42 protein-coding genes and 2 pseudogenes are annotated in these 43,582 nt (G+C 69.6%); 25 read left to right on the forward strand and 19 right to left on the reverse strand.

Features of this window, described 5'->3' with window-relative positions; genetic code table 11:
• Window positions 1-63: 63 nt before the first annotated feature.
• Window positions 64-654: a Clp protease N-terminal domain-containing protein gene (locus ACFWEE_RS29285; RefSeq protein WP_386893635.1), complete on the reverse strand. Its 591-nt coding sequence runs from the start codon at window positions 652-654 to the stop codon at window positions 64-66.
• Window positions 654-863, reverse strand: a complete 210-nt coding sequence (locus ACFWEE_RS29290) for a helix-turn-helix domain-containing protein (RefSeq protein WP_266709022.1) — start codon at window positions 861-863, stop codon at window positions 654-656. The genes ACFWEE_RS29285 and ACFWEE_RS29290 overlap by 1 nt, the downstream gene beginning before the upstream one ends.
• Before the next feature lie 148 nt (window positions 864-1,011).
• Here ACFWEE_RS29290 and ACFWEE_RS29295 point away from each other — a divergent pair, with 148 nt between their 5' ends.
• From ACFWEE_RS29295 to ACFWEE_RS29310, 4 genes and pseudogenes are all read left to right on the forward strand, one after another.
• Entirely contained in the window at window positions 1,012-1,977 is a 966-nt protein-coding gene (locus ACFWEE_RS29295; protein WP_386893637.1) for a zinc-binding dehydrogenase, read from the forward strand.
• Between the two features lie 65 nt (window positions 1,978-2,042).
• A pseudogene (locus tag ACFWEE_RS29300) lies at window positions 2,043-2,474 on the forward strand (DUF6304 family protein); the annotation flags it as partial.
• A 151-nt stretch (window positions 2,475-2,625) separates the two neighbouring features.
• Entirely contained in the window at window positions 2,626-3,621 is a 996-nt protein-coding gene (locus ACFWEE_RS29305) for an NAD-dependent epimerase/dehydratase family protein (RefSeq protein WP_386893639.1), read from the forward strand.
• A gap of 34 nt (window positions 3,622-3,655) precedes the next feature.
• Window positions 3,656-4,084 carry a DUF952 domain-containing protein gene (locus ACFWEE_RS29310; RefSeq protein ID WP_386893641.1) on the forward strand — a complete coding sequence of 143 codons (429 nt, stop codon included), beginning with the start codon at window positions 3,656-3,658 and terminating at the stop codon, window positions 4,082-4,084.
• 906 nt (window positions 4,085-4,990) lie between these two features.
• Here ACFWEE_RS29310 and ACFWEE_RS29315 read toward each other — a convergent pair.
• Both ACFWEE_RS29315 and ACFWEE_RS29320 read right to left on the reverse strand, forming a co-directional pair.
• Window positions 4,991-6,439, reverse strand: coding sequence for a hypothetical protein (locus tag ACFWEE_RS29315; protein WP_386893643.1), 1,449 nt, complete (start codon window positions 6,437-6,439; stop codon window positions 4,991-4,993).
• Window positions 6,440-7,495 (reverse strand): 5'-methylthioadenosine/S-adenosylhomocysteine nucleosidase, encoded by a 1,056-nt coding sequence (locus ACFWEE_RS29320; protein ID WP_386893645.1) that lies wholly within the window; start codon window positions 7,493-7,495, stop codon window positions 6,440-6,442.
• 66 nt (window positions 7,496-7,561) lie between these two features.
• On the opposite strand from ACFWEE_RS29320, the gene ACFWEE_RS29325 reads away from it, so the two are divergent.
• The gene (locus ACFWEE_RS29325; RefSeq protein ID WP_386893647.1) at window positions 7,562-8,152 is read left to right on the forward strand and encodes a hypothetical protein; all 591 of its coding nucleotides are present in this window, start codon (window positions 7,562-7,564) and stop codon (window positions 8,150-8,152) included.
• Window positions 8,153-8,479: 327 nt separating this feature from the next.
• Window positions 8,480-8,855, forward strand: a pseudogene (locus tag ACFWEE_RS29330) (tyrosine-type recombinase/integrase); the annotation flags it as partial.
• Window positions 8,856-9,476: 621 nt separating this feature from the next.
• Here the strand turns inward: ACFWEE_RS29330 and ACFWEE_RS29335 are convergent.
• Window positions 9,477-11,114: a UvrD-helicase domain-containing protein gene (locus ACFWEE_RS29335; RefSeq protein ID WP_386893649.1), complete on the reverse strand. Its 1,638-nt coding sequence runs from the start codon at window positions 11,112-11,114 to the stop codon at window positions 9,477-9,479.
• Complete coding sequence (locus tag ACFWEE_RS29340; protein WP_386893651.1) at window positions 11,102-13,105, reverse strand: ATP-dependent endonuclease; 2,004 nt, start codon at window positions 13,103-13,105, stop codon at window positions 11,102-11,104. Before ACFWEE_RS29340 ends, ACFWEE_RS29335 begins: the two co-directional genes overlap by 13 nt.
• A gap of 421 nt (window positions 13,106-13,526) precedes the next feature.
• On the opposite strand from ACFWEE_RS29340, the gene ACFWEE_RS29345 reads away from it, so the two are divergent.
• On the forward strand, window positions 13,527-13,880 hold the full coding sequence (locus tag ACFWEE_RS29345; protein WP_386893703.1) for a transposase: 354 nt from the start codon (window positions 13,527-13,529) through the stop codon (window positions 13,878-13,880).
• Between the two features lie 32 nt (window positions 13,881-13,912).
• Here the strand turns inward: ACFWEE_RS29345 and ACFWEE_RS29350 are convergent, their stop codons facing one another.
• The 3 genes from ACFWEE_RS29350 to ACFWEE_RS29360 all read right to left on the reverse strand — a co-directional run bounded on the left by ACFWEE_RS29350 (window position 13,913) and on the right by ACFWEE_RS29360 (window position 16,700).
• The gene (locus ACFWEE_RS29350) at window positions 13,913-14,554 is read right to left on the reverse strand and encodes a hypothetical protein (RefSeq protein WP_386893653.1); all 642 of its coding nucleotides are present in this window, start codon (window positions 14,552-14,554) and stop codon (window positions 13,913-13,915) included.
• A gap of 258 nt (window positions 14,555-14,812) precedes the next feature.
• Window positions 14,813-15,343 (reverse strand): NUDIX domain-containing protein, encoded by a 531-nt coding sequence (locus ACFWEE_RS29355; RefSeq protein WP_386893655.1) that lies wholly within the window; start codon window positions 15,341-15,343, stop codon window positions 14,813-14,815.
• A 1-nt stretch (window position 15,344) separates the two neighbouring features.
• A complete protein-coding gene (locus tag ACFWEE_RS29360; protein WP_386893657.1) occupies window positions 15,345-16,700 on the reverse strand; it encodes a tetratricopeptide repeat protein in 1,356 nt (451 codons plus the stop codon).
• A gap of 202 nt (window positions 16,701-16,902) precedes the next feature.
• On the opposite strand from ACFWEE_RS29360, the gene ACFWEE_RS29365 reads away from it, so the two are divergent.
• The 4 genes from ACFWEE_RS29365 to ACFWEE_RS29380 all read left to right on the forward strand — a co-directional run bounded on the left by ACFWEE_RS29365 (window position 16,903) and on the right by ACFWEE_RS29380 (window position 19,991).
• Window positions 16,903-17,652, forward strand: a complete 750-nt coding sequence (locus ACFWEE_RS29365) for a hypothetical protein (protein ID WP_386893659.1) — start codon at window positions 16,903-16,905, stop codon at window positions 17,650-17,652.
• A 77-nt stretch (window positions 17,653-17,729) separates the two neighbouring features.
• Window positions 17,730-18,641 (forward strand): aminoglycoside phosphotransferase family protein, encoded by a 912-nt coding sequence (locus tag ACFWEE_RS29370; RefSeq protein ID WP_386893661.1) that lies wholly within the window; start codon window positions 17,730-17,732, stop codon window positions 18,639-18,641.
• A complete protein-coding gene (locus ACFWEE_RS29375) occupies window positions 18,642-19,334 on the forward strand; it encodes an SAM-dependent methyltransferase (RefSeq protein ID WP_386893663.1) in 693 nt (230 codons plus the stop codon).
• Window positions 19,335-19,349: 15 nt separating this feature from the next.
• On the forward strand, window positions 19,350-19,991 hold the full coding sequence (locus ACFWEE_RS29380; RefSeq protein WP_386893665.1) for an HAD domain-containing protein: 642 nt from the start codon (window positions 19,350-19,352) through the stop codon (window positions 19,989-19,991).
• 138 nt (window positions 19,992-20,129) lie between these two features.
• On the opposite strand, the gene sodN is transcribed toward ACFWEE_RS29380, so the two are convergent.
• Window positions 20,130-20,525 carry a superoxide dismutase, Ni gene (sodN, locus tag ACFWEE_RS29385; protein WP_266708992.1) on the reverse strand — a complete coding sequence of 132 codons (396 nt, stop codon included), beginning with the start codon at window positions 20,523-20,525 and terminating at the stop codon, window positions 20,130-20,132.
• Between the two features lie 201 nt (window positions 20,526-20,726).
• Here sodN and sodX point away from each other — a divergent pair, with 201 nt between their 5' ends.
• Window positions 20,727-21,164 carry a nickel-type superoxide dismutase maturation protease gene (sodX, locus tag ACFWEE_RS29390; RefSeq protein WP_386893667.1) on the forward strand — a complete coding sequence of 146 codons (438 nt, stop codon included), beginning with the start codon at window positions 20,727-20,729 and terminating at the stop codon, window positions 21,162-21,164.
• Here the strand turns inward: sodX and ACFWEE_RS29395 are convergent.
• A complete protein-coding gene (locus tag ACFWEE_RS29395) occupies window positions 21,068-21,697 on the reverse strand; it encodes a CGNR zinc finger domain-containing protein (protein WP_386893669.1) in 630 nt (209 codons plus the stop codon). The two genes, sodX and ACFWEE_RS29395, sit on opposite strands and share 97 nt — an antisense overlap.
• Window positions 21,698-21,793: 96 nt before the next feature.
• Between ACFWEE_RS29395 and ACFWEE_RS29400 the strand changes: the two genes are divergently transcribed.
• The 3 genes from ACFWEE_RS29400 to ACFWEE_RS29410 all read left to right on the forward strand — a co-directional run bounded on the left by ACFWEE_RS29400 (window position 21,794) and on the right by ACFWEE_RS29410 (window position 24,098).
• Entirely contained in the window at window positions 21,794-22,570 is a 777-nt protein-coding gene (locus ACFWEE_RS29400; protein WP_386893671.1) for a class I SAM-dependent methyltransferase, read from the forward strand.
• A 263-nt stretch (window positions 22,571-22,833) separates the two neighbouring features.
• Complete coding sequence (locus ACFWEE_RS29405) at window positions 22,834-23,322, forward strand: SigE family RNA polymerase sigma factor (RefSeq protein ID WP_386893673.1); 489 nt, start codon at window positions 22,834-22,836, stop codon at window positions 23,320-23,322.
• Window positions 23,319-24,098, forward strand: coding sequence for a hypothetical protein (locus tag ACFWEE_RS29410; protein ID WP_386893675.1), 780 nt, complete (start codon window positions 23,319-23,321; stop codon window positions 24,096-24,098). Before ACFWEE_RS29405 ends, ACFWEE_RS29410 begins: the two co-directional genes overlap by 4 nt.
• 57 nt (window positions 24,099-24,155) lie before the next feature.
• Here the strand turns inward: ACFWEE_RS29410 and ACFWEE_RS29415 are convergent, their stop codons facing one another.
• From ACFWEE_RS29415 to ACFWEE_RS29425, 3 genes are read right to left on the reverse strand one after another with little or no spacing between them, the layout of a single operon-like run.
• Window positions 24,156-24,917, reverse strand: a complete 762-nt coding sequence (locus tag ACFWEE_RS29415; protein WP_386893677.1) for an amino acid ABC transporter ATP-binding protein — start codon at window positions 24,915-24,917, stop codon at window positions 24,156-24,158.
• On the reverse strand, window positions 24,914-25,855 hold the full coding sequence (locus ACFWEE_RS29420; RefSeq protein ID WP_386893679.1) for an amino acid ABC transporter permease: 942 nt from the start codon (window positions 25,853-25,855) through the stop codon (window positions 24,914-24,916). The genes ACFWEE_RS29415 and ACFWEE_RS29420 overlap by 4 nt, the downstream gene beginning before the upstream one ends.
• Before the next feature lie 29 nt (window positions 25,856-25,884).
• Complete coding sequence (locus tag ACFWEE_RS29425; protein WP_386893681.1) at window positions 25,885-26,826, reverse strand: ABC transporter substrate-binding protein; 942 nt, start codon at window positions 26,824-26,826, stop codon at window positions 25,885-25,887.
• 555 nt (window positions 26,827-27,381) lie between these two features.
• Here ACFWEE_RS29425 and ACFWEE_RS29430 point away from each other — a divergent pair.
• The gene (locus tag ACFWEE_RS29430; RefSeq protein ID WP_386893683.1) at window positions 27,382-28,611 is read left to right on the forward strand and encodes an NADP-dependent malic enzyme; all 1,230 of its coding nucleotides are present in this window, start codon (window positions 27,382-27,384) and stop codon (window positions 28,609-28,611) included.
• Between the two features lie 80 nt (window positions 28,612-28,691).
• On the opposite strand, the gene ACFWEE_RS29435 is transcribed toward ACFWEE_RS29430, so the two are convergent.
• Window positions 28,692-29,744 (reverse strand): family 2 encapsulin nanocompartment cargo protein polyprenyl transferase, encoded by a 1,053-nt coding sequence (locus ACFWEE_RS29435; protein WP_386893685.1) that lies wholly within the window; start codon window positions 29,742-29,744, stop codon window positions 28,692-28,694.
• A 375-nt stretch (window positions 29,745-30,119) separates the two neighbouring features.
• On the reverse strand, window positions 30,120-31,526 hold the full coding sequence (locus ACFWEE_RS29440; RefSeq protein WP_386893687.1) for a family 2B encapsulin nanocompartment shell protein: 1,407 nt from the start codon (window positions 31,524-31,526) through the stop codon (window positions 30,120-30,122).
• A 180-nt stretch (window positions 31,527-31,706) separates the two neighbouring features.
• On the opposite strand from ACFWEE_RS29440, the gene ACFWEE_RS29445 reads away from it, so the two are divergent.
• The 3 genes from ACFWEE_RS29445 to ACFWEE_RS29455 all read left to right on the forward strand — a co-directional run bounded on the left by ACFWEE_RS29445 (window position 31,707) and on the right by ACFWEE_RS29455 (window position 34,520).
• Entirely contained in the window at window positions 31,707-32,156 is a 450-nt protein-coding gene (locus ACFWEE_RS29445) for an Rrf2 family transcriptional regulator (protein WP_386893689.1), read from the forward strand.
• A 101-nt stretch (window positions 32,157-32,257) separates the two neighbouring features.
• Window positions 32,258-33,478, forward strand: coding sequence for a globin domain-containing protein (locus ACFWEE_RS29450; protein ID WP_386893691.1), 1,221 nt, complete (start codon window positions 32,258-32,260; stop codon window positions 33,476-33,478).
• A 124-nt stretch (window positions 33,479-33,602) separates the two neighbouring features.
• On the forward strand, window positions 33,603-34,520 hold the full coding sequence (locus ACFWEE_RS29455; RefSeq protein ID WP_386893705.1) for a 1-aminocyclopropane-1-carboxylate deaminase/D-cysteine desulfhydrase: 918 nt from the start codon (window positions 33,603-33,605) through the stop codon (window positions 34,518-34,520).
• Here ACFWEE_RS29455 and ACFWEE_RS29460 read toward each other — a convergent pair.
• Window positions 34,496-36,097 carry a Na+/H+ antiporter gene (locus ACFWEE_RS29460; protein ID WP_386893693.1) on the reverse strand — a complete coding sequence of 534 codons (1,602 nt, stop codon included), beginning with the start codon at window positions 36,095-36,097 and terminating at the stop codon, window positions 34,496-34,498. The two genes, ACFWEE_RS29455 and ACFWEE_RS29460, sit on opposite strands and share 25 nt — an antisense overlap.
• 35 nt (window positions 36,098-36,132) lie before the next feature.
• On the opposite strand from ACFWEE_RS29460, the gene ACFWEE_RS29465 reads away from it, so the two are divergent.
• The 3 genes from ACFWEE_RS29465 to ACFWEE_RS29475 all read left to right on the forward strand — a co-directional run bounded on the left by ACFWEE_RS29465 (window position 36,133) and on the right by ACFWEE_RS29475 (window position 38,076).
• Window positions 36,133-36,393 (forward strand): UBP-type zinc finger domain-containing protein, encoded by a 261-nt coding sequence (locus ACFWEE_RS29465; protein ID WP_386893695.1) that lies wholly within the window; start codon window positions 36,133-36,135, stop codon window positions 36,391-36,393.
• A 289-nt stretch (window positions 36,394-36,682) separates the two neighbouring features.
• Window positions 36,683-37,096 carry an anti-sigma regulatory factor gene (locus ACFWEE_RS29470; protein WP_266708962.1) on the forward strand — a complete coding sequence of 138 codons (414 nt, stop codon included), beginning with the start codon at window positions 36,683-36,685 and terminating at the stop codon, window positions 37,094-37,096.
• A gap of 23 nt (window positions 37,097-37,119) precedes the next feature.
• Window positions 37,120-38,076: an RNA polymerase sigma factor SigF gene (locus ACFWEE_RS29475; RefSeq protein WP_386893697.1), complete on the forward strand. Its 957-nt coding sequence runs from the start codon at window positions 37,120-37,122 to the stop codon at window positions 38,074-38,076.
• Window positions 38,077-38,185: 109 nt separating this feature from the next.
• Here the strand turns inward: ACFWEE_RS29475 and ACFWEE_RS29480 are convergent, their stop codons facing one another.
• Window positions 38,186-38,659 (reverse strand): hypothetical protein, encoded by a 474-nt coding sequence (locus ACFWEE_RS29480; RefSeq protein ID WP_386893699.1) that lies wholly within the window; start codon window positions 38,657-38,659, stop codon window positions 38,186-38,188.
• Window positions 38,660-38,828: 169 nt separating this feature from the next.
• On the opposite strand from ACFWEE_RS29480, the gene ACFWEE_RS29485 reads away from it, so the two are divergent.
• Together ACFWEE_RS29485 and ACFWEE_RS29490 are read left to right on the forward strand one after the other, a co-directional pair.
• Window positions 38,829-39,794 (forward strand): diacylglycerol/lipid kinase family protein, encoded by a 966-nt coding sequence (locus ACFWEE_RS29485; protein ID WP_386893701.1) that lies wholly within the window; start codon window positions 38,829-38,831, stop codon window positions 39,792-39,794.
• Between the two features lie 319 nt (window positions 39,795-40,113).
• Window positions 40,114-40,371, forward strand: a complete 258-nt coding sequence (locus ACFWEE_RS29490; protein ID WP_003953983.1) for a WhiB family transcriptional regulator — start codon at window positions 40,114-40,116, stop codon at window positions 40,369-40,371.
• 188 nt (window positions 40,372-40,559) lie between these two features.
• Here the strand turns inward: ACFWEE_RS29490 and ACFWEE_RS29495 are convergent, their stop codons facing one another.
• Window positions 40,560-42,026, reverse strand: a complete 1,467-nt coding sequence (locus tag ACFWEE_RS29495; protein WP_386893707.1) for a sensor histidine kinase — start codon at window positions 42,024-42,026, stop codon at window positions 40,560-40,562.
• A gap of 719 nt (window positions 42,027-42,745) precedes the next feature.
• Here ACFWEE_RS29495 and nagB point away from each other — a divergent pair.
• Entirely contained in the window at window positions 42,746-43,531 is a 786-nt protein-coding gene (gene nagB / locus ACFWEE_RS29500) for a glucosamine-6-phosphate deaminase (RefSeq protein ID WP_328723658.1), read from the forward strand.
• Window positions 43,532-43,582 lie beyond the last annotated feature (51 nt).

The following is a 43,582-nucleotide window of genomic DNA, read 5'->3' on the forward strand; positions in this document are numbered from 1 at the left end:
ACCCGCGCGGGTGGCGGCTTTGACCGCGTCACGGGCGCGCGGGCGCATCGGCCGACGGGCGCGTCAACCGGCGGCTTTCGCCTCCGCCCCTCCCCCGCCCTCGGGGCCGGTCCCCTGGAGCGCGCGCTCCACGGCCGCGTACGAGGCGCCGTGGTCCGTGAGCACGTCCGCCACCACGCCGGGCCGCGCGGCGAGCGCCAGCAGCAGGTGCTCGCCGCCGATGGAGCGGTCGCCCCGGCCCACGGCGATCCGCAGGGAGCCCTCCAGCACCCCCTTGGCGCCGGACGTGAGCGGCCGGCGGCCGGAACGGCGACGGCGGCGGCCCCTGGCGTCCTCCGCCAGCGCCCCCTCGCCGTGCTCCTCCTCGATCCGGGCGACGATCTCGCCGACGTCGATGCCGAGCCCGGCCAGCGCCTGGGTGTCGGCCTTCGTCAGGCCGCCCAGCCGACGGGCCTCGCCGAGCGCCGCCTCCAGGGAGGCCCGGCGGCCGGTGACGCCGAGCGCGGCGAGGGCGTCCGCGGCCCGGCCCGCGTCCTGGTCGAGGAGGGAGAGCAGCAGGTGTTCCTCGGTGATGCTGTCCTCCCCCGCACGCTGGGAGAAGGTGACGGCTCCGGCGACGGTGGCCCGGGCCTCCTGGGTGAAGCGCTCGAACATCAATTCCTCCCGTACTTCTTGTGCACGGCCTGCCTGCTGACGCCGAGTTCGGCCGCGATCTCCTGCCACGACCAGCCCTTGGCGCGGGCGCTTCTGACTTGTACGGCTTCGAGCTGCTCCAGCAGCCGCCGCAGCGCGGCGACGGCCCGCAGCCCGACGCGCGGATCGCGATCCCCGGCGCGTGCGGCCAGGTCCGTTGCTTCGGTCATGATGTCAACGTACGTTGACACCCGACCCGCGTCAACCCTGGTTGACATACGACGTGCCCCGGGGCTCCGCGCAAGAGGGCGGGAAGCGCGGCGCGTGTCACACCGGCAGCCGGTTGGATCGGACGGCGGGCGGGCCTAGGGTCGGGGCATGTTCGCCGCCTACGCAGCCCGCATCGACCGCGAAAACCCCCTGAACGGCCTGGAACTGGGCGAACGCCCCGCTCCGGAGGCCCGGCCCGGCTGGACCACCGTCGAGGTCCGCGCCGCCTCGCTCAACCACCACGACCTCTGGTCGCTGCGCGGCGTGGGCATCACGGAGGACCGGCTGCCGATGATCCTCGGCTGCGACGCGGCCGGCGTCGACGAGGACGGCAACGAGGTCGTCGTCCACTCGGTGATCGGCCAGACCGGCCACGGGGTCGGGCCGAAGGAGCCGCGCTCCATCCTGACCGAGCGCTACCAGGGCACGTTCGCCGAGCGCGTCGCCGTGCCCGCCTGGAACGTGCTGCCCAAGCCGAAGGAGCTGAGCTTCGAGGAGGCCGCCTGCCTGCCGACCGCCTGGCTCACCGCGTACCGGATGCTCTTCACCAACGCCGGTGTGCGCCCCGGCGATTCCGTGCTGGTGCAGGGTGCGGGCGGCGGGGTCGCCACCGCCGCGATCGTCCTGGGCCGCGCGGCGGGCCTCCGGGTCTACGCGACCAGCCGGGACGAGGCGAAGCGGAAGCGGGCGGTGGAACTGGGCGCCGTCGACGCCTTCGAGCCCGGCGCCCGGCTGCCCGAGCGCGTGGACGCCGTCATCGAGACGGTCGGCGCCGCGACCTGGTCCCACTCGGTGAAGTCGCTCCGCCCCGGCGGCACCCTCGTCATCTCCGGCGCCACCAGCGGAGACCGGCCGTCGCACGCCGAGTTGACCAGGATCTTCTTCCTGGAACTCAAGGTCGTCGGCTCGACGATGGGCTCCAAGGACGAGTTGGAGGACCTGCTCTCCTTCTGTGCGACGACCGGCGTACGGCCCGTCGTCGACGCGGTCCTGCCGCTCGACCGGGCCCGCGAGGGCTTCGAACGCATGCTGACGGGCGAGCAGTTCGGCAAGATCGTACTGACCGCGTCCTGATCCGCGCACCGCGAAGTGGAGGGCGGCACGAAACGCGTCATGAGCAGGGGCTACAGTCCCTGCTCATGACAAACGAGTCGTGGGCAGGCTGGTACCGGGACCACTTGGGTTCCGACGCGGCGACCGTCGTCGCGGACGGCGGCGTGATCAAGCTGCGCATCCGGGGCGTCGACTTCGAGGGCAAACGCCTCGACGACCTCCGCCCGGTGGGGGAACCGCTCCCGGACGGCGCCTCGTTCGCGCTCGCCGACGGCGCCCTGACCGACTGCGTCCTGGAGTGGGACCAGCCGGTGACCGTCGTCGCGGAGGGCACCGGCTCCGTGGAGACCGAACGGCCCGCGACGCTGAGCTGCCTCTTCTCCCTGCGCCGCGCGGACCCGGACGTACACCTCGCCCTGCACCTGGACGGCGCGCTCTACGAATCGGCGCGCGCCGAGCGCGACTTCGCGGCGGCCCTGGCCGCGATACGGGACGCCCTCCCCGAGGGCGTCCAGCTGCTGCGCGCTCCGGCTCTCTGACGGCCCGGCCACCGCTGCCCCGGACTCCGAGCGCGGTGTCGCCGAACTCCCGGAAGCCGGATTTCGTTCCCCGCTCTGCCAACAGCGAGGCCGGGTTCCCTTCCCCCGCGCCCCGGGGCAGAGTCGCACCATGAAGATCCTGATTCTGGGCGGCACGGAGTTCGTCGGACGCGCCGTCGCCGAGGCGGCGCTCGGGCGCGGCTGGGACGTGTCCGTCTTCAACCGTGGCCGCCAGGCGCCCATCCCCGGGACGGAGGCGCTGCACGGCGACCGGACGGCGGGGAAGGCCGGTCTGGCCGCCCTGGAGAGCGGCGCGTGGGACGCGGTGGTCGACACCTGGACCGGCGCGCCCGCGGCGGTCCGGGACGCGGCCCGGCTGCTCGCGGACCGGGCCGGCCACTACACGTACGTCTCCACCCGCTCGGTACACCCGTATCCGGCCGCGGCCGGACTGCCCGAGGACGGCCCGCTGGTGTCCGGCGCCTCCGCGGACGAGGCGGGCGAAGTCCCGTACCCGCAGGCCAAGCTGGGCGGTGAGCTGGCCGCGCTCGACGCCTTCGGCGACCGCGCCCTGCTGGCACGCCCCGGCCTGATCCTCGGCCCGTACGAGAACATCGGCCGGCTGCCGTGGTGGCTGACCCGGACAGCCCGGGGCGGTCCGGTCCTGGCGCCGGGCCCTCACGACAGCCCGCTCCAGTACATCGACGCCCGCGACCTCGCCACCTGGGTGCTGGACGCGGCGGAGCGGGGCCTGCACGGCCCGTACAACACGGTCAGCGAGTCCGGCCACGCCACCCTGGGCGAGCTGCTGGACGCCTGCGTCCGGGTCACCGGCTCCGACGCCGAACTGCGCTGGACCGACCCGGACACCGTCCTCGCGGCGGGTGTGGAGCCCTGGACCCAGCTCCCGATCTGGCTGCCCGCCGGGGAGATGCACGACACCCTCCACCGGGGCGACGTCAGCAAGGCCCTCGCCGCCGGTCTGCGCTGCCGTCCCGTCGGCGAGACCGTCGCCGACACCTGGACCTGGCTGCGATCGATCGGGGGCGTCGCCCCACAGCGCCCCGGCCGGCCCCCGGTCGGCCTCGCCCCGGAAGTGGAGGCCCGCCTGCTCGCGACCGGCTGAGGCCCCGGGGCGGCATACGGCCTACCGTGGCGCCATGACCGACTTCCTCCTCCACCTCACCGAACGCTCGCTCTGGACAGCGGCCCTGCACGAGGGCGCCTACACCTGGTCCACCCGGGGCCGCACCCTCCAGCAGGAGGGCTTCATCCACCTCTCCCACCCCCACCAACTCCCCGCCGTGGCCCGCATGCTGTACGGCTCCGGCTCCGGCTCCGGCTCCGGCTCCAAGGACGTGGAGCTGGTCGTCCTGGTCATCGACCCGGCCCGCCTCACCGCACCCCTGCGCCACGAGGCCATGTCCGAGGGCGGCGAGGAGTTCCCCCACCTGTACGGGCCGCTGCCGGTGGACGCGGTGGTCGAAGTGCGGGCGTGGACGGGCGACGGGGGCGGCGGAGTGGCGCTGAAGGCATCCGGGACGGCCGCCCAAGCCCGAGCCGACGTCAACCTCCCGCAGGAACGGTGACCCAGAAGGTACGGGCCTTCTCGACGGGTCCTTCGCGCCGTCTCCCCGCACAGCTGCTTCGCTCGGCCGAGCGCAGGCCTTGGCGTACAGGGCGAGCTCTCCCGGCTCGGTGACGCCCAACGAGGAGGAGACAAGCTCGACGTGGGCCCGTCCGCCGGCTCCCTCGGCGCGAGGGTTGAAGCCATGGACGGGGAACATGTCCACCCATGTGGTGGCGGGAAGGATGCCCAGCAGATGCTGACGAGGGTCGGCGCGATCTCACGCATCTGCGCTGACCCCTGGCCGGAAAGCACCGCACCCGGCCCGCCATGGACGCCACATTCGGCGCCCTGAGGACCTGGTGCGGTCAGGTGGGCTACGCGACCCGCGAAGCTCGCGGGTCGGACGGCCCGGCCAGAGATCAGACCTTCTTGGTTTCCATGTGACGGGTCGGGTCGGCGACCTGCGGTGATCACTCCTGCGGGCCGCTGACCCGGCCTTTCACCGTTGATCAGCGATGGGTCCCGACTTCCCTGACCGGGCGTCCTGCGGACTGCGTGCGGACTGCGGGGAAGCATTCAAAGTGCCCCCGCCCTGCCCCCCCTACTGAAGTGCTGCTGCCTCCCTGAGGCGGCGTCACTGAAGTCGGGGCACTCCTTCACCCAGCAAGAGCCTCCGAAACGGCGGGAACAAGGCCCTCGGCAACCATGATCCTAACCAGGAACAGACACTTTCTGTCATTCTGACGCCTTTTGGGCAGTCCGCTTCATGAAAGCGCGAGGCTAAAATCCGAAAGCGTCCACAAAGAAGATGATGCCTAACCGTCGCATCCTACTGGAGGAGCGGACCACCCACCGTCAGAAGTCGCACAATACGGAGCGCCGAGAAAGCCGCTAGAACCCCCAGCAGTTGCGATATCGAACCGAATTACGAAGCACCATCCTCCCGCATGCGCTGAAGGATGGCCGTAAGGTCGGCATCGAGCGCCAGGTTCCCCGGACGAGCACGATAATCCACTTGGCTCGGCAGGATCGCGATCTGATCACTGAACCGATCACCGAACTCCCGGTCAAGCCCGACACCGACGAATCCTCGACGAACATCGCTCTGGGACGTTTCCTCAGTGGCAAGGCCGAGTAGGGCCGCTTGGGAGTTCATAGAACTCGCGTGCACGCGCTGCCAATTGTTAGCCACCATACGGCGACACTCTTCGATACTCATTCGACTCAGTCCGGTGTTCACGCGAGTCGGGGCATGCGCCAAACTGCCGGCAAAGTTGAAGAAGTTGCTGATGGCGTACCGACTTCGTCGCCACATGTACGCACGGTAAGGAACGTTTTGAGGAAGATACCCAGGCGTGACGTTCAGCCAGATTTCGTCGTAGCTTCCGGAGCCGTCCGCGCGAAATTCGTTGTCGAGCTCCTCCAGCCAAAGCCCTGATGTCCAGCCGTACGTTTCTCCCTCCATTAGCAGAATCCGCAGAAGCCGGTCTTCCAAACCGTCCAACGCGTAGTCGAATAGCGCGCCGATCGCGCCGACGGTGAGCGAGTGCCGAGTCCTCATGTAGCGCAGGAGCAGGTTGGCGTACTCGATCAGCTCATACCGTTCAGATTTCGGGAATTGCTCGACATACTTGCGTTGATGGGCGATTCCAACAACCTCCTCAGGAGTGATACCCAGTGGGACTTCGCTCATGTAGTCGATCCCAGTTGCCGTGGGCCGGAGGAGGAGGCTCCAAGGATTCGGGAATGTCTTGAAGTGTTTCAGGAGGTCAGGCGCGGTGTCCGCGAAATGCTGCGTGCAGGCAGCGCAGAAGCATGAGGCTTCGACCTGGGCGTCCTCGCCGCCCATTCCCCAGAGGTCTGTGATGTCAAGAGCCACTCCTTGCAACCCGACTCCAGTCAGACGTGCCGCGACGTCTTTAACGATATCGATGCCAGTCCCCAAGATCGCACCTAGCACCTCAGTCGAACGCGGATTGGCAAGGCAGGGCTGCGGCGAGGTCGTTCCGTTGATGTCGCGAGTCAGCAGTCCTTCTCCAGGGATATATCCCATGGTCGGAACGAACGTCAGAATAATATTCTTCCCGAGTGACATGAACGCCTTCACGACATCCTCGAAACTCTTCAGCGCCGGGGAAGGCTGCGCGTAACTGGAGAGCGGAACTCCCCTCATTCCGAGGATCTCATACAGGAGGCCATCCGCCTCTGCTACAGGGAGGGCAACCGTGCGGGAGTCAACGCCCCAGATGGCCCGGAATTCCTCAAGAAGAACCTCGGGGGACTTGTAGCGCAAGATCGATAAGCTGGGAATGTCAAGGACTCCCTCACCGGCCGACTGGGATACGTTGGAGATGCTGAACTGACGGCGGCCCATCTACTTCTTCCTTCCTCTGGCAAGGGCTTGGAGGCCGTTCGATGAAACTTCCATGCGACCGCTAGGGCTGGCACGCAAGTATCCACGGTCGATCAGAAGTCGCATGGCCATTTTCGCCAGATCCGGCGAAAGGTGTGGGGACGCCTCGGCGGCCACCTCGACGGCAACAGACTCCTCCAGACGCCCGTCGAGAGAGCGGGAAGCGCTCCGGGCAAGAGCACTGAGCACTTCGTATTCGGATTCTGAAATGCCCCAAACATGGGGAGCCCTGATAGGTCCCGATGCTGTTTCCCTGGACGATGCAGACCGTGGAGCATGTATGGTGCGATCCCGTGGCCTCACCGGCTCAAGAGTTCGCAAGATCGCGACGGTAACCTCTGCCGCATTCCTGGATGCCAGCTCCTGAGACCCTTGCGCGTCGTATCTGAACTTTTCCGCGTCGGCCTTGTCGCTCACACCCCGGATGACGAGAGCGTCCAGACCGCCGGCGAGGTGAGCGGCCTGCACCAGGCCGGCTCCCTCCATGTCGAGGGCCGCCGCGTCATTGAAGTTCGCGCGCAGATAGGCCGCAATCTCGGACTCGGCGTCAGCTAGAACCACGTCGCCGGATGCGATCGGCTTGAAGTGCACGCCGCCTCGCCCTCGCAAGGCGGCACGTGCCGCCTGGTCGAGCCGATGGGAAGACGGCCAGACGTCGGGACGCACTTCGAATCGCCCCGGACTCTGCTTGCCTCCGTGGATCCCATACACCTTGGTGGCGACAACCACGTGGCCCACCTGAATGTCGCTCTTGAGCCCGCCCGCCACACCCACGAACAGCACCGCTTGAGGGTTGAACCAATGCGCCACGCGCTCGGTGAGCACCGCGGTAGCGCCAGCGCCCACTCCTGCCTCGACGAGCGCGATGCGCCACGGGGTGCCGGGCAGCCGTGCGCTCTCAACACGAGTGCCATGTGGGTGGACGAGCGGCTCAATGTCCGTGACGTGTTCACGCACAGCGAGGTACTCCACGGGCAGCGCGGTCAGTACCGCAATGAAGGGAGCCGGGTCCGACATAGGCAAAGCATACGGATAACTGCCATGCTCTGTGGTGTCGTTGACGCCTCGAAGTGAGGGAGGATCATGCGTTCGGAGAGGTCGGATCAGCAGGGGGTGACCACTCTGGCAGGCCTGCATCTCGTGGAGTACCAAGTGATCAAGGAGGAGCAGAAGGCGAGGATCGGCTTCCGTGACAATCTTCTGTATGTCGCCCTCGCCGCCGTCACCGCTGTAGTCGCCGCCGCAGCCCAGTCGGAGGCACCAGTCCTGTTGCTTTCCCTGCCTCCTGTCTGCGTAGTGCTCGGGTGGACCTACCTCGTCAACGACGAAAAGATCTCCGCGATCGGAACTTACATCCGTGAGGAGTTGGGGCCGCAGCTGGCCGCTCTCAGCCAATCCGGGGACCGTCAGGTCGTAGTCTTCGGATGGGAGATGGCCCATCGTTCAGACGATCGGCGAAAGTCGCGGAAGCTGATACAGCTCCTGATCGACCTGGCAGCCTTCTGCCTGGTGCCACTGGCCGGGTTGGTGGCCTTCTGGACGACGGGCGAATACGACGCCGGATTGTTGTCCGTATCGGTCATCGAAGGATTGGCCATCACAGGGCTCGGCGTTCAAATGCTGCTTTACGCCCGCCCCTCCTCGTGGAGCCCTGCGGCGCCGTCCGGACGGTAGGCACAAGCGGGCGTCCGCCGACGAGGTCAGCCGCTTCCCCTGCGGCCGGCCATTTCTCATCGGGATTCCGGCTGGGAGAGACCGGGTGCGGCTGCGCGCGTCATGCGGCTCGTTCCCGCTGGGCGACCACCTCCCCCAGGAGACATCGGGGGTTGTGGCCGGAGGTCTCGGCTAGGGCGAGGCCTGTGGTCAGGGCGGTCCAGGTGGCGTCGGCGAGGGACCGATCCCGTCGGCGCGGTCGGGGAGGGCCGCGCGCACGTCTTGGCCGTAGCGGCGGGCGGTTGCGACTCGCGGTGCTCGGCGGGCCAAGACCGCCAGGACGGTGCGGAGGGGGAGCAGCTCAACTACCGCCGCTGGATGACCGAGTGGAACTGCGCCCGCAGGACGCTCCAGGCGGCCGAGAAGGGGCCCGCCGAGCGGGAGGGCCGCAAGCCCGTCGAGCTGCCGCACCTGGTGACCCGACCTGCGGCACTTCTACGCCTCCGCGCTCATCGCGGGCGGAGCGGGCGTCAAGGCAGGTACGGATGGTTCTCGGCCACGCGTCCGCCGTCATCACGCTGCGGATCTACGCGCATCTGTCGCAGGGAGAAGAAGACCGCACCCGGCCCGCCATGAACGCCTGTTCGGCGTCCTGCGGACCGGGTGCGAGGGGGGGGTGGGCGACGCGGCCCGCGAGAACTCGCGGATCGGACGCCCGACCTGAGATCAGGCCTTCTTGGTCTCCTAGTAATGGGCCAGGTCGGCGACCTGCGGGGATCTTCCCTGTGGGCTGTTGACCTGGCCTTTTGCTGTTGGCCAGCGATGGGGTGCGACGGTCCTGATCGGGTGTCCTGCGGACTGTGTGCGGACTGCGGCTGCGGCTGCGGCTGCGGCTGCGGCTGCGGCTGCGGCGACCCTTGGTCGAGAGACACCTAAGGTGAGAGGTTAAATCGAACTGGATCTTGGTCCTTAAGGCGCCATCGGGTCCCGCTATGGCGTGCTGGCGACGGTTGAGGAGTTCGAATGAGGCCGGGGGTCTCGCTGCAGTTGTGTCAGGTGTTGCTGGCCGAACTGTTCTCCACCATCCGCCTCGCCTGACAGAGGGCAGTCTTCGACTCCAGCCGCAAACCACAGCAGAGCGTTGGAACAGAATGTGATTGCGGCCTGTGCGACCTCGCCATCGGAGTCCACCGCCAAGGCGGCCACACCGACATCGCCGCCGCCCTCCGCCGCACCGGCCGCGACCACCACCGGACCCTCCCCGCCCTCGGACTGACCTGACGAATCCGGACACAAGATCACTTCTCCAAGACCCTGATGCGTGGCTGGTCTGGCTGGGCGTGTCTTACGGGTGGATGGTGCCTGACTTGAACCATGCGCGGAGGGTGGGCTCCGCTCCGTCCGGGAGATCGTCGATGAATACCACGGCCAGGCCGCGCTGGGCCCGGGAGCAGCAGACGTAGAACAGATTGCGTGACCGTTCGGTACGTTCGGGTTTGTCGGTGCCGGCGAGCATCTTGCCGATGCTGTACCTGTTCCAGGCACGGTCGTCGACCACTACGACGACGTTTTCGAATTCGTCGCCCTTGACACCGTGCTGGGTAGAGAACGGGGTGAGTTCATCGATGAAGTGGGTGACGCTGATGACTTCACGGTAGGACACGGCGCGGAGGCTATTGGAGAAACCCGCCCGTCGCTGATCACGCTCCTCCAGGTTCGGCGCGGATCTCCGGCGCTCCAAGTCCTTGAGCTTTCCTGGCAGGGCGAGGAGATGCCCGTCAGCCATCAGATCGAGCACCTCGCCGATTGTGCCTGTGCTGCGTACGTCGTCGAGCGCACGGATCGCGTCACTGATCGCACGTTTGTGGGCATGATGGGTGATCCGGATTCGTCCCTCGTCCAGCAGGTTGGTCAGTTCGGCGAAGTCATTGTTGCGGAACGCTGTGCTGACGGCCTCGATGCGAGTGAGGTATTGGATGTAAGGCTCGTTGCGAGCCATGAGGTCGTCGGGACCGTAGCGGCCCAGCTTTCGGTACTGCTCCAAGAGGTTCGCGTACTCCAGGGTGCCGGCTATCCCCCGGTGGGTGAGCAGCAGGTACTTGGAGTTCTCCCGGGTCCATCCGTTCCGGGCCAGGACTGCTTCGGCGGCGGCGAGTCGCTCAGGCCCGGCTGGTGTGCTGCTGTTGAGGAAGAGGTGGACTTCGCCGGTCTGCTGCTCGCCGACGGCGTCCTGGGGGAGTTCGGGGCGCATCCGGTTGAGCACCTCGACGATGGGGGGCGAGCAGCGATAGTTCTCGTGCTTGGTGATCTCAGTGAGAAGACCAGGCCGTTTCACCGCTCCGACTCCGGACTCATAGATCTTCTGCATGGAGTCACCGAAAAGACCGACCACGCATTGCTCGCGGCCTGCGCCTGCCAGGTAGTCCAGTAGCAACTGGATCGTCTTGGGCGAGGTGTCCTGGTACTCGTCGACAAAGATGACCGGGTACTTGCAGGTGATGATGCGTACGAGCTTGGGGTGGGCCGTGACGAGACGGAGCGACAGCGCGATGACATCGTCGTGAGAGATGCGCCCCTCGTGCAGCCTGCGCCCACGGTCGGAATACACGATGACGGGAGGATCGGTAACGTCATCAAGGTCTTCCGGTTTCGACAGCTCCTTGTTGTAGTCGAGAATATGCTGCCAGAGTTCACGCTGGTACGGCTGGACGACACTCCACAGGAATTCGTGGATGGTGCCGACATCGACGAGCGGATCTGCGGCGATGCGTTCAAGGATCTTACTCTTGGCGACGTTCGTATAGGTAATGCAGGCGATCCTGCGGCCGTGTGCCTCCAAGTCCGCACGGTGGTGGGCCAGGAGGTGCCGCAGGGCGTGTACCAATGTGGTCGTCTTGCCGGCGCCGGCCCCTGCCTCGACGAGGAAACTACGCCGGGCCTCTATCTCGGTGGCGACGACTTCGAGGGTGCCTAGGCGAGCCACTGCAGTCCTTCGGCGATGTAGCGGGGAACGACCCAGTCCTCCAAGAGCATGACGTCGAAGGCGAAGTCCGTCTTGTGATCCGCGAGTTGCAGTGCGATGTCGTAGGCCTTGGCTTCGATCTCGTCGGTAGTGGGGTCGGCCCCGACCTCCTTGATGAAGGCCGCCCTCAGGGCGAGCTGACGGAAGTCCCGCGCGAGTGCTCCTGCGTTGGCGATGATGAAGGCATCCTCGAAGCTCCGCGCGCAGGCTCCCGAATCTTTCTCGGGGATCTGGTAGGCAACGCGGACATGACCCTGCTGCTTGTCAGCCGGGTCGGTGGCGAGCAGCTCGGTGATGCTGGACTTGGCGGGCAGCCAATGCTTGAGCGTCGAGTTCGAGGTGATCGTCTGCCCTTGGCCGGGTGGGCAGGCCTTGCGATGCTTCGGGCACACCGAGTCGATGTCGGTAATTACAAGCGTCTTGACGTTCAGGAAGCCGAGAAGTTCCCGGAAGCGGACGGCGTAGGCGTCGCCGACCTCGATGACGGATACGTACTGGTTCAGGAGCCCCTTGGCGCAGCGCCGGACCATTTCGGGCAGGATCAGCCGTTCCGCGGTGCCCTCGATCAGGATCACCTTGTCGGCGAAGAACATGTCACACCGGTGCAAGACCATGTACTGGCGCAGGAAGCGCAAGGTCTCGTCACCCTGCGGGGTGGCCTTCACTTTAGCCTCGAAGGTTGAGAGATCCTTGACCGTGAGCTGCGGCTCGGAACGATCGAAGTAGCGCACCGTGTGAAATCCGCTACTGGCAACGATGTGGGAGGAGTGCGTGGTGATGACCACCTGCACCTTCCAGCCCGTCTTGCGATCGATGAAGTCCTGGATGTTCTTGATGAACGTCTCCTGCATCTGGGGATGCAGATGAGCTTCGGGCTCCTCGATGAACAGCACCTGCAGCGCCGGCTTGGGTGTGGTGCGCTCATAGGTCTGGTGAAAGCTGATGACCTGCAGGATCGTGAAGATCAGCTTGCTATAGCCCAGGCCGTTGTGACCTTCGGGAAGATGGAAGTCGTCGTCCCCGGATGGGTACTGGATGCGGGTGCTGCCGCGGAGAATACCTGAGGCCTCGATGAGGGAGACGATGCGGGGCTTCTGAACGGGGGTGATGGTCCCCACCCCGAAGGTGCGCAGGTCTTCGAAGATGGGGTTGAACAGTGTGGCGTAGTTGTCGTCGAGCTGCTGGGAGGCGGACGCCAAAGCCGTCTCGATCTGCTCGATACTCTGGTGACGGTCCTCCTGCCCGCTGTTGACCTTGTAGTAGGCCTCGAACGTCTTCGACAACGTTCGGGCCTTGTCGCTCGGCGTGTCATCCATCTTGGTCTGCGCGTAGACAAACTTGACCGACAGTACGGATTCAGCGGCGCCGCGCTTGATCTCCTTGCGGACGTTTTTGTCCAGGGGGCTGACCGCACGATAGGCCGCGGCGAAATACTCCGAGAAGTTCTTGCGCAGCCACTTGATGCGATCGAAATGCTTTCGCTGGCTGGCCGACCAGAAGTCCTTGAGGAAGTCGTGTGGGCGGGCCACCTCGAGCGCCGCTTCGATCTTGGCCTCGAAGCACGTGTCGTCCAGATCGAGGATCACACCTGTGAGCGGCGCGAGATCGTCCTCTTCCGTGTACTGGATGGTGAGGACCAACTGGACAGCTGGGACGAGATCATAGGCCTTAGCCAACAGGTCTTCGCTCGTCGCGGAGTCGCCATGGTCGGCATGCTTCTGAGCCTCGCCGAAGATCTGTCGCGCCTGTTCGATGTCGGCGATGCGGCAAGTGGAGAAGTCCTCCAGGACGAACCTCGTGTCTTCCTCTCCGAAGAACTTCTCGAAAAGGTTGACGAATGACGTCTTACCGCTGTTGTTGCGCCCGACGATGAGAGTGACCTTCGGGTCAAGCCGGACGTCCACTCTCTCGAGGGCGCGAAAGTTGATCACTTCGGCATGCGTCAGCTGCATCTCACTCCCGATCTTGTCCCCACCCCAGCTCCCGGGAGGGCACCCGTGTGCGTACCGAGAGTCAGACCAGTATCTGATACGGAAGGGGCAGAGGTGCCTACTTGGCCTAAAATGATCAGATGCATGACGCGCTGTGTCGATTTCGGTCGTCGTTTGAGCTGCGCTGATCTTTGTGGAGTCCCTGAAGCCTGAGACGTCGAGAGCGGGCTCTATCGCGCAGGCTAACCTCGATCTTTCGTGACGGCCCACCGAGTCCATCAGCGGACCGTCACGAAAGATCGAGGCTAAGCTCGACGACTTCAAGCCCTACCTGCACGAGCGATGGGCCGAGGGCTGCACAAACGCCCTCCAGTCGTTCCGGACATCCCCGACCGCCCCGGCAGCCCGTCCGCCGTCCCCACGCACGGTCACCGGCTGGATCCTGACCCACCCCGACACCTTGCCGGAGAGCGAACGCCTGAGGCTCAAATCCGTCCTCGCCAGCTGCCCCGAGCTCGATGCCCTCACCGGACACGTCCGCGGGTTCGGGAAGATACTCACCCAGCTCCAGGGCGACCAGCTCCCGCAATGGATCAAGGCGGTCCGCGCCGACGACCCTCCCAGCCTCCACACCTTCGCCAACGGCCTCGAACGCGATCTCGCCGCTGTAACCGCCGGCCTAACACTGCCGTGGAGCTCCGGCGTCGTCGAAGGCCACGTCAACCGAATCAAGATGATCAAGCGCCAGATGTACGGCCGGGCCGGCTTCGGCCTTCTGCGGAAACGAGTCCCCTGACCGCAGCTCTGCTGCTCGACAAGCGGGACCCTTCAGCTGATCGCAAACGACACTGGATCCAGACCCAGCTTGCTCCGGCATGATTCGACGGCCCACGTGACCCAGGCGGTGACGGCGACGTGATCTGCTGCGATCGCGTGAAGCTCACGCGCCTTTTTCTGGGCTTCGACTATCCACGGGGCCAGCGCGTCCTCTCGAAGGACTCGTTCGAAGTGATCGCGGGCCGTGTCCGGGTCCCCAACCAGGGCGGCTGCGATCCCAGTGTCGAAGCTGTCCCAGAAGAATCCCTGCCGCACCGGCCTGGACGTCAGGTATCGGGCGACGTCCGGCAGAGCCGGGAACTTCTCCCTCAGCGCGGTCACGTTCACGGCGGCCCGCCGACTAAGTTCGAGTGCCAGCGGCGTGAACTGGTCCTCGGTGCGAAAGAGCTCGGAGCCGACCCGGACGGCGTCCACGTGGAAGGCCAGGTGGGCCACGTCGTGCCACAGCCACATAGCGCCGACGTACAGACCGCTGCCGGCAATCCGCGGTGGAGTGAACTCCACAACCCCGAGCCACCACCCGTGATCGTCGATCCACAGCCGCGACCGCCCGCGCTGAACCAGGCCGAGCGGTTTCAGGGACTCCCGCGCCGCCGAGTTCATGATCCGGAGCGCCGGACTGCGATCTGCCATGACCGGCATTATCGACTGCCCCACCGATACACCGTCCGTCGTGGTGGCACATCACCATCGCAGAGCTGTTCAACAACACTGCGCGTCACCGCTCCACAAAAGTTGGACCAGAGCCCGTTCTCGCGGACATATCCAGCCACACCGCCCGAAACCGCCTGCGGCCCCTCACCGCCCTTGGACTCATCTGACAAACCCGGACATCAGATCGCCTCTCAAAGACCCTGGTCCCTTCAGTCCGTACGGAGTGCGGGCCCTCCTCTACCTCCAGCCGTTGAGGGAAACCTCCGGGCCTCCCGCCAGGTATCGGTGGAGGGCGCTTGAAGTGGTGTCCACGAACTCCTCGGGGATGGCGTCGGCGTCGACCCAGCGGACCTGGGCGTGCTTGCGGGGTTCGCGGTTCTCGGGTTCGCCGGTCCATTCCCCGGCGGCGAAGACGACCGTAAGGAAGCCGTTGGGGGACTCAACACCCCAGGCGCCGTGAATGATGTGGGCGACCTTGAGGGCCTCCGGCTTCACCGTGAGGCCGGTCTCCTCGTACAACTCGCGGACCGCGGTCTCGGTGATGGGCTCGCCCGGCTCGCTCTTGCCGACCGGCAAGTCCCACATCCCCTGGGCGAACTTGGCGTTCTCGCTGCGCTGGAGGAGGACGACGCGGTTGGTGGCCTTGTCGTGGACGATAACGGCCGCGACGAGCAACGTCATCGAGTCGAGCGCCGGCTTGAGGGCCGGGGGGCGGTGGTCGGTCTGCTGAGCCACGGGGTTCCCTTCGTCGGGATGGTTGTTGGGCATGTTAGGCGAGGGCCTCGCGGGCTCGGCGGGCGAGATCTGCGGCGCCGGGAACGCGGCGGCGCTGGTAGATCGCGAGCGTGGAGCGGATCGAGGTGATCGCCTTGCGGGTACGGTCGGAAGTCATGCCCTCCATGAGGACCAGGGCCTGGGTCCAGGCCGCGACAGCTTCATCGGCTCGGGCCTGGGCGGCGAGGCTGTCGCCCAGGTCGGCGTGGGTGAGGGCGTGGACGCGCTTGTACTTCTCCGGATCCCAGCGGGTGAGCGCGTCGCGGTGCTGTTGTTCCGTACCGATGTGGTCGGCGAGGTCGGTCAGCGTGCGGGCGGTGTGGCTTGAGACGGTGCCGGCGGCGGGGCCGCTGACGCGGGAGAAGCTGGGCTGGGGACCGTCTTCGCGCAGGAGCGCGTCTTCGGCGGCGAGGAGAGCTCGGGCGGCCCGTGGATTCTCGCCGACGGCTGCGTAGGCGCGGGCGTGGGTGATGTGGAGGAGCGCTTCCGTCTGGCCGTCGACGTGGCCGAGGCCACGGGTGAGGGCTCCCTCGACGAGGTCCACGCAGTGGTGGGGTTGCTTGAGGCTGAGGGACTGGTGGGCGAGGGCGCGCATCATCCATGCGGCGTGGCCGTGAGGGTCGGCTTCGCAGGCGAGTTGGTAGCCGACCTGGTAGTAGCGCTGGGCAGCGCCTTCGTGTCCAAGGTCGTGGTGCTTCCACCCTGCGAGGTAGGCCAGTTCGGCGACAGCGCCGAAGGCGGCCTGACGTAAGGCTTCCGAGGAAAACCGTCCGCGCAGCATGGGGGCCGCCGTGTCGGCGAGGTACGCGGTGACCGTGGTCAGGCCGTGCCCGCCGCCGAGCCTCTCGTCGGCGGTGCTGAAGGCAGCCGTGATCTGCCGTACGACGTCGATGTCGTCGCTGCCGACGAGGGAGCTGGCGGTGCGGGCGCGGAGCATCCGCGAGGTGGCCTCGTGGTCGTGCTGGAGCGGCATGGCCACGCCGGCCGTGGTGAAGGCGGCGATGGCGAGGAAGCTTCGGCGTTCGACATCCGCGCGGCCGAGGTCGGTGACCGCGGTGACGGGGTCGGTGTCCGGTGGCGACTCCACGTCGGGCGAGTGCAGGCCGAGCTCGGTTCGGGTGACGACGCGTCCCAGCCGCCGGGAGAGAGCTTCGGCGAGGTACTGGCCTGCCCGGCCGGACGGCGCGCGGGCACCGCCCACCCAATGGGAGATGGCCGACTTGTTGGTCTGGAGCAGTTCGCCGTTCTCGGCCGCGATACGGCGTACGTCCTTGGCAAGCGCGTCGTACGTGCACCCGGCGGCGCTGATCGTGTCGCGCAGACGGGAGTTGGCGCTGGTCGGTGCCGACACCACCGCCTCCCATCCGGATCCGTAAACCGCGTATACCGCTTGGCCTCGGTCACACCGTACCCACTCTGCGTAGCGAACGGTTCACTTATCGACAGCCGCCCCACTCACGGCATCACGGGCCGGGCGGCCCCCAAGTTCCGTACACCCCAACGGGCTCGGGCATTCCTGTGCCCCGGTCCGGACGATCAGAGACGGAGACACGGTGACCACCATCGACACCGCGACCATCACGGTCGAGCTGCCCGACGCCTTCGACCCGCGCTGGAACCGCCTGCCCGGCATCCAGGTCGACGGCCGGCGCATCACCATCGACCCGGCCGAGTACTTCTTCCGCTTCGAGTCCAACACCTGGCTCATCGCCGACTGGGAGCTGGTCAAGGCCCAGCTCCTCGACGTGGACGAGACCACCGAGAGCGCCGTCGAGCAGCTCGCGCTCGACTTCGTCAAGCAGCACAGCGAGTCCACCTCCGACGCCGCCCGCGTGCTGGCGACGGCGTACGGGGTGTACGCGTACCTCTTCCGCGAGGAGCACCTGGCCGGCCTCGGCCTCCCGCAGATCACCACCGACCACCTGCGCATGCTGCGTGAGGCGGCCACGCTGATGGCGCTCAACAAGGTCGAGCTGGACGGGCACATCTCCAACGTCGGCCCGTGCTGGTTCTTTCCCGCCGCCACCTCCGTCGTCTTCGACCTGGACGAGGCGACGGGCGGAATGCTGGACGAGGTCTACCACGGCGGCTGGTTCAACGAGCACCGCCGGATCGAGTCCATCAAGGCCCACGCCGCGCTCGGCGGCCGACTCGTGCACGGCTGCCAGTCCGTGCCGGACCAGTCCGGCGGCGTCGTCGCGCCCTACGGTGCCTCGATGGCCAACTTCCGTGACGACCTGGCCGAGTTCAAGGCGGGCTGGATCGAGCAGGTCTACGCCCACCGCGTGACCGCAGCCGAGTAACCCCACCCCAGTACGGCTCCGGGGCGGGCCAGCTCGCGCGCGCCCGCCCCGGAGCCCACCAGTCCCCTGGAGACCTCATGGACCAGAGCCTGTCCGCCACCCTGCTGAACGACCTGTGCACCCTCGTCGGCAAGCCCCTCCCCCACCGTGCCGAGATTCGCGTCTGGGGCATGTCCGGCGTCGAACGCGTCACCTTCCCCGACGGCACCACGGCCGTCTTCAAGTACGCCAAGGAACCCTTCGACCGCGAGGCCCAGGCCCTGCGATTGGCCTACGAGCGACGGCTCCCGGTACCGGCGCTCCACGCAACCGCCGTGCGGGGCAAGTGGCTCGGAATGTTCATGGACGACCTCGGCACTCCCGTACGGGACGCAGATGACCTCGACGGTGTCGCCGCCGCCGTGATGCTCCATGCCGCACGCCCGGCGGGCGGTCTGCCGCTCCTCGACGGAGCGGGCCTCGCAGCTCTGCCCGGCCGAGCCCTCGATCACCTCGGGCGGCTGCGGAAAGCCGACCGGTGGACGGACTGCGACGACATCGAGACCGCGCTGGGAAAGATCTCCGCAGCGGCCGAGGCCCGTGCACAGGGGGCGACGCTCGACCCGTTCGGATGGGTCCACTCCGAGTTCCACCCCACGAGCCTCCACATCGGAGAACGCGGCTGGCACCTTCTCGACTTCGCCCGCGCCTTCACCGGACCCGGTCTGATCGACCTCGCCTCCTACCACGGCACCACCGACGTACCGAGCCCCTTCCGCATGCGGGTGTTCCTGGAGCAGTACGTCACCGCGGGCGGTCATGAGGACGCCCTCGCCGCCCGGGGCGGCCTGACCGCCGAGGCATGGGCCCTGGGCTGGCACCGCATGTGGGCCGTGGAGTGGTTCATGGAGCAGGCCATCCGCTGGATCGACGACCCGGTCAAGGACCCCGCGTACATCCCCGTCGTCCGCCGCCACCTGAACGACGTGGTCCGACTCCTGGAGGTCTAAGTGCTCGCTCAGATCTCCCCCTGGTACACCCACGCGGCCCAGCGCACAGCCGCCGCTCCCGCGCACGCCCTCACCGCACCGGCCCGGATGGAATGGACCACCCACGCCGGCATCGGTCCCGGCGCCGAGATCCTGGGCCGGGACCTGTGTGGCAAACGCGTCCTGGAGCTGGGCTGCGGCCCCGGCCACAACGTGGCCCACCTCGCGAAGCACCACCGGGCCCGCGTCACCGGCGTGGACCTGGTCGGCCTCCAGGTACGCCGGGCCCGCTCCCACTACGGCCACATCGACGGTGCCACGTTTACTGCCGGTCACGCACTGCGCCACCTGCAGGGCACCGGCCAGACCTTCGACGCGATCTACTCCGTCTTCGGCGCCGTCGGCCTCGTCGCCCCCGAACTCCTCCTCACCGCTGTTTCCCGACGCCTGAAGCCTGACGCTGTGCTGGCCTTCTCCGTCCCTCACCCGGCACGGGCCGGAAGACATCCGTCCACGGACGACCGTCCGCGCGAGGACTACGTCAGCATGCCCGACCGCACCCGACTGCCCCTCGCCCGATGGGAGTTCAGCGCCCGCCGCTGGGACGCCCACCTCTCCCGGACCGGCCTGCGCATCACATCGGTTTTGGAGCTGCGGCACCCACGCCGCGACCCGTGGCCCACCACCCTCCTGATCACCGCCCGCAAACGCTGACTGCCGGAGGCACCGATGACCCTGCCCTACCTGCTCCTCGACATCGACGGCGTCCTCATCCCGTTCCCGGCCGCCGACGGCAGCATCCCGCCCACCCACGTCCGCCACACCGTCCTGCCCACCGACCGACACCCCGACGACCCCGTGCCCATCTGGCTCGACCCGAACCAGGGCCGCATTCTCACCGAGCTCCTGACCAGCGGACTCGTCACCCCCGTGTGGTGCACGAGCTGGCGCGGGGACGCCACCACGATCATCGGCCCTCTCCTGGGGTTGGCCGACTTCCCCCACCTCGACCTGCCGCGCCCTCAGATCACCACCAGCCACCCCGACGGCTACCTCTGGAAACGCGACCACGTCGACACCTGGCTCGGCAGAGCTCCCGCCGTCTGGATCGACGACGACTTCACCAGCCTCGACCACGGCTGGGCGGCGGAACGAACCGACGAAGGAGCGCCGACCCTCCTCGTTCAGCCCGACCCGCGTATCGGGCTGCGACCCGAGCATCTGACCGACCTCACGACATGGGCGACGCAGTTACCCACAGCCCGCGACGTCCGACGACTGTGCCCACGCTGTGGCGAACAGCGGGGCAACGGGGTGTTGCTCGTCCCGTGTGATCCGTCTGCGGTCTGTGGCAGGGATCAGCACCGCTGATGTGGCGGAGTCGGGCGGGGCCGAAAGCACCGCACCCGGCCCACCATGGACGCCGTGTTCGGCGTCCTGCGGACCGGGTGCGAGGGGGGTGGGCGACGCGGCCCGCGAGAACTCGCGGATCGGACGCCCGACCTGAGATCAGGCCTTCTTGGTCTCCCAGAAGATCTTGTCGATCTCGGCGATCAGGTCCAGAGCCTTCTGGCCCGTGGCCGGGTCGTTCGACGCCTTGGCGGCGGAGAGCGCCTTCAGGGTGTCGTTGACCAGCTGGTGCAGCTGGGGGTACTTCTCGAAGTGCGGGGCCTTGAAGTAGTCGCTCCAGAGCACGGAGACGTGGTGCTTCGCGAGCTCCGCACGCTGTTCCTTGATCAGGACCGAGCGGGTGCGGAAGTCCGCGTCCTCGTTGGCCTGGTACTTCTCCTGGACGGCCTTGACGGACTCCGCCTCGATGCGGGCCTGGGCCGGGTCGTACACACCGCAGGGCAGGTCGCAGTGGGCGCTGACCTTCACCTTGGGGGCAAACAGGCGGGAGAGCATGGAGCTGTCCTTCCTCGTGATCGTCTTCTCAGGTGGGACATTACTCCGTGGAGCACCTGTTTCAGCGAGTGCCCCCATGGGCTTAGGTCAAAAGTCCGGGGTGAGGATGAGGGCCCGGGGCCGAATGTACGAGCGGCGCGCGAGGCGCTGTACTGGAGGCGGACGAACGGGGCGGACGAACGGACCGGGGAGGTAGCGGAGATGGCGGAGCCGGCGCAGGGGCCCGGGGACGGGCGGACGGCAGGGGTGCGGTTCCAGGTCGTGGAGGTGACGGGGCCTTCGATGGTGCCGACGCTGTATCACGGTGACCGGCTCCTCGTGCGGTACGGGGCGCCGGTGCGGCCGGGGGACGTGGTGATTCTGCGCCACCCCTTCCAGCAGGACCTGCTGGTGGTGAAGCGGGCCACCGAGCGCCGTCCCGGCGGCTGGTGGGTGCTGGCGGACAACACGTTCGCGGGCGGGGACAGCACGGTGTACGGGACGGTCCCGGAGGATCTGGTCCTCGCCCGGGCGCAGCTGCGGTTCCGGCCGTTGCGGAAGGATCAGCGGTCGCCGCTGGCGGTGCTGGGCTGGGTGGCCTCGGCGGTGCGGCCGTTGTCGGCGGACCGGTCGGCCTCCAGGCGTTTGCGGGCCCGGTAGGCGGCCACGTTGGCGCGGGTGGCGCAGCGGTCGGAGCAGTACCGCCGCGACCGGTTGGTGGAGGTGTCCAGGTAGGCGTTGCGGCACGGCGGTGCTTCGCAGAGGCCCAGCCGGTCCACCCCGTGGGTGGTGAGGTGGAAGGCGAGCCCCATGGCGGCGATGGCGGCGTACCCGGCGGTGGCGTTGGACGGGTGGTCCGCCAGGTGCATGTGCCAGTCCGGCTTTCCGGTGCTGTCCAGGGTGTCGTGGCCGGAGATCTGCGGGCTGACGGGGAACTCCAGCAGCAGGGAGTTCAGCAGGTCGACAGCGAGGGTCTCGTCGCCGCCGTCCGCGGCCTCGAAGACGGCGCGCAGCCGGCCCCGTACGGAACGGAAGCGGGTCACGTCGGCGTCGGTCGCCCGACGGGCCGCCTGCGCATTCCCGGCGAAGAGCCCGCGGACGGCGTCGACCGAGGTGAGCGCGTCCTTGTTGCGGGCCGGCTCCTCGGTGTTGACCAGACGCACGGCGTAGTCCGAGTAATAGGCCAGTTCCACTTGTCGTCCTTACGGCGTGGGTCTAAAGTTCCCTACAACCAGCAGTGTAATGGTCCATCACGCAAATTGGGTATTACATCAGAGGTGAGGGTTCACATGACGGACTCCGAGGTGACGGGCTCGGCGGCGGGCACCGACTGGCGTTCCTGGCAGCGGAGCTGGGACCGCCAGCAGGAGTGGTACATGCCGGACCGCGAGGAACGCTTCCGGATCATGCTCGACATGGTCGAGGCCCTGGTCGGCCCCGAGCCGAGCGTGCTCGACCTCGCGTGCGGTACGGGAAGTATTACGGACCGGCTGCTCCGCAGGTTCCCGAAGGCCACCAGTACCGGCGTGGACCTCGACCCCGCGCTCCTCGCCATCGCCCGCGGCACCTTCGACGGCGACGACCGGGTCACCCTGGTCACCGCCGACCTCAAGGACCCCGCGTGGACGGCGGCGCTCCCCCGTACCTCCTTCGACGCGGTGCTCACGGCCACCGCGCTCCACTGGTTCCACCGTGAGCCGCTCACCACGCTCTACGGGCAGGTCGCCGGACTGGTCCGGGGCGGCGGGGTGTTCATGAACGCGGACCACATGACCGACGCGTCCACACCCCGCATCGACGCGGCCGAACGCGCCCACCGGCACGCCGGGATGGAGCGGGCCAGGGCGGCGGGCGCGCTCGACTGGTCCGCGTGGTGGGGCGAGGCCGCGAAGGACCCGGCCCTCGCGGGACCGACCGCCGAGCGGTTCGCGATCTACGGCGAGCACGCCGACGGGGAGGCGCCCTCGGCGGACTGGCACGCCCGTACGCTGCGCGCGTCCGGGTTCGGCGAGGCGCGGACGGTCTGGGCCTCGCCCTCCGACGCGGTGGTGCTGGCGCTGAAGTGACGGCGCCGGGCGGCGGGGGCGGTACGGGAGGGTTCCGTACCGCCCCCGCCGCCGCGTCCCGGCACCCGGACCCCGGCGGCATCCCCGGGACCCGGCCCCCGGCATCCCGCACCCCGCACCTCGGCAGCCCGTCCCCACCCCCGCCCCGCCCCGCCGCCGAACACGTCCCCGATCCGTCGCCTCCGGCCGCAACCTCCGTCGCGGTCCGGCGCACTGGAAGGGGTGAGACGGTCCGCGCCCGCGGACCTGGAGAGGGGCGGGGAATGCGGACGGACGAGGATGCCGCGCTGCACGCCTTCGTGGAGGGCCGACGCACCGCGCTGTTCCGCAGCGCCTATCTGCTGTGCGGCGACCGGCACGAGGCCGAGGACCTGGTGCAGACGGCGCTCGTGAAGGTGGTGGTCGGCGGCCGGCGGCACGGGCGGCTCGACAACATCGAGGCGTACGCGCGCAAGACGCTGGTCAACACCTTCATCGCGTCCCGCCGCAGGTTCTGGCGGCGGGAGCAGCCCTTCGGCGAGTTGCCCGACCGCGCGGCCGGCCAGCAGGACAGCGACACCGGCCTCCAGGTCCGGGCGGCACTCGCCCGGCTCACGGCCAAGCAGCGCGCGGTTCTGGTCCTCCGTTACTGGGAGGACCTCAGCGTCGAGGCCACGGCGGACCTGCTCGGAATGCGGCAGAACACGGTCAAGAGCCACGCGGCTCGGGGATTGGCGGCGCTGCGCGCCGAGATGACGGAGGAATTGGTGTGAGCGAGGACGTGAAGAACTTGCTGGAGAAGGCCGCGGCGGACGCCGGCCGGCCGGTGTTGTCGACGGAGGCGGTGTACGCGGGCGCGGCCCGGGTGCGGTTCCGCCGGCGGGCGGCGGTCTCGTGCGCGGCCCTCGCGGTCGTGGCGGCGGGGGCGGTCGGCATCCCCCGGCTGAACCAGGACGGCGCGACCCCGCTGGAGCGGGTCTCGGTCGCGGCGTCCGCCACGTCCGGCACGGACAGGGCGAGCCGGGTGACGGCGTTGCTGCCTTCCGGCGTGGGCAGGCTGGAGGAGGTCTCGCTGGTCTCGCTCATCAAGCACGTGAAGCCCGACTCGGTCGAGCAGCACCGGATCGGTCCCCTGGACGGGGATTACGCGGTCCACGAGGACGGCGGGGTGGGCTATCTGACCTTCCAGCTCCGGAGCGCGAAGGAGCTCGCCGCGAAGAGCGGCGACGGCGTGCCGCTCGCCGAGCAGGACCTGTGCAAGGTCAACGGCAAGGAGCCGAAGCGCGCCGACTGCGTGCGCGAGGTGCTGCCGGACGGGCGGGTCCTCACCACGTGGAGCGACGCGATGGACTACGGGGAAGGGACACCCCAGTGGGGTCCGGAGATCGACGGGCAGCTGGTCCTGACGGACGGCAGCGCTCTGATGCTCCGTTCCAGCACCGGCTTCGAGGCCAAGGGGGCGCAGGGCCCGCTGCTGAAGGCTCCGCCGCTCACCGCCGCGCAGGTCCGTGAGCTGATGCAGCGTCCGGAGCTGCTGCCGGGGAAGTGACCTGTGCGCGCCTCGGGGCTGTGGCGGAAGACCTCCACCGCCCCGAGGCGCGCCCGCCTACAGCACCTTGGAGAGGAACGCCTGGGTCCGCTCGTGTCGCGGGTTCGTCAGCACGTCCCGCGGGTGACCGGACTCGACGACCACGCCGTCGTCCATGAAGACGAGTGCGTCGCCGACCTCGCGGGCGAAGCCCATCTCGTGGGTGACGACGATCATCGTCATGCCCTCCTCGGCCAGTCCGCGCATGACGTCCAGGACGTCGCCGACCAGTTCGGGGTCGAGCGCCGAGGTGGGCTCGTCGAAGAGCATCAGCTTGGGTTCCATGGCCAGGGCGCGGGCGATGGCGACCCGCTGCTGCTGTCCGCCGGAGAGCTGCGAGGGGAAGTTGCCCGCCTTGTCGGACAGGCCGACCCGGTCGAGCAGCCGCTCCGCGCGCTCGCGGGCGACGGCACGGGGCAGGTTCAGCACCTGTACCGGGGCTTCCATGACGTTCTCGACGGCCGTCATGTGGGGAAACAGGTTGAAGCGCTGGAAGACCATGCCGATGTCCCGGCGCCGCAGGGCGACTTCGCTGTCCCTGAGCTCGTACAGCTTGCCGCCGTGTTCGCGGTAGCCGACGAGTTCGCCGTCGACGGAGAGCCGTCCGGCGTTGATCTTCTCCAGGTGGTTGATGCACCGCAGGAAGGTCGACTTGCCGGAACCGGAGGGTCCGATCAGGCAGAAGACCTCCCCGGGGGCGACCTCCAGGTCGATGCCCTTGAGGACGTGCGCGGCGCCGTAGGACTTGTGGACGCCCTCGGCTTTCACCATGGCGGTCATGCGACGCCTCCCTTGGGACGGCTCAGGGACAGCACGTTGGCCTTGACCCTCTGGAACGGGGTGGGCGGGAGGCTGCGGCTCGACCCGCGGGCGAAGTGGCGCTCCAGGTAGTACTGGCCGACGCTCAGCACCGAGGTCGCCACCATGTACCAGACCGCCGCGAGGAAGAGCATCTCCACGGTGGCGCCGGAGGACTGGGCGACGTTCTGGGTGGAGCGCAGCAGTTCGCCGTACTGGACGGCGACCGCGAGCGAGGAGGTCTTGAGCATGTTGATGACCTCGTTGCCCGTGGGCGGCACGATGACGCGCATCGCCTGCGGGACGACGATCCGGCTCAGCGTCCTGCCGTGGGTCATGCCCAGCGCGTGCGCCGCCTCGGTCTGGCCCTCGTCGACGGACTGGAGGCCGGCGCGGCAGATCTCGGCCATGTAGGCGGCCTCGTTGAGGCCGAGGCCGAGCAGCGCGCAGAGGAACGGGGTCATGAAGGACGACCACTCGTCCTTGTAGATCGGCCCGAGGTCGATGTACTTGAAGACGAGGCCGAGGTTGAACCAGACGAGCAGCTGTACGTAGACCGGGGTGCCGCGGAAGAACCAGATGTACCCCCAGGCGACGGACGAGGTCACCGGGTTCTTGGAGAGCCGCATCACCGCGAGCACGACGCCGAGGACGATGCCGATCACCATGGCCAGCAGGGTGATGGCGACGGTGTTACGGACGCCTTCGAGGATCTGGGCGTTGAAGAAGTAGTCCGGTATCGCGCCCCAGTTGATGTCGCCCTGGGAGAAGGCGTAGACGAGGGCGGCGAGCAGGCCGAGGACCACGATCGCGGCGACGTACCGGCCGTAGTGGCGTACCGGGACGGCCTTGATCGGCTCGGGCCCGGCAGCCGGAGCCGGCGGGGTGGCCGCGGGCTCCGTCTTGTCGATGTCAGTCACTGTGGTTGCCTTCCAGCGCCGGATTCCGGTCAGGATCCGCCGTTGATCTTGGACTCGGTGACCGCGCCCGCGTCCACGCCCCACTTGGTGATGACCTTCTGGTACGTGCCGTCCTTGATGATCGCGTCCAGAGCCGCCTGGATGGCCTTGGTGAGCTCGTCGTTGCCCTTGGCGACGGCGATGCCGTACGGGGCCGCCTCGACCTGCTCGCCGACGAGCTGGAAGTCCTTGCCGCCGCCGGAGGTCTTGACCGCGTAGGCGGCGACCGGGAAGTCGGAGGAGCCGGCGTCGGCGCCGCCGGCGCGCAGCCGGGTCTGGGCCTCCAGGTCGTTGTCGAACGCCTCGATGGAGATCGCGCCCTTGGCGCCGCACTTGGCGCTCTCGGCCTTGGCGAGGTCGTGGGAGACGGTGCCGCGCTGGACGACCATCTTCTTGCCGCAGAGGTCGGACCAGGTGGTGATCCCCTTGTCGTCGCCCTTCCGCGTGTAGATGGAGACGCCCGCGGTGAAGTAGTCGACGAAGTCGACGCCTTCGCCGACCTTCTTGTTCGTCTCGGGGTCGACGCCGTCCTGGCGGTTCTTGGTGTCGGTCATGGCCGACATGGCCAGGTCGTAGCGCTTCGAACGCAGACCCGTGAGCAGGGTGTCGAAGGTGCCGTTCTGGAAGACGAACTTCACCCCGAGCTGCTTGCCCATCGCGTCGGCGAGGTCGGGGTCGATACCGATGGTCTTGCCGTCGTCGCCCTTGAACTCGACCGGCGGGTAGGCGATGTCGGAGCCGACCTTGATCTCGCCCTTCTCCCGGATCGACTTGGGCAGGAGGTCGACGAGCGGGGCGGAGGAGTCCGCCTTGTCCGAGGAGCCGGTCTGGTCACCGCAGCCGGTCAGGATCAGCGCGCCGGCGACCGCGAGGGAGCCCACCGCAGCCAGACGGGACATGGCGGGCGTACAGCGGATGGTGCGAGCGGTCATGGTCGGAGTCCTCCGGCGGTGAGGGAGTGTCAAAAAGAAAGGGGCGTAAGAACGCATCTTCGAGTCCCGACACCCCGAGCGATTAGGGCATCTTGCCATCCGGAATAGCCCATTCAGGGGTCCAGCCATGTCAAAATCGGGTAACGGGCGACCCCCGAATCCCCAGAGGCCCGCCGAGCGGAACCGGACCATCTGTGGGAATTTCACCGTGAGACCGGAGAATCTCCGGAACGGCCGGATCGGCCCGGCGACTCGTGTGCCGTACAACGGATTTGACGCCGAGCGCGTCCGCCGTACGGACTTGTCACACCATTCGCCCATGAACCGTGTCACCGGGTCGAAAGAGACTCGTGCACGGCGGGCCCGGTCCGGTAAGAAAGACCTTTACACCCCTCATCCGGGGACCAGGACGCGTGTGCGGCGCGTCCGCGCGTACGAACCCTCCCTGCCGAGGCGGTCCAACCGCCGGCGCGGGGACGTACGCGGTGCCCACCCACCCCTCCTCGACCAGGAGCGGCAACCCTCAGACGATGAAGACTTAAGGGGTCAGACAGCATGGCAGCGGAGATCGTCAACCCTCTCAACCACAGCACCGCCGGCGGCCCGGCCGCAGAGTCGAACACGGCCGACGAGCCCTTCGACCCGGCCTTCGCGCTCCACCGCGGCGGGAAGATGGCCGTGCAGGCCACCGTGCCGATCCGCGACAAGGACGACCTGTCCCTCGCCTACACGCCCGGCGTCGCCAAGGTGTGCAGCGCCATCGCGGAGAACCCGGAGCTCGTCCACGACTACACCTGGAAGTCGCAGGTCGTGGCGGTCGTCACGGACGGCACGGCCGTCCTCGGTCTCGGGGACATCGGCCCCGAGGCGTCCCTCCCGGTGATGGAGGGCAAGGCCATCCTCTTCAAGCAGTTCGGCGGTGTGGACGCGGTGCCGATCGCGCTCGCCACCACCGACACGGACGAGATCGTGGAGACCGTCGTCCGGCTCGCGCCCTCCTTCGGCGGGGTCAACCTGGAGGACATCTCGGCGCCCCGCTGCTTCGAGATCGAGCGCAGGCTCCAGGAGCGGCTGGACATCCCGGTCTTCCACGACGACCAGCACGGCACCGCCGTGGTGACGCTGGCGGCCCTGCGCAACGCGGCGAAGCTCTCCGGCCGGACCCTGGGCGACCTGCGCGGGGTCATCTCCGGTGCGGGCGCGGCCGGTGTCGCCATCGCGAAGTTCCTGCTGGAGGCGGGCATCGGCGACATCGCCGTCGCCGACCGCAAGGGCGTCGTCAGCCGGGACCGCGAGGACCTCAGCGAGGTCAAGCGGGAGATCGCCGAGCTCACCAACAAGGCGGGCATCTCCGGCCCGTTGGAGGACGCGCTGGCCGGCGCGGACGTCTTCATCGGTGTCTCCGGCGGTACGGTCCCCGAGCCGGCCGTCGCCTCGATGGCCCCGGGCGCGTACGTCTTCGCCATGGCCAACCCGAACCCCGAGGTCCACCCGGACATCGCGCACAAGTACGCGTCGGTCGTGGCCACCGGGCGCTCGGACTACCCGAACCAGATCAACAACGTGCTGGCCTTCCCCGGCATCTTCGCGGGCGCGCTCCAGGTCCGGGCCTCCCGGATCACCGAGGGCATGAAGATCGCCGCGGCGAACGCGCTGGCCGACGTGGTCGGCGACGAGCTGGCCGCGGACTACGTGATCCCGTCGCCGTTCGACGAGCGGGTGGCCCCGGCGGTGACGGCCGCGGTCGCCGCCGCCGCGCGCGCCGAGGGCGTCGCCCGGCGCTGACGCCCGACGCCGCGTTCCGACGCGAGGAGACCCGCTCCCCCGCATGGCGGGGAGCGGGTCTCCCCACGGACGAGGGACGGTCAGTGGCTGCGGCGGGTGACGAACTCCGCGAGGGAGAGCAGGTCCCCGGCCGCCGCCAGGTCGGGCACGGCCCGGGAGAGGTGGTGGACGGCCCGGGCCATCCGGTCGGCCGCCGTGGCCTGCGCCCAGTCGCGCCCGCCCGCCCGCTCCACCGCGTCGGCGGCCCGGCGCACCGCGTCCGGTGCGCCGAGGGGGCCCGCGTAGAGGGCGGCGAGGTCGGCCGCCGCCGGGGTTCCCGAGGTGAGCGCGGCCACCACGGGCAGGGACTTCTTGTGGGCGGTGAGGTCCGCGCCGGCCGGTTTGCCGGTGCGGGCCGGGTCGCCCCAGATGCCGATCAGGTCGTCGATGAGCTGGAACGAGATCCCCGACTCCCGGCCGAAGCCGTCCATCGCGCCGACCGACCGGTCCGAGGCGCCCGCGTAGAGGGCACCGACCGCACAGGCGCAGCCGAGCAGGGCGCCGGTCTTGGCCATGGCCATGGTGAGGCACTCGTCGAGGGTGACCTCCCGGGGGCCGCGTTCCTCGAAGGCGCAGTCGGCCTGCTGACCGGCGCACAGCTCGATGACGCAGGCGGTGAGCCGGGCCGCGGCGGGCCCCGAGGCGGGGTGGTCGTCGTCGGCGAGCAGCCGCAGGGCGAGGGCGAGCATGGCGTCGCCGGTGATGACGGCGTCCGGGACGCCGAACGCCGCCCAGGCGGTGGGCCGGTGGCGCCGGGTGGTGTCCTCGTCGATGACGTCGTCGTGGAGCAGGGTGAAGTTGTGCACGAGTTCGACGGCCACGGCGGCGCGCACCGCGCGTTTTGGGTCGCCACCCAGCGCGCGGACCGCCGCCAGCACCAGGGCGGGTCTGATGGCCTTGCCCGCCGGGCCCGGGGCGGCACTGCCCTCGTCGCCCTCGGCGTCGGCCCAGCCGAAGTGGTACATCGCCACCCGGCGCATCCCGCCGGGCAGCGACTCCACCGCGGCGCGCAGGTGCGGGTCGACGACGGCCCGGGTCCGCTCCAGGAGCGCGGCGGCCTCGGAGCCCTCGGTCGCGGCGTCCGTACTCGTCATGGTCACGGTCACTCCCTCTGTCGCGGGTGAACCCCCGGTCCGGTTCGTCCGTGGGCCGGGGGTGCGGGGTCGTACACGCCGTGCGGCTCGTACGCGCGGGTGCGAGGCCGTACGGGCGGTGCGGCTCGTACGCGCGGGTGCGGGGTCGTACGGGCGGTGCGGGCTCGTACGGGGCGGTGCGGTGGCGCGGGCACGGGTGAGGGCCCCGGGGCCGTGCCGTGTCCGACGATGCGCGCCGCCCCGCCCGGCGGGAACGGTCGGACACGGCCCGGCTCCGGGGCCCACCGCCGGCCGGGTTCGCGCGCCCCGTCCGTCAGGTGCCGCCCGGCCCGCTCTCCGGGCGGACGACGCCGCGTCCGGAACACGCCCCGGCCGTCAGTGCCAGCGGCTGACCTCCACGTTCTCCAGGACCCCGAGGGCGTCCGGGACGAGGACGGCGGCGGAGTAGTAGGCCGTGACCAGGTACGAGATGATCGCCTGCTCGTCGATGCCCATGAAGCGGACGGAGAGGCTCGGCTCGATCTCGTCCGGGATGCCGGTCTGGTGGAGGCCGATGACGCCCTGTTCGGCCTCGCCGGTCCTCATGCAGATGATGGAGGTCGTGCGGGCCTCGGTGACCGGAATCTTGTTCGACGGGAAGATCGGCACCCCGCGCCAGGCCGGCACGTGGTGCCCGCCGACGTCCACGCTCTCGGGGACGAGTCCGCGCCGGTTGCACTCGCGGCCGAAGGCGGCGATGGCGCGGGGGTGGGCGAGGAAGAGCTTCGATCCGCGCCGCCGGGAGAGGAGTTCGTCCATGTCGTCGGGGCTGGGCACCCCGGCGTGCGGCTGGAGCCGCTGGCCGTAGTCGCAGTTGTGGAGGAGACCGAACTCCCGGTTGTTGATGAGCTCGTGCTCCTGGCGCTCGCGGAGCGCCTCGACCGTGAGCCGCAACTGCTGCTCGGTCTGGTTCATCGGCTGGTTGTACAGGTCCGCGACGCGGCTGTGCACCTTCAGCACGGTCTGGGCGACGCTGAGTTCGTACTCGCGGGGCGCCGCCTCGTAGTCCACGAAGGTGTGCGGGACGACGGCTTCGCCGACGTGTCCCGCGGAGAGGTCGATCGCCGCTTCGCCGTAGTTGTTGGTCCGCTGCTGCGGGATGGCGAGCAGTCCGGCGAGGTGGTCGCGGAGGGTGTCGACCCGTTCGGCGAGGTTGAGCACGTCGGCGCGGCTCAGGGTCAGCAGGGTGCAGGCGGTGGCCGCGCGGGTGGTGAACTCCCACTGCGCGTCGCCCTCCACCAGGGAGTGGTCGCCGAAGTAGGAGCCGTCCGCGAGGACTCCGAGGACCGTCTCGTCCCCGTAGGGGCCCGTGCCGATCTTCTCGACCCGGCCGTGCGCCAGCAGGTAGACCCGGTCCGCCGCGTCGCCCGAGGCCGCGATGACCTCCCCGGCGGCCACGTTCCGCTGCTCGCAGCGGCGGGCCAGCTCGGCGAGCGCCTCCTCGTCCGTGTACTCGCGCAGCGCGGGCAGTTCGCCGAGCTCCGCGGGGATGACGGCGACCCGGTCGCCCGTCTGCACGAAGGTCACCCGCCCGTCCCCGACCGAGTAGCTGAGCCGACGGTTCACCCGGTACGTGCCGCCCTGTACCTGCACCCACGGCAGCGTCTTCAGCAGCCACCGGGAGGTGATCTCCTGCATCTGCGGCGCGGACTTGGTGGTCGTCGCGAGGTTCCTCGCAGCGGCCGTACCGAGACTCTGCTGCGGCGGGCCCTGCGTGTCGCGAACCTCTTCACCAACGGACATCTGTCGGGTCCTCTCGATCATGGACTGAACTGCGTGAAGAAGCCTTTCAGCACGGAGTGTCGCTACGCCATTACACAAAAGAGTGCGACTGAACATGCTTCGATCGGGGCAGTGGGGCTCGTCGGCGTCCGTCGCGTTCGATAACTTGCATCTGGGATACCACTTATCTACGGTGCCCTCATGCGGCTGACGAGATTCACCGACGTGGCGTTGCGGATCCTGATGCGCCTCGCCGTCGTGGAGGAGGGCGGGGCGCCGACCACCCGGGAGGTGGCGGCGACCATGCGCGTGCCGTACACCCACACCGCCAAGGTGGTCGCCCGGCTCCAGCACCTCGGCCTGGTCGAGGCGCGCCGGGGACGCGGCGGCGGGCTCGCCCTCACCGGGGCCGGCCGCACCGCCTCCGTCGGCGGCGTCGTCCGCGAGCTCGAAGGAGCCGGGGACGTCGTGGAGTGCGAGGGGGACACCCCCTGCCCACTGCTCGCCGCCTGCCGGCTGCGCGGCGCCCTGCGCCGGGCCCAGGAGGCCTTCTTCGCGGAGCTGGACCCGCTCACCGTCACCGAACTCGTCGCCTCGCCGACCGGGCCCCTGCTTCTCGGCATCGGCGCGACCCGCGCCGACGCCGGCTGAACCCCGCCCCCACCGGGTGCGCGCCCCCGCGGGACGCACCGGGCGCCGGTGTCCCACTGAATACGCATCTCACATACCAATTCAACATCCGAGGAGTCCCGATGCTCTCCGAGCCGTCGACCGCCACCGTCCGTGCCACCCTCCCCGCCGTCGGAGCCGCCATCGGGGACATCGCCGACCTCTTCTACCGGAAGCTCTTCGCCGCCCACCCCGAGCTGCTGAGGGACCTCTTCAACCGCGGCAACCAGGCCGCGGCCACCCAGCAGCGCGCCCTCGCCGGCTCGATCGCCGCCTTCGCGACGATGCTCGTCGAGCACCCGGACACCCGCCCCGACGTGATGCTGAGCCGGATCGCCCACAAGCACGCCTCGCTCGGCGTGACGGCCGCGCAGTACGAGGTGGTGCACACCCACCTCTTCGCCGCCATCGCGGAGGTGCTCGGCGACGCGGTCACCCCCGAGGTCGCCGCCGCCTGGGACGAGGTCTACTGGCTGATGGCCAACGCCCTGATCGCCCTCGAGGACCGGCTCTACGCGGAGCGCGGCGTCGCCGCGGGCGAGGTCTGGCACGAGTGGGAGGTCGCCGGGCGCACCGCGGAGACCGCCGACGCAACCACCTTCCGGCTCCGCCCCGCCGACGGCACCCCGGCCCCGGCCTTCCGGCCCGGCCAGTACGTCTCCGTACAGGTCGAACTCCCCGACGGCGCACGCCAGATACGGCAGTACAGCCTCTCCGGCGCCCCGGACTCCCCGCTGCGGTCGATCACCGTCAAGCGGGTCCACGGCGGCGACGGGCCGGACGGCGAGGTCTCGGCGCACCTGCACGCGCGCGTCCGCCCCGGCGACCGGCTGCGCGTCTCGCTGCCGTACGGGGACCTGACCCTCGGCTCCCTCGGCGCGTCCCTCGGGGCCGCACCGGCCGCCCCGCTGCTGCTCGCCTCGGCGGGGATCGGCTGCACCCCGATGCTGTCGTTCCTGGAGCACCTCGCGGCCACCGGTCACGCGGGGCCGGTCACCGTGGTGCACGGCGACCGCTCCCCCGCCGACCACGCCCTGCGGCTCGACCACGCGCGGCTGACCGCCGCCCTCGCCGGCGGCACCGCCCACTTCTGGTACGAGCACCCCGGGGACGGCCACCCCGCCGACCGCACCGGGCTGGTCGACCTCGGCGGCCTGACCGTCGCCCCCGGCACGCACGCCTACCTCTGCGGCCCGCTGCCCTTCATGCGCGCCGCGCGGACCCAGCTGCTGGCGAAGGGCGTCCCGGCGGCGGACATCCACTACGAGGTGTTCGGGCCCGACCTCTGGCTCGCCCAGGACTGACCCGCGCGGCCGGAGCGGCGGGAGCGGCGGGGAGACTGGAGGGGTGAGCCCGACCGACCCCGCCGCCCCTGCCCCCGGCCCCGCCGCCCCGGGTCCCCGCCCCGACGCCCCGGACCCCGCGTCCGTGCTCCGCCCCCGGCTGCCCTCGCCGCTGGTGGCGGTGGACGACGAGCGGTTCGCCCGGCACGGGGTGACGCTGCTGCTCAAACGGGACGACCTGATCCACCCGGACCTGCCGGGCAACAAGTGGCGCAAGCTGGCGCCCAACCTGGCGGACCTCGACGGGCGCCGGGTGCTGACCTTCGGCGGGGCGTACTCGAACCATCTGCGGGCGACCGCCGCCGCCGGGCGGCTGCTGGGCTTCGCCACCGTCGGGGTCGTACGCGGCGACGAACTCGCCGGGCGCCCGCTGAACCCCTCGCTCGCCCGGTGCGCGGCCGACGGGATGCGGCTGCACTTCGTGGACCGGGCGACGTACCGCGCGAAGGACGATCCCCGGGTGCTGGCGGCGCTGCTGGACCGCTTCGGGGACGCGCGGGTCATTCCGGAGGGCGGCAGCAACGCACGGGCCGCACAGGGCTGTACGGAGCTCGGGCGCGAGCTGCGGGGGCGTACCGGGGTCGCGGCCGTGGCCTGCGGCACCGGCGGCACCCTGGCGGGCCTGGCGGCCGGGCTGGACCCGGGCCAACGGGCCCTCGGCGTCGCGGTGCTGCGCGGCGGCTTCCTCACCGGCGCGGTGCGGGACCTCCAGCGCGAGGCGTTCGGCGGCCCGGCCGGGCAGTGGTCGGTGGAGGACCGCTTCGCGTTCGGCGGGTACGCCCGTACGCCCCGGGAACTCCACGCCTTCGCCGACGACTTCGAGGACCGGCACGGGCTGCCGGTCGAGCGGATCTACGTGGCGAAGCTGTTGTACGCGCTGGTCCGGCTGGCCGGGGAGGGCGCGTTCGCCCCGGGCGCCCGGGTGACGGCGGTGGTCACCGGACGCCCGGAACCCGCGGCGGAGGAGAGCGCCGCCGGTCAGTCCGCGTCCGACTCCCGGTAGGCGGCGGCCTCTTCGAGGTCGAGGCGGCGCAGCAGGGTGCGGAGCATCTCGTCGTCGATGCGGCGGTCGTCGCGCAGGCGCACGAAGACCTCGCGCTCGGCCTCGATCATGTCCCGGGAGAGCCGGCGGTAGGTGTCGTCGGCGGACTCGCCGGTGAGCGGGTTGGCGGCGCCGAGGCGTTCCCAGACGGCGTTGCGGCGGCGCTCCATGACCGTGCGCAGCCGGTCGGCGAGCGGGCCGGGGAGGCTGTTGCGCTCGTCCGCCAGGAGCTCGTCCAGCCGTTGTTCGGCGGCGGCGGAGGCCTCGCTCTGGGCCTGCGCCTCGGCGAGCGTCTGGGTCTGCGGGTCGGGGCCGGGCAGCTTCAGCAGGCGGACCAGCAGCGGCAGCGAGAGCCCCTGGACGACCAGGGTGCCGATGACGGTGGTGAAGGTCAGGAAGAGCACCAGGTTGCGGGCGGGGAAGTGCTCGCCGTCGTCGGTGAAGTACGGGATGGAGAAGGCGATGGCGAGCGAGACGACCCCGCGCATCCCGGCCCAGCCGACGATCAGCGGGGAGGTCCAGTTGGTCTCCGGCTCGCGTTCCCTGATGCGGGAGGAGAGCAGGCGGGGCAGGTAGGTGGAGGGGTAGACCCAGAGGAAGCGGACGACGACGACGGCGACGAAGACCGCGACGGCGTACCGCACCGCGTCCCACACGGCGTAGGTGCCCAGGCCCCGCAGCACGAAGGGCATCTGGAGCCCGATGAGGGCGAAGACGGCGGATTCCAGCACGAAGGCGACCATCTTCCAGACGGCGGCCTCCTGGAGCCGGGTGGCGAAGTCGACCTGCCAGGACCGGTGTCCGAGGTAGAGGGCGACGACGACCACGGCGAGCACGCCCGAGGCGTGCACCCGCTCGGCCGCCGCGTAGGCGACGAAGGGGATCAGCAGGGAGAGGGTGTTCTGGAGCAGCGCCTCCTTGAGGTGGGTGCGCAGCCAGTGCAGCGGGACCATCAGCAGCAGGCCGACGAGGACGCCGCCGACCGAGGCGAGCAGGAACTCCCACACCCCTTCGCCCCAGCTCATCCCGGCGCCGACGGCGGCGGCCAGGGCCACCTTGTAGGCGGTGATCGCGGTGGCGTCGTTCACCAGGGACTCGCCCTGGAGGATGGTGGTGACCCGGGCGGGCAGCCCGACCCGGCGCGCGATGGCGGCGGCGGTCACGGCGTCGGGCGGGGCGACGACCGCGCCGAGCACCAGCGCCGCGGGCAACGGCAGGTCCGGCACCAGGAGATAGGCGAGCCAGCCGACCGCGAGCGTGGCGAAGAGGACGTACCCGACCGACAGCAGCGCGACGGGCCGGGCGTTGGCCCGCAGGTCCAGGTAGGAGCTGTCCACGGCGGCGGTGTACAGCAGGGGCGGCAGCAGCAACGGCAGCACGACGTGCGCGTCGAGCGTGTACGGGGGCACCCCCGGCAGGTAGGCGGCGAGTAGTCCCACGGCTACCAGCAGCAGCGGGGCGGGCACCGGGGTGCGCCGCGCGGCTCCGGCTACCGCCGCACTGGCCGCTACCAGTGCGACCAGGGGCAATGCGTCCATCGGTCGGTCCTCACATCCGTCGTAACCTGGCCATCATGAGTGAGTGCCCGCACGTAATCGAACTGCCCCGCCCCGAGCCCACCCCGCTCAGTGACACCTGCGTGGAGTGCCGGGACGCCGGAACACACCCGGTGCAGCTGCGCCTCTGCCTGACCTGCGGGCACGTCGGCTGCTGCGATTCGTCACCGCTCAGGCACGGAACGGGACACGCCCGGGAGAGCGGGCACCCCGTGGTGCGGAGCTTCGAGCCGGGCGAGAGCTGGCGCTGGTGCTACGAGGACGGTTCGATCGTCTGACGTCTGGGTACGTCAAACCGGCGCCGGTTCTTCGGAATTGGGCGACGCCGCACTCCGGTGCCCGTGCCCGCCCGGTCCGTCCGCGTCACGGACCGACAACTCCGGCCGCAACGGTAGCGACTGTCGGCATCTCCGTGCTTACCATGTGTGACCCCCACCGGTTGGGCTCGCGGCGACACGGCATCATGGATCGCGATAGCGTCGCCCCGACCGAGAACCGACGACCGACCGAACGGTTCCGGACCCGTTCCGGAACCTCGAACGAGTTTGTGCCACCTTGGAGGTGAGGGTGTCCCAGATCGCAGGCGAACCCGGGAACCAGGACTTCGTGGAGGTCCGGCTGCCCGCTGCGGGTGCCTACCTGTCGGTGCTGCGTACGGCCACGGCCGGCCTCGCGGCGCGCTTGGACTTCACTCTCGACGAGATCGAGGACCTCCGCATCGCGGTCGACGAGGCCTGCGCGATCCTGCTCCAGCAGGCCGTGCCGGGATCCGTCCTCAGCTGCGTGTTCCGGCTGGTGGACGACTCCCTGGAAGTGACCGTGTCGGCCCCGACCACGGACGGCCGGGCACCGGAGCGCGACACCTTCGCGTGGACGGTGCTCGCCGCGCTGGCGGGCAAGGTCGAATCCACGGTCGCCGACGACCGGACGGTCAGCATCAGCCTCCACAAACAACGCGGCGCGGGACCCGGGCCGGCGTGAGCGACGGGAACGGGGACGGTGCTGTGCGGGACGATTCGGTCCGACCAGGGGCGGCGCATCCCCGTGCCGTCCCCGAGCAACAGGCCCGTCCGCACCCGGTGGACGGGGCGGACGGGACGGGCGGTGCGGGCGGTGCGGGCGGTGCGGGCGAGCCCAGGATTGTCACGGTCGCGGCGGAGCAGGCGGAGCGGGCGGGCCAGATGAGCGAGCACGGGCATCACGATCCCACTGACCGCAGCGGTGCGCGGGCGCTCTTCGTGGTGCTCCGCGAACTGCCGGACGGGTCACCGGAGAAGGCCGAACTGCGCAACCGGCTGGTCCGGATGCATCTGCCGCTGGTGGAGCATCTGGCGCGCCGGTTCCGCAACCGGGGCGAGCCGCTGGACGACCTCACGCAGGTCGCCACGATCGGCCTGATCAAGTCGGTGGACCGGTTCGATCCGGAACGGGGCGTGGAGTTCTCCACGTACGCGACACCGACCGTCGTCGGGGAGATCAAGCGCCATTTCCGGGACAAGGGCTGGGCGGTGCGGGTGCCGCGCCGCCTCCAGGAGCTGCGGCTCTCGCTGACCACGGCGACCGCCGAGCTCTCCCAGCAGCACGGCCGCTCGCCGACCGTGCACGAGCTGGCGGAGCGGCTCGGCATCTCCGAGGAGGAGGTGCTGGAGGGGCTGGAATCGGCCAATGCCTACAGCACCCTCTCGCTGGACGTGCCGGACACGGACGACGAGTCGCCGGCCGTCGCGGACACGCTGGGCTCGGAGGACGAGGCGCTGGAGGGCGTCGAGTACCGCGAGTCCCTGAAGCCGCTGCTGGAGGGGCTGCCGCCGCGCGAGAAGCGGATCCTGCTGCTGCGGTTCTTCGGCAACATGACCCAGTCGCAGATCGCGCAGGAGGTCGGCATCTCCCAGATGCACGTCTCCCGGCTGCTGGCCCGCACGCTGGCCCAGCTGCGGGAGCGGCTGCTCGTGGAGGAGTGAAGCACGACGGAAGGGCCCTGGAGACCTCTGCGCGCGGAGGTCTCCAGGGCCCTTCTTCCTGCCGTCGGCCGCCCGCGGTCCCGCCGCCGGTAGCCCGTTCGGTCACCCGCTACCGGTCGTCGGAGGCCGGGCGCGGCCCCCGGGCGATGCCCAGCTCCCGGGTGGTCGCCGGGTTGAAGACGAGGACCAGTGCGGTGATCACGACGGCGGCGAGCACGATCCCGGTGGGGATCAGCGCGCCCTGGGACTTGAGCAGCGTGTAGGCGACGGGCGCTCCCATGATCTGCGTGATGAGCGTGGGGCCCCGGCCCCAGCTGCGGCGCAGCAGCAGTCCGCGGGCGCCCGCGAGCGGGATGAGGCCGAGCGCGATCAGGGTGGCTCCGCCCGTCACCGCCTGGGTGGGGCTCTCCGGCCGTCCGAGCAGCCCCATCACCAGCATGTAGACGCCGCCGACGACGAGGGCCGCCCCTTCGAGGGCGGTGAGCGCGGCGAGGGCCTCGATGCGCCCCGGCTTCCCGGTCCGCTTCCCGGGCGTGGCCGCGGGCGCGGGAGACGGGGAGGGCGTGTTCGCTTGAGTACTCACGCCAGCCAGGTTGGCATCCCCGCGCCCGGAAAGCGAAGCCGGGGGCCCGGTGCGCCGCTTCCCGGCACGGCCGGTCACGCCGTGTGACCCGGACACGGGTGGTTACGCTGCGTAAAGGCGTCGGGGAGGGACTGCTGCCCGGTACCGTCCGGTAGGTAGGCTGGCTGTCATGCGCGCTCTCCTCGTGGTCAACCCCGCCGCCACCACCACCAGTGCACGGACGCGCGACGTGCTCATCCACGCACTGGCGAGCGAGATGAAGATCGAGGCCGTGACCACGGAGTACCGGGGTCACGCCCGGGACCTGGGGCGCCGCGCCGCGGACTCCGGCTCCTTCGACCTGGTGGTCGCGCTCGGCGGCGACGGCACGGTGAACGAGGTCGTCAACGGACTGCTGGACCAGGGGCCCGACGACGGGCTGCCGAGTCTCGCGGTGGTCCCCGGCGGCTCGACCAATGTCTTCGCGCGGGCACTGGGGCTGCCCAACGACCCGGTGGAGGCGACCGGCGCGATTCTCCAGGCGCTGGCCGAGGAGAGTGCGCGGACGGTGGGGCTGGGACGTGCGTTCGGTACGCCGGGCTCCGCCGACGAGGCGGTACCCGAACGCTGGTTCACCTTCTGCGCGGGCCTCGGCTTCGACGCCGGCGTGATCGGCAGGGTCGAACAGAAGCGCGAGGGGGGCAAGCGTTCGACCCACGCGCTCTACGTGCGCCAGGTGCTGCGGCAGTTCATCGACGAGCCGCACCGCCGCCAGGGCGTGATCACGCTGGAGGAGCCCGGCCAGGAGCCGGTGCACGAGCTCGCGCTGTCGATAATCTGCAACACCGCCCCCTGGACCTACCTGGGCAATCGCCCGATGTACGCCTCTCCGAAGGCGTCCTTCGACACCGGCCTGGACATCCTCGGCCTGAAGCGGCTCTCCACCACGCAGGTGGCCCGCTACGGCACCCAGCTGCTCACCTCCAGCCCTGACAGGGGTCCGCGCGGCAAGCACGTCGTTTCACGGCATGACCTCACGGACTTCACCTTGCATTCAAAGGTCCCGCTCCCCTTCCAGATGGACGGCGACCACCTGGGGCTGCGCACGAGCGTGACGTTCACAGGCGTACGCCGTGCACTGCGTGTGATTGTGTGAGCGGAAGGGCCCAAAGTCCTTTAACTCGAACGTTTGGGCTGGTTCCCACCCCTAAGAAGTACGGCTGTGACGGAGCCGACACCGAGGAATCAAAAAAAACTTTCCAGAAGGGGTTGTATCCGCCGCCGAGGTTTGCGAATCTCTACATGGCGATCGGGACGGCCCGCAGCATCGGCCTCCACTGAGAGCCAGAACCCCTCCCCACTGTGCAGACCACGACCAGTTCGTCTGGGCGTCGGCCCTTCACCTGCGGGGGGATTCGTGAAAGCGTTCACATTCACAAGCAACAAGCATGTAATACCAAGGAGAGGTAGCAGCCATGGACTGGCGTCACAACGCCGTTTGTCGTGAGGAAGACCCCGAGCTGTTCTTCCCCATCGGCAACACCGGTCCTGCGCTGCTGCAGATCGAGGAAGCCAAGGCCGTCTGCCGTCGCTGCCCCGTCATGGAGCAGTGCCTGCAGTGGGCGCTCGAGTCCGGCCAGGACTCCGGCGTCTGGGGTGGCCTCAGCGAGGACGAGCGCCGCGCCATGAAGCGCCGCGCCGCTCGCAACCGGGCGCGCAACGCCAGCGCCTGATTCGACGCCCCCGCGACAAAGCCTCAGCCCGGCGGCGCGTACGCAGCGTACGCACAGCCCCGCCTTCGAGTCGCAGCGCGCAGTACCCCCGAAGCGCAGAAGAACGTGCTTGAACCGGAAGGCCCGGACCGTCACCACGGTCCGGGCCTTCCGGTGTTGTGCCGGTGGGTCTCCCACCGGTGGGAGTTCTACCGGTCCGCGCTGACCGGGAGGTCGAGCAGCACCTGGGTGCCGCGCTCCGGCGCGGGCACCATGTCGAAGGTGCCGCCCAGTTCGCCCTCGACCAGGGTCCGTACGATCTGGAGGCCGAGGTTCCCGGCCTTCCTCGGGTCGAAGCCCTCGGGGAGGCCGCAGCCGTCGTCCTGCACGGTGATGAGCAGCCGGCCGTCCTGGGACGAGCCGCCGCGCACCGCGGAGACCTCGACCGTGCCGCTGTCGCCTTCGCTGAACGCGTGTTCCAGGGCGTTCTGGAGGACTTCGGTCAGCACCATCGAGAGCGGGGTGGCCACGTCGGCGTCGAGGATGCCGAAGCGGCCGGTGCGCCGGCAGGTGACCTTGCCGGGCGAGATCTCGGCGACCATGGAGATGACCCGGTCGGCGATCTCGTCGAACTCGACGCGCTCGTCCAGATTCTGGGACAGCGTCTCGTGGACGATGGCGATCGAACCGACGCGCCGCACCGCCTCGTTGAGCGCCTCGCGTCCCCGCACGGAGTCCATCCGGCGGGCCTGGAGGCGCAGCAGGGCGGCCACCGTCTGGAGGTTGTTCTTGACCCGGTGGTGGATCTCCCGGATGGTCGCGTCCTTGGTTATCAACTCGCGCTCGCGGCGGCGCAGTTCCGTGACGTCCCGGAGCAGTACCAGCGAACCGATCCGGACGCCCTTGGGCTTGAGCGGGATCGCCCGGAACTGGATGACGCCGCTCGGGCACTCCACCTCGAACTCGCGGGGCGCGTAACCGCTCGCGACCTTGGCCAGGGCTTCGTCCACCGGCCCCCGGGACGGGGCGAGTTCGGCGGTGGTCTGGCCGAGGTGGAGACCGACGATGTCCGAGGCGAGGCCGAGCCGGTGGTAGGCGGAGAGGCCGTTGGGGCTGGCGTACTGGACGATCCCGTCGGCGTCGAGCCGGATGAGCCCGTCGCCGACGCGCGGGGAGGCGTCCATGTCGACCTGCTGGCCGGGGAAGGGGAAGGCCCCGGTGGCGATCATCTGGGCGAGGTCGGCGGCGGACTGGAGGTAGGTGAGTTCCAGCCGGGAGGGGGTCCGCACGGTCAGCAGGTTGGTGTTGCGCGCGATGACGCCGAGGACCCGGCCTTCGCGGCGGACCGGGATGGACTCGACCCGTACCGGCACCTCCTCCCGCCACTCCGGGTCGCCCTCGCGCACGATCCGGCCCTCGTCCAGCGCGGCGTCCAGCAGGGGACGGCGACCGCGCGGCACCAGGTGGCCGACCATGTCGTCCTGGTAGGAGGTCGGTCCGGTGTTGGGGCGCATCTGCGCGACGGAGACGTACCGCGTCCCGTCCCGGGTGGGGACCCAGAGGACGAGGTCGGCGAAGGACAGGTCGGAGAGCAGCTGCCACTCCGAGACCAGCAGGTGGAGCCATTCGAGATCGGTGTCGCTCAGGGCTGTGTGCTGGCGGACGAGGTCGTTCATGGAGGGCACAGGTGCGAGCGTACCCGTGGATACCGAGAGGTTCCGAACCGAGCGCCGCCCTGCCCGGCGGCGGAGAGCGGGACGGGGGCGCGGCGGGCGCGGGCGTCCCGTGTACGGAAGGGCTCGCGCCGCGAGAATCGGCACCGCGCCCGCAGAATCGATACCGCAGACGCATGGACACCGACAAATGGTCTAGTCCACAATACGAGGACAAGAACCTCCGCCCTCCCCGCACAGGAGGACGGACCGAGGCACCCGCGCTCTCTGCCCTGATCGCGCCCGTGCCTCGTACGGCCGGAGGCACCGCACACCGCCGGCCGAGCAGCTCCGGGCTGCGGTGCCGGGCGGGCTGAGGGTCCCTCCCGGTGCCGCGGCCCGCGGGTCGGCGCGGAGCTCCGCGCCCGGCGCGGGCCCGGACGCCCGCGACCCGCGCCCGGCCCCCACCGGCCCCCGCGCCCACCCCGTCGACGCCCGCACCGCAGCCCGGCCGACTCCCCCGCGCACCCCCGCTCCCACGGCCTTCCGCCCAGGTCGCGCGCTCTGCGCATCTGCGGACAATTGACACAAGTCGCCCCCGGTCGCACGATGCCCCGCGGCCGGAGCCCGGGGCGGTGATCAAAAGCGGAAGGCACCTGTTCCCCAGGTACCGGACTCTGTTAAATTTGGACCAGATTGGTCTATACCACATAGTCGTCACTGATCAGATCGGCAGGCACAGCGTGGAAGTTGTCATCGTCCCGGACGCAGCGGCAGGCGGCGAGCTCATCGCGGAGGCCATGGGCGCGCTGCTGAGCCGCAAGCCCTACGCCCTGCTCGGCGTCGCCACCGGCTCGACCCCGCTGCCCATCTACCGGTCCCTGGCCGAAAAGGTGCGCTCGGGCGCGGTGGACGCGTCCCGCGCCCGGATCTGCCAGCTGGACGAGTACGTCGGGCTGCCCGCCGGACACCCGGAGTCCTACCGGTCGGTCGTGCTGCGCGAGGTCGTGGAGCCGCTCGGCCTGACCGAGTCCTCCTTCATGGGCCCGGACGGCTCGGCCGAGGACGTCCAGGCCGCCTGCGAGGCCTACGACCGGGCGCTGACCGAGGCCGGCGGCGTCGACCTCCAGCTGCTCGGCATCGGCACGGACGGGCACATCGGGTTCAACGAGCCCTGCTCCTCACTCGCCTCGCGCACCCGGATCAAGACGCTCACCGAGCAGACCCGGGTGGACAACGCCCGCTTCTTCGACGACGACATCGACCAGGTGCCGCACCACGTCATCACCCAGGGCATCGGCACCATCCTGGAGTCGCGTCACGCGATCCTGCTGGCCACCGGCGAGGGCAAGGCCGACGCGGTCGCGCTGACCGTCGAAGGGCCGGTCGCCTCGGTGGTGCCGGCCTCCGCGCTCCAGCTGCACCCGCGCGCCACGATCGTGGTGGACGAGGCGGCGGCCTCCAAGCTGAAGCTGGCCGACTACTTCCGCCACACCTTCGCCTCCAAGCCCTCCTGGCAGGGGCTGTAGGACCGGCGCGCACCACACGGGAAGAGGGGCCGGACACCTGGTGTCCGGCCC

The organism is Streptomyces sp. NPDC060184 (assembly GCF_042728795.1).
Lineage (GTDB): Bacteria > Actinomycetota > Actinomycetes > Streptomycetales > Streptomycetaceae > Streptomyces.

Coding starts and splice junctions, on each gene's coding strand:
- ACFWEE_RS29285 (WP_386893635.1), bottom strand. CDS start 654: ATGTTCGAGCGCTTCACCCAGGAGGCCCGGGCCACCGTCGCCGGAGCC.
- ACFWEE_RS29290 (WP_266709022.1), bottom strand. CDS start 863: ATGACCGAAGCAACGGACCTGGCCGCACGCGCCGGGGATCGCGATCCG.
- ACFWEE_RS29295 (WP_386893637.1), top strand. CDS start 1,012: ATGTTCGCCGCCTACGCAGCCCGCATCGACCGCGAAAACCCCCTGAAC.
- ACFWEE_RS29305 (WP_386893639.1), top strand. CDS start 2,626: ATGAAGATCCTGATTCTGGGCGGCACGGAGTTCGTCGGACGCGCCGTC.
- ACFWEE_RS29310 (WP_386893641.1), top strand. CDS start 3,656: ATGACCGACTTCCTCCTCCACCTCACCGAACGCTCGCTCTGGACAGCG.
- ACFWEE_RS29315 (WP_386893643.1), bottom strand. CDS start 6,439: ATGGGCCGCCGTCAGTTCAGCATCTCCAACGTATCCCAGTCGGCCGGT.
- ACFWEE_RS29320 (WP_386893645.1), bottom strand. CDS start 7,495: ATGTCGGACCCGGCTCCCTTCATTGCGGTACTGACCGCGCTGCCCGTG.
- ACFWEE_RS29325 (WP_386893647.1), top strand. CDS start 7,562: ATGCGTTCGGAGAGGTCGGATCAGCAGGGGGTGACCACTCTGGCAGGC.
- ACFWEE_RS29340 (WP_386893651.1), bottom strand. CDS start 13,105: ATGCAGCTGACGCATGCCGAAGTGATCAACTTTCGCGCCCTCGAGAGA.
- ACFWEE_RS29350 (WP_386893653.1), bottom strand. CDS start 14,554: ATGGCAGATCGCAGTCCGGCGCTCCGGATCATGAACTCGGCGGCGCGG.
- ACFWEE_RS29355 (WP_386893655.1), bottom strand. CDS start 15,343: ATGCCCAACAACCATCCCGACGAAGGGAACCCCGTGGCTCAGCAGACC.
- ACFWEE_RS29370 (WP_386893661.1), top strand. CDS start 17,730: ATGGACCAGAGCCTGTCCGCCACCCTGCTGAACGACCTGTGCACCCTC.
- ACFWEE_RS29380 (WP_386893665.1), top strand. CDS start 19,350: ATGACCCTGCCCTACCTGCTCCTCGACATCGACGGCGTCCTCATCCCG.
- sodN (WP_266708992.1), bottom strand. CDS start 20,525: ATGCTCTCCCGCCTGTTTGCCCCCAAGGTGAAGGTCAGCGCCCACTGC.
- sodX (WP_386893667.1), top strand. CDS start 20,727: ATGGCGGAGCCGGCGCAGGGGCCCGGGGACGGGCGGACGGCAGGGGTG.
- ACFWEE_RS29400 (WP_386893671.1), top strand. CDS start 21,794: ATGACGGACTCCGAGGTGACGGGCTCGGCGGCGGGCACCGACTGGCGT.
- ACFWEE_RS29405 (WP_386893673.1), top strand. CDS start 22,834: ATGCGGACGGACGAGGATGCCGCGCTGCACGCCTTCGTGGAGGGCCGA.
- ACFWEE_RS29415 (WP_386893677.1), bottom strand. CDS start 24,917: ATGACCGCCATGGTGAAAGCCGAGGGCGTCCACAAGTCCTACGGCGCC.
- ACFWEE_RS29425 (WP_386893681.1), bottom strand. CDS start 26,826: ATGACCGCTCGCACCATCCGCTGTACGCCCGCCATGTCCCGTCTGGCT.
- ACFWEE_RS29430 (WP_386893683.1), top strand. CDS start 27,382: ATGGCAGCGGAGATCGTCAACCCTCTCAACCACAGCACCGCCGGCGGC.
- ACFWEE_RS29435 (WP_386893685.1), bottom strand. CDS start 29,744: ATGACGAGTACGGACGCCGCGACCGAGGGCTCCGAGGCCGCCGCGCTC.
- ACFWEE_RS29440 (WP_386893687.1), bottom strand. CDS start 31,526: ATGTCCGTTGGTGAAGAGGTTCGCGACACGCAGGGCCCGCCGCAGCAG.
- ACFWEE_RS29445 (WP_386893689.1), top strand. CDS start 31,707: ATGCGGCTGACGAGATTCACCGACGTGGCGTTGCGGATCCTGATGCGC.
- ACFWEE_RS29450 (WP_386893691.1), top strand. CDS start 32,258: ATGCTCTCCGAGCCGTCGACCGCCACCGTCCGTGCCACCCTCCCCGCC.
- ACFWEE_RS29460 (WP_386893693.1), bottom strand. CDS start 36,097: ATGGACGCATTGCCCCTGGTCGCACTGGTAGCGGCCAGTGCGGCGGTA.
- ACFWEE_RS29465 (WP_386893695.1), top strand. CDS start 36,133: ATGAGTGAGTGCCCGCACGTAATCGAACTGCCCCGCCCCGAGCCCACC.
- ACFWEE_RS29485 (WP_386893701.1), top strand. CDS start 38,829: ATGCGCGCTCTCCTCGTGGTCAACCCCGCCGCCACCACCACCAGTGCA.
- ACFWEE_RS29490 (WP_003953983.1), top strand. CDS start 40,114: ATGGACTGGCGTCACAACGCCGTTTGTCGTGAGGAAGACCCCGAGCTG.
- ACFWEE_RS29495 (WP_386893707.1), bottom strand. CDS start 42,026: ATGAACGACCTCGTCCGCCAGCACACAGCCCTGAGCGACACCGATCTC.